Below are 57,671 nucleotides of genomic sequence, written 5' to 3'. Positions count from 1 at the left end.
GCTCAAGGCCACGTTGCATTCCATTGGCGACGGGGTGGTCTGTACGGATGCGCAAGGTCGGATCACGGACATGAATCCCGTGGCGGCTGATCTGACCGGGTGGACCCTGCCGGAGGCTTCGGGCCGCCCACTGTCCGAGATCTTTCGCATCTTCCATGTCGAGAGCCGGCAGGCGGTGCAAAATCCCGTAGATTTTGCGCTGACGCATGGGATGAAGGCCGAGCTTCCCAGTGATACGACATTGATCGATCGCAACGGAAATGAATGTCAGATCGCGGACAGCGCCGCGCCCATTTTCGCACCGGATGGAAGCATAGTCGGAGTCGTTCTGGTTTTCCGGGACGTCACCGAGGAGTATCGCATCCGCGCTCAACAGCGTCATCAGCTTGCCTTTCAGCAGCTCGTGGCCCAAATCTCGGCCGATTTGGTGGGATTCAGCGAGGATTGCTTTGAGGACGTACTGGAAAGTGCCCTGCATCGGTTGGGAGATTTTTTCGATGTGGACCGAACGTACCTGTTCAGTTGTTCCAGCGATCTGGCCCTGATGCATAATACCCACGAATGGTGCGCACAGGGTGTTGTTTCCGTCAAGGATCAGCTGCAGAACATTCGATTGGCGGAGGTGACCTGGTGGCGGAAGCAACTGGAGCAGCGCAAGCCCCTGCATATTCCGGACATATCCCGGATGCCGCCGGAAGCCGATCTGGAGAGACGCCGGTTGTCGGAACAGGGCGTCCAATCCCTGATCTGCCTGCCCATGCTGGATGAACAGCGGGCCGTGATCGGATTCATGGGGTTTGATGCCGTTCGGCGGGCGGTTGTCTGGCCGGAGGAGCAGATCACCATGCTCCAGGTGGTGGCGGAGATCATTGCCGCCGCCTTGAGCAAGCGCCGGGCCGGTTTGGCGCTGGAGGAAAGCAGAAATCAATTCCAGTCGCTTGTGACAAACATTCCCGGGGCCACATATCGTTGTGATGTCGGCCTTCGCAGGCGGATGCATTATTTGAGCGACCACATTGAATCCATTACCGGCTACGAAGCGGAACATTTTCTTGGCAGTGATCCCGTGCGCGATCTGGGAGACTTGATCCATGAAAGTGATGCGGAGCACGTAGCCCGGCACATCTCCGCGGCCATTGCCGAGGGCGTGCCCTGGGAGATGGAGTATCGGATCGTGCATCGCGACGGGACGATCCAGTGGGTTTATGAGAAGGGGAGCAGAATCCGGAATCCGGATGGCGAGACGGCCTATCTGGACGGGTTTATCCTGAACATCACGGACCGCAAGCATGCCGAGGAGAAATTGCTGGATTCCGCCCGGCTCATGGCCCAGAAGAATCGCGACCTGGACGCTGCCCTGTTCCAGGCCGAGGCGGCAACCAAGGCCAAGAGCGAATTCCTGGCCAATATGAGCCATGAAATCCGTACCCCGCTGAATGCGATCATTAGCATGTCCGAGCTGGGTTTGGAGGGCGAATTTCAGGCCAATCCCGGCGAGGCTTTTGAAATCATCTCCAGGGAGGCAGGTGCACTGCTGGCTATCGTCAATGACGTCCTGGACTTTTCCAAGATCGAGGCCGGTCAATTCGCGTTGGACGAGGTGGAGTTCGACGTGCGGGTGATTTTCAGCCGACTGGCGGACGCATTGGCTTTTCAGGCCCAGAGGAAGGGGTTGAGGTATGTTTCGCGCATTTCTCCGAATCTGCCGACCCGTCTGCTCGGCGATCCGGTGCGGCTGCGCCAGGTGTTGCTGAATCTTGCCGGCAATGCCCTCAAGTTCACCCATGCCGGCGAAATCACCGTTGCGGCGGATCTTGTCGAGGAGTCGACGGATTCGGTCAAGATCCGGTTTTCCGTGCGCGATACGGGCATCGGGATCCCGGATCATATGCAGAGAGCGGTTTTCGAAAGTTTCACCCAGGTTGACGGATCGACCACCCGGGACTACGGCGGAACAGGGCTGGGACTGGCCATCAGCAGGAAATTCCTGGAACTGATGGGCAGCGACATTGCCGTGGAAAGCCGAGTTGGCCGGGGCAGCACCTTTCATTTCAATCTGGTGTTGCGCAAGCCGACGGCTGAACAATCCGGAGATATTCCGGGCCAGGTTCGGGAAATCAGCCGCGTTGAACCGGATGACGTTCAGGAGAAGAACCCAGGCGGGCGCATCCTGCTGGTGGAAGATTATCCCACCAACCGGCAGTTGGCCATGCGCCACTTGCGAAAAGCAGGATACGAGGTGGACGAGGCGGTGAACGGCGCCCAGGCCGTGGAGGCGTTTCAACGTCAGGTCTATGACCTGATCCTGATGGACGTGCAAATGCCGGTGATGGACGGATATGAGGCAACGCAAAGGATCAGGAGGCTGGAATCGGACCATTCAACCACCGCGAAGAATGGGCCTGTGCCCATCATTGCGATGACGGCTCATGCCATCAGCGGATATCGAGAGAAATGTCTTGCCGCGGGAATGGACGACTACATCGCAAAGCCCATGCGTCGGGCCGATCTGCTGGCAATGGCGGCCAGATGGATGCGGCACGGAGAAGTGGAGGGCGCGGTTGGGCATGTATTGGAAAAACAGGTTTCCGATCCTTTGTTGACTGGGGATAATCGCTTGCGCAATCCACCCATGAATTACGAGCAGGCCCTCTCGGAATTCGAGAACGACGCGCAATTCCTGCATGACGTTCTGCATGAGTTTCTGACGAACGTGCAGCGCCGGATCCAGGTCATGGCCGATGCCCTGGACCGTGAGGACGCTCCTGCCATTGCCGAGCAGGCCCATTCCATCAAGGGCGGCGCGGCGAACCTGATCGCCGTCGAACTGGCCCGGGCAGCGGGGGAATTGGAAGATGTCGCGCGGACGAGACAGCTCGGTGAAGGACATGCTTTCCTGAAGCGCTTGCGCGACGCACATCATAAGCTTTGGAATTATGTTCAGAAGGAAGGCCTATGAGAAGTCTTGTCGTGGACGACGAACTGGTCAGCAGAAGCAAGTTGCAAAAGATCATGGAATCTTTCGGGCATTGCGATGCCGTGGACAATGGCGACAAGGCCGTGCTGGCGGTGATCAGGGCTCTGAATCTGGATCAGCCCTACGACGTGATCCTGATGGATATCATGATGCCGGTCATGGATGGTCACGAGGCCCTGCAGCGCATCCGCAAGGTTGAAAAGGAACGCGGCGTCCCGCCTGGAGATGAGGTGCGGGTACTCGTGATATCCAGTCTGGAAGACCAGAAGAATGTCTGCCGGGCGTTTTTTCGAGGTCTGGCCGGCGGGTATCTGACCAAACCGGTCAACAGGGAAGCGATCCTCACGGCGTTGCAGGAAATCGGCATTGGTCGAGCAACCTGATCTGATATGCACCAACCAACAGGAAGATGCAAAGGATACATGGACATGAATACTGAATTGCCGCCGCGGAGCAAGAGAGGGATGTGCCGCTGCCGCCTGGCTTTGGCTGGGTGGGTGATCGTGCTGATCCTGCTTGCGGGTTGCGGAGAGCAAGGGGACAACCGGGTCGTGGCGCAACCAGCCGAGGCGGAAAAGTCTCGATTGGTGCTCTACAACTGGGAAGAGTACATGGGCTCGGAAACGCTATGGAAATTCGAGCAGGCCACGGGAATCGAGGTGGATCTGCGGACTTATGAAGACGAGGAAGAAGTCCTGGGCGCCATGCAGTCCGGCTCATTGGATGCGGATCTGGTCATTCTCAGCAGCAGCGTTGCCGCGGAAATGGCCAAGGCACGGTTGTTGAGCCCTCTGGACATGGACCTCCTGCCGAATCTTCGCCATGTGGACCCGCGGGCCCTGGCCCAGGATCAGTCCGTGAACGAAAAATACCAGGTGCCGTTCCTCATGGGCTATACCGGCGTGGCGGTGGACGCCCGTCGGTACCCTGATCACCCCGATTCGTGGCGGGTGCTCTGGGATGCCCGACTTACGGGCAAGATGGCCATGTTGAACAACCCCTTTGAGGTCATCGGCGCGGCGAGCATGATGCTCGGCTTTCCGATCAACCCTGAAAAGGAGCACATGGAGGCAGTGCGCGAGGCTCTGCTGGAACAACGGCCCCTGCTGGTCGGTTATCTGCATGATACGGCCATCATGCATCAACTGGGCTCGGGCGACCTTTGGGCCGCGCAAAGCTACAGCAGCGACGCGCTGCGGGCCATGGAGGAGAATCCGCACCTGCTGTTCGTTTTTCCCGAGGAGGGCTGTGCAGCCTGGGTGGATGTCTTCGTTCTTCCGCTCCTGGGTCGAAATCCCGAGGCAGCTCATGCCTTTATCGATTTTGTCCATGTTCCGGAAATCATGGCCGAGATCGCCAGTGAACTGTGGTCGGCCACGCCGAATCTGGCGGCGCGGGAATTCATGGATCCGGAAGTGCTCGCTTCGCCCGTTGTTCACCCTCCGGCGAATGTTCTGGGCAAATGCAACTATTTCGGAGATCTGGGAGATCCGGAGACAGTGGCGCTGCGCATGAAACTGTGGGCGGAACTCCTGGCGGGGTTGTGATACCGGCATGAGCCTGCGCATCAAGTTCCTGCTGCTCTTCTTGTTCGTCGGCCTGATGCCTCTTGGCCTGGTGGGCGGCTATTCGCTGGTGCGGGTAGGCGATGCGGTGCGTTCTTCCACCCACCAAAGCCTTGAAGCCCTGGGCATGGAAGTGGGGCGGGAGATTCAGCGGGTTGTCAATGAGGCCTACAGGGCCATTCACCTGCTGGCCCAGAATCAGGTGCTGCTTTCCGATGCCGGAATGTCCGAACTCTCCGCGGAACTGGCCAGAACGGATCGCTTTTATCCCATCATCAAGGACTTGACCCTGCTTGATCTGTCTGGAGAAGTCCGGGCATCGGTGCACCATTTTTTTCGCGGAAACTGGGAGTCCACATCCTGGTATCGTCAAGCGAGCAGCGGAGAAAGTCTGCTCTCCAACGTCCATGCCCTGATTCATCCCTATCAGGTGGTGATGACCATGGCCGTTCCCGTTCGCGAAGCGGATGACGGTGCGGTTCGCAATGTACTTATTGGCCAGATCGCCATGGAACGGGTCTGGGACATCATTCATGAAGTTTCTCTCGGTCCCGGCGGACAGGCGCGAATCGTTGACAATCGTGGGCTGGTGGTGGCTTCCAGCGCTTCGGATGAAGAAATCCTGCGGCCATTGGCTTTCCCCGAAATCGCTGAAGCGCTCATCGCCGAAGGCGCCGGCGTAACCCGCATCATGGCGGGAACGGAACAGGTGGCGGCGTATTTTCCGGTGGACCAGTCGCGGGAGCTGGTCCGGACAGGCTGGCACATTGTTCTGACCCAACCTGTCGCAGAAGCCTATGCCGTCATGGATCATCTGCGGGACGGGCTGATCTGGAACGTTCTGCTGTCCTTGTTGACCGTTTTTTTGCTGGCCGCGTTGATCAGCCGGCACATCAGCCGCAGAATCTCGGCGCTTGTCCAGGGAACCAAGCGCCTCGGCGAAGGGACCTTCAATACGCAACTCGGCGATCTGGGTCGGGATGAAATCGGCGATTTGGGCCGGGCCTTGAATCGGGCGGCGGATGCATTGGCGGCTTATGATCGGAAAGTCAGACATTTTCAACAGAATCTGCAGGAACTGGTGGATAGCCGGACCGCTGATCTGCAGGCCATGAATCTTTTGCTGAGGCAGGAAATTGAGGAACGGCGCCGGGTTGAGGATGAACGAAGCCGGTTGGGGGAACAGTTGCGTCAATCCCAGAAAATGGAGGCAGTGGGGACGCTTGCCGGTGGCATTGCTCATGATTTCAACAATATGCTTCAGTCCATCGCCAGCCATGTTCAGCTGCTTCAGAAACATCATCGTGGAAGCGGCTTGGAATCGGCCTTCCTGGATCCATTGGCCAAGATCGACAGAACCGTGTCCAAGGCCAAGGAACTGGTTGATCGCCTGCTCACCTTCAGCCGGCGGGGCGACTCGCGCCAGATGCGCATCAATTTGAACAAGGAGGTTCGGGATGTCGTGGCCCTGCTGCGGCATACCCTGCCGCGGGGGGTTCAGATCGACGTGCGTCTGGAGCCGGAATTGGCGGATGTGCTGGCTGATCCCGTGCAGATGGAGCAGGTGCTGGTCAATCTGGCCAATAATGCCAGAGATGCCATGCCCAAGGGCGGAGACCTGCTTCTGCAAACCGAAAATGTCAGCGTGAACGCCGAAGATGCCCGGTATCTGGGGCTGACCCCGGGGCGGCATGTCCGGGTGACCGTCACGGATACGGGAATCGGCATGGACGAGGCAACCCGGCAACACATATTCGAGCCGTTTTTCACCACCAAGGAGATCGGCAAGGGAACCGGTCTTGGGCTGTCCATGGTTTACGGCATAGTGCAGGATCACAAGGGAGTCGTAACCTGTTCCAGCAAACCTGGAGCGGGAACCACGTTCTCGATTCTCCTGGCAGCCCTGGAGGAGGATTCTGTCGTTGATTCCGTTTCAGACGCTTCGGCCTCGAAATGCAATGGAAAACCGTGTGATTTGAGCGGGACGGAAGTCATCCTGGTGGTGGACGACGAAGAAATGATCCGGGAAGCGACCAGTGAACTGTTGAGCGGGTACGGCTATACCGTCATCCAGGCCGCGGACGGGCGCCAAGCCCTGGAACGGTATGCACGGGAGCAGGAGCGCATTGCCCTGGTCATTACTGATGTGGGCATGCCCGGCATGGGTGGTGAAGCATTGTTGGTCGAACTGCGCAAGTTGAACCCGCGGGCCAAGGTGATCATTTCCAGCGGATATGCCGGCATTCGTGACAATCAGGCGTTTCGAACAGCTTCCGGGATGATATCGAAACCCTTTGCCCTGAACGATCTCCTGCGCCTCGTCCGCCGGATCCTGGATCACCCCCATCCCGACACGTAAGAACGGTATCGGTATCCGAATCGGGGTCGGGGTCGGTATCGGAATCGGTATCGGAGTTGGTAAAGAAAACGGACCCATCTGGAAAGGCATTCCGATTTTTTCGAAACCGATACCGACCCCGATACCGACCCCGACCCCGATGCCGATTAATGGAAGAAGATTGTGCAGGGTAGCTACGGTATGACCAGTTACTTGTCAAAAAACCAATCGAAATCGCAATCGAAATCGTATCTATTCAGCAAATCCGCGAAAAAGATCTGGATACCGGCGTTCGCCGGTATGACTGTGTAGATGCAGCTTGCCACGATAAGTCATTCCGGCGAAAGCCGGAATCCAGTGCAGGTGAATGACCACCCTCCGGATGAACTGAATAGTTACTCGAAATCGAAAATCCCACACAACCCAATACTCGAAACATAACTCTCGCAATCATTCACAAGGGGCTTGACTGATGAAGATTCTTGTCGTGGACGACGAACTGGTCAGCAGGAAGAAAATGCAGGTCATCATGGAAGGATTTGGCGAATGCACGATCGTGGAAAGCGGACCGCTGGGGCTTGATGCCTTTGCCGATGCGATCAGCGCGGGCAAACCATATGATCTGGTAACCCTGGACGTGGCTATGCCGGGTATGGACGGAACGGAAGTGCTTTTTTCCATTCGGGAGCTGGAACGGGAACAGGGCATCCCAAGGGAAAAGGGGGTCAAGGCGCTCATGGTCACGGCGTGTGCCGATAAAAACACCGTTGTCACCAGCATCCAGGCCGGATGCGACGCCTATGTCGTCAAACCCTTCGACAAGTACACGATCCTGGAAAAGATGAAGCAGCTCCAACTGCTGGCTGCCTGATTCGTTTCCTGCGTATGGGTTCACCTGACTGCATGACACGGAAGGTCCGGCCGGTGTGGCAATGGAGATGAAAGGGGGGGATCTTGCGGACATTCAGCTGATCGGAGATGAAACCAATGTTGTCGTGCTTTGGGATAACCGTTCCGAGACATGGCGGGTGTTCCGCAAGCCTGTGGATGTCGTGTCCGCCTGCAACAGTTCTGAGGTTGATTCCTGTCTGGCCCGGATCGAGGGCCGGATTGAACGGCATGGCCTGCATGCCGCCGGTTTTTTGAGCTACGAGGCAGCCGCGGCATTCGACCCGGCTTTTCGGGTCCGGCCTGATGATGCTGGTTTCCCGCTGCTGTGGTTCGGATTGTTTGCCCAGGTTGAAACGGTCTCGGGTTGGCCCCGCCGGTCAATGTCGTCCCTTGCGGACTGGAAGGCCTCCATTACCGAACAGCAGTATCACCGTTCCCTGGGTGCAATCCGGGAGCATTTGCGGGTCGGCAATACGTATCAGGTCAATTTCACCTTCCGATTGCTTTGCGAGTTTCCGCAACATCCTTGGGATTTTTTTCAATCCGTCTGTCAGACCCGTCCCGCGGCCCATGCCGCATATGTCTGCCTGGAGGACTGGGCGATCTGCTGCTTTTCCCCGGAGCAGTTTTTTGCCCTGGATGGAGAGGAAATCGTCTCGTCGCCGATGAAGGGTACCCGAGGCCGCGGCTTGACTTCGCGGCAGGACCAGGAGTTGGCCGAGGAACTGCGCTCTTCCGCCAAGGACCGCGCGGAAAACGTGATGATTACGGACATGGTCCGCAACGATCTGGGGAAGATCGCCGTTCCGGGCAGCGTCGTGGTCAAGGACCTGTATGCCGTGGAAAAGCACGCCACGGTCTGGCAGATGGTCTCCCGGGTCCAGGCCCAAACCCGTGAATCCTTGGCGCGGATCTTCGGCGCGCTGTTTCCTCCGGCGTCCATCACCGGCGCACCCAAGGCCGCGAGCATGAAGATCATCGCGGAACTCGAAGACAGGCCGCGGCGCATCTATACCGGGTGTATCGGATACATCAGCCCTTCCGCCGGGGCGGGCCTGCAGGCCGCGTTCAACGTGGCCATCCGTACGGTTCTCGTGAACAAACGCCGGGAACAGGCTGAATACGGCGTGGGTGGGGGCATTGTCTGGGATTCGAACGAAGTGGGCGAATATGCGGAATGCCGCATCAAGGCCGAAGTGCTGCATCAACGCATGCCGGATTTCAAGCTGCTGGAAACCATGCTCTGGATGCCGGACCAGGGGTATGTGCTCCTGGAACGTCACCTGTCCAGGTTAAGGGCCTCCGCAGAGTACTTCGAGTTTCCTTTGGACTTGTCGGCTGTGCGGGAAGCCTTGCATGTCTTGGCTGAAAATTTTGTGCGGGAGCCGCGGATGGTTCGGCTGCTCGTGAACAAAAACGGGCAACTGAAGCTCGAGGATTTGCCGCCTCCGCCGCTGCCCGGAAAAATACCGCGTGTGACTTTGGCCAAAGCCCCGGTCAATTCCAGGGATCTCTTTCTCTACCACAAAACCACGCACCGGGTTGCGTACCAGCAGGCCCTGGACGCGAGTCCGGGTTTTGACGACGTGCTCCTGTACAACGAACACGGGCAGGTGACTGAATCCACCCGGACCAATGTCCTGGCCAGGCTGGGCGGGGTGCTGTACACCCCTCCCGTATCCTGCGGACTTCTGGCCGGAACCCTGCGGGGGCACCTGCTGGATCAGGGCCAAATCGTCGAGCGGATCCTGACGCCGGCCGATCTGGGCCGGGCGGAACATGTTTACCTGATCAACTCCGTTCGCGGGATGTTCAGGATCGAGTTTGTGCAGGCAGTGCTTGCGTAACTGCTCAAAAAAAAGTGGCAGTCAACAGGATAAATCCTGGGAGCGCCGCACCCCAGTGCGGCAGCGGTGTAACTCACAAAGGGTAAAGTTCCGGTTGGAATATGGCCCCTGTAGCCTGGTCACGAAACTCCGCGTCGATGGGAACAGGAAACCTCGTCGTCCGATCTTTTTGAGCAGTTACATTTTTTCGTAACTGCTCAAAAAGGTCGGGCACAGCCTGATAGCTGCCTTGCACCTGGATTCCCGCCTTCGCGGGAATGACTTCATAGGGATGCTATTCCAAGCTCGTCATGCCCGCGAAGGCGGGCATCCAGGCCATGCTCGCCACAAGTTATTGAGCAGTTACTATTTTTCTTGGCAACGTGTTGATCTTGTTTTTCTTTCAATTGAAAAGCCTGGAGTTTCCATGCACCGATTTCTCCCGCGGATGTCACTTGTTTCGATATTGTTAGCTGTCCTGCTGAGCACGGGTTGTGCGCAAAAAATCTTGCCTCCCGGTGAGGTGCACGATCTGCGTGTGTTGTCCCAGGAACCGGGCTTTTTTATTCCCGCCGATCTTGAGGGTAGGCTGTTGATTCCCGCCGAACGGCAGCAGCGATTGGCCGAGAAGTTCCTGGGACGGCATTTTGCTCCCTGGAATCCGGGTTTTTCTGATCTGACGGACGACAGCGATCCTTTCTGGGGATTGAAGCGGTATCAAAGCAGGGAAGCGTACGGCGAAAATCTGTTGCCCCTTCCGGCCACCTGGCTGGAGACAATGGAACGGCAGAGCGCGCAGGACATGTATCCGTCCCTGGTCCAGCCCGCTGTGACCGTTGTCTCCACATCGCTGCGCGTACTGCCCACTCAAAGGCCGGTTTTTTCCAATCCCGCCAACCCCGGGGAAGGATTTCCTTTCGATTATCTCCAAAATTCCCTGGCGCCCGCGGGCACGCCCGTTCTCGTGGTTCACGCCTCCCTGAAAGGGGACTGGTATCTGGTGAAGACGCCCCATGTTTCGGGTTGGGTTCGACCCTGGGAGGTGGCCTGGGTGGACCAGTCCTTCATGGATGCCTTTCGATCATCGGATCTGGTCGCCATTCTCAGCGACAACGCCGTCGTACGTTCAGAGCAGGGAATGTTCGCGTTGTCTGGACGCACCGGCATGCTTCTGCCGCGTTCTTCCGAAGCGTCCTTGCCGGGAATGGTCGGCGTCCTTGCACCGCAGCGCGGGGCTGACGGATGGGCCGAGCTGAAACCCGTGCATGTCGAGGAATCCGTTGCCGCGCCCTGGCCCTTGGCCGCGACACCCAGAAACTACGTCCAGGTGCTTGAAGACCTGATGGGCCAGGCATACGGCTGGGGCGGGATGTTCGAAAACAGGGACTGTTCGGCCCTGATCCAGGATGTCCAAGCCCTGTTCGGCATTGCCATGCCGCGGAATTCCCGCGCCCAGGCCCGAGCCGGGAGGGTTGTGGATTTGGACGGGCTGAGTGCGGTGGAAAAGGAAAGGCTGATTCTGGAGCAGGGAGTTCCCCTGCTGTCCATCGTGAACATGCCGGGCCATGTGATGCTGTATCTCGGGCCGGATCCGGCAACGGGTCGGCCGGTGGTGCTCCATTCCATGTGGGGGGTGCGGACAAAGCCGCCGGGGTTCCTGGACCGGCATACCCATCTGCCGGGGCGATGGGTTCTGGGGCGGACCGTGATCACCACCCTGACCCCGGGCGCTGAACTGCCCAATCTGATCAAGCCCACGGGCCTGCTGGTGGAACGAGTCTCCAGCATCACGGTACTTGGAGAAGAATCCCTGTAAAGCTCTTCCGTTTGCGACCTTGCGTGTTCAGCGTTACGGGTGGTGCAAATCTCGTAACCATTCAGCAAACCAACCCTGTTGCCGAGTTGGCATCGAATCGAAGTCGGAATCGGAGTCGGGATCGGAGTCCATCCTCCATCACGATTCCGCTTCCGGTCCGTACAGCTTTTTGAGCTTCTTGCGCAAACCTTCCCGGCTGATCCCCAGCAGCCTTGCCGCCTGACTTTTGTTGCCCCGAGCCGCCTTGAGAGCGTTGCTGATGAGACTTTTTTCGGAGTCGGCCAAGTTCACGGCTGGAATTCGTTCATGAAGCTTTTCCTGGGCAGCACCGGGTTCGACGATGACCGGCGCCGCAGCCGGCTCGGAATCCGGAATGTGCTCGTCCAGGACCGATGCAGGAAGCTCCCTGACCATTCCAGACGAAATGCGGCTTGAGAGATCCTCAAGGCGGATGGTTTTGTCGCAGGAAAGAGCAACCAGTCGTTCCACCTCATTTTCCAGCTCACGAACATTGCCCGGCCACGGGTAACTCATCAGAGCGTTCAAGGCATTCTTGTCGATTCGAAGCATGGGGCGATTCATCTTGCCGCAGTGGATTTCCAGAAACCGTTGCAGAAGCAGCGGGATGTCCTCAGTCCGTTCACGCAGCGCCGGCAATGCCAGGGAAACGACATTCAGGCGGAAGTACAGATCCTGACGAAACCGTCCGGCCTGCATCTCCGCTTGCAGGTCCTTGTTGGTCGCGGCCACAATTCGTACATCCAGGGTGATGGGCCTGACGCCGCCGACCCGGGTCAGTTCCCGTTCTTCCAGAACGCGCAGGATCTTTGCCTGGGAGGTCGGCGGCATGTCGCCGATCTCGTCCAGTAGCAGGGTGCCTCCCTGGGCCAGTTCCATGAGCCCCTGTCGCATCTGGACCCCTGTTGCCACGCCCTTTTCAATGCCGAACAGTTCGCTCTCGAACAGGCTTTCCGGAACAGCCGAACAGTTCACGGCAATGAAGGGCTTGGCCTTGCGCAGGGAGTTGTAATGCAGGGCCTTGGCAATGAGTTCCTTGCCGGTTCCGGTTTCTCCGCTGATCAAGACGTTGACGGATGTGTCCGCGATCCGCGCCACCTGTTGCAGGACGGCCAGCATGACTGGGCTTTGACCGATGATGCGCCTGGAGGAAAATCGATCCATCAGTCCGTTTTTGAGGTTCTCGTTTTCCTTGAGCAACTGCCGCCTCGCCAACTCCAACTCCTCGCTGCTCCGCCGCAGATCGGCGAGCATCCCCTCCATGCGGTACTCGCGGGCCTCGACCTTGATCAACATCATGCCGAAGGATTCGGCTAGATTGGAAATTGGCTTTGGAAAGTCGGAATTGCCGGTCAGAGCGAAAAGCTCTTCGATCCGGTCGTACCGGCCCCAGGCCAATTCATGGCAGATCCGTTCCATGGTTTCCAGGAGACGTTCAAGTTCCGGCGAGAATTGATCTGTACTGTTCATGAATTGCCCTCATGTTATCATGCGGCGAATGCATACGTTCCGCGGTAACTATTCAGCACATACTCTGTGGTCACTCGCAGAGTTGGATTCCGGCTTTCGCTGGAATGATGTATTCATGCCACGTCCTTTCCAAGTTAAGTCATACCGTCGAAGGCCGGCGCTTTCGCTATCCAGTCCGATTTTTCTCGGATGAGCTGAGTAGTTACATTCCGTGAAAGGTGTCCATCAGGCTGGACCTCGGCTACGTATTTCCTCGATCTTTGCAAAAGATCTCTACATGCCTGAATTTGCACTGTCTACAGACTCAGCGTATGGCATTTCCTTGACGATACTCAATCAGGTCACGCAAGGACGGAAGAGGACTTGAAACCCATTCACGCCAACATGCCCAAAGGAAATAATGCGTCACATTGAATGTTTGAAAGTGGTCATGGCTGTGTGTCTGTTCCAGTTTTTCACGTCGCCTCTTGCCGCGGATTCTCCGGGCATTCAGGTCCGCGAACTGGTCAGGACGGAAAAAAGCTGGGACGGCAACCTTCTTCCTCCCTATCCGGAAGGGCAACCGGAAATTCGCATCTTGAGCATCACCATTGCCCCTGGGGAAAAACTGCCGATCCATCGCCATCCCGTGATCAATGCCGGGTATCTGCTGAGCGGACATCTGCGGGTGCATACCCTGGACGGCAAGGTTCTGGACCTCAGGGCCGGGGAGACCATCGTGGAAGTGGTGGATACCTGGCACTGGGGCGAAAGCTTGGGTGAAGAGCCTGCGCAGATCATTGTTTTTTACGCCGGCAAGGCCGGTGTGCCCATCACGACGCTTCGGGAGTGATCCGCGGGCGTACTGATCTGAATGAATGGACGCTGCATGCTGTCGCCTCCTGGAAGCGCCGCACTCCCCTGGGAGCGCCGCACTCCCCTGGGAGCGCCGCACTCCAGTGCGGCACGTCTTTTATTTCCGCGGAAGTTGCCGCACTGGGGTGCGGCGGCCCCAGATGCCGCACTGGGGTGCGGCGCTCCCAGGGGGCGGCGCTCCCAAAGGTGCGGCGCTCCCAAAGGTGCGGAGCTCCCAAAGGGGCGGCGGTCGTATGTGCGACGTCCTAATGTGCGACGTCCCAAGGTGCGGCCGGCTCCCCAAGGGCGGGCTGTAATCAAGTATGTAGATAGGAGCTGATTTGGAGCAGCTGGAAGGCGATATGCATTACGACGTCATTGTTCTTGGAGCCGGGGCATCGGGATTGGTTTGCGCGGCTGAGTGCGCCCGGCGCGGGCGGCGGGTGGTGGTCGTGGATCATGCCGTTGAACCGGGGCGCAAGGTTCGGATTTCCGGAGGCGGGCGGTGCAATGTGACCAATCGTCGGGTCCAGGCAGCGGACTATGTTTGTGCAAATCCCCATTTCGTAAAATCAGCCCTGTCCCAGTACCCGCCGGAGCGGTTTCTGGCCTTCATGGCCTACAACAGGCTTGATGTTCAGGAGGCCGATCACGGCCGCCTGTTCTGCGTGCAGGGTGCAGCAGTCCTGGTGGATGCTCTGCGTCAGACGGCGGATCAGGCCGGGGTGCATTGGGCGTTGGGCGAAGAGGTGGGCGAGGTTTTCAAAACCGGTGACCGGTTCCATGTCCATTGCCGGAGCAGGCTGCTTTCCTCCGGTTCCCTGGTCGTGGCCACCGGCGGCCCGGCCTGGCCGCAAATCGGGGCTACGGATCTTGGCCATCGGCTGGCCAGGGTTTTCGGATTAAAGGTCACGGATTTGCGACCTGGTCTGGTTCCCTTGCGTGCGTCCGGGGAGCATCTGCCCTTTTGTCGTGAGCTTTCCGGAATTTCCCTGCCGGTTCGGATCCGCGTGCAGCATGCCGCGATCGGAGACATCGATGATGCCCTGCTGTTTACCCACCGGGGCATATCCGGGCCGGCGGTTCTTGATGCATCCTTGTTCGGGCAGCCAGGGCGATTGCCTGTCCTGGAAATCGATTTTCTGCCTGGAGCGGATCTGGATTCCGTGCTCCAAACCGCCCCCCGCAAGGAAGTTCGCAACGCGCTGGCCACGGTTCTGCCCTCGCGAATGGCGGAGTTGCTCTGCGTCATGTACGGTTGGAACGGGCAGGCGGGGAATCTCTCCAGGAAGTCCCGGATGGCCATGTCTCACCTGATTCACAATTTCCCATTCATCCCCTCGGCAACCGAGGGCTTCACCAAAGCTGAAGCCACCCTGGGAGGGGTGGACACCAAACATATATCATCCAAGACAATGGAATCAAAAACCGTCCCCGGACTCTACTTCACCGGAGAGGTCCTGGACGTCACGGGTCGTCTCGGCGGCTACAACCTCCAATGGGCCTGGTCCTCCGGTCATATCGCGGGACAATGGTCGTGAGGTTCACCTCCCACTCATCGAAATCGCAATCGAAATCGAAATCGCAACAGATGACGTGCGTAACTCGATAGTGATGGGTCATGCGTGATGTGTTACAGGTGGTGCTGTGTCATCAAGCAACCGAGCTGGTTCAATTGCTGATGAGGCTTTTTGGATGACGTTTTGTTCGATTTCGATTTCGATTGCGATTTCGACAATGAATTCGATTGCGATTTAGATTCTTGATAGGTGGGGGAGGGGGGCAATGGTTGGGAGTGATCGACGCTGCTGTTGTTCGTGATTTGAAATGTTAAGGTTAAAAAATTATATTTTTTTTGAATCGGTATCCATAGTTAAAACTTTCACAATTAGGGGTTGACTGAGAGATAGTCGTCCGGCATAGATCTCGTTATGATTTGGTTGAGGTTTTAGTATCCCTGTTTGTTCCTATGGACAGGAAATTCATTAACCTTTTTACGTATTGGAGAAGGTATGCCTAGTACCCTCCTGTTTATCCTTGTCGTGGTTCCATTTATCGCGGCATTGGGAGTTTACGCGCTAAGGGTCGATTCCTTGCGCACGGTTATGGTTTTGGCCACCGCGGTTCTCCTGACAGGAGCTTCGCTGGCCTTGTTCTCCTACGATACAGTTGCCTTTTCAACGACGTTGTTGGGCAGCAATCCAGGACCGTTGATCGTTTTCCTGGACTTCGTAGTGTTGTTCATCATTCTAGCCGTAGGTATCAGCGCCAAGCACCGGCTGATCATCTACCTGGCCGGGGCGCAGATTGTGCTGCTGGCCGTGTTCAAACTGATGTCGCCCGTCGAGGGCACCGGTCAGGCTCTGTTCCTGGTGGATCCTTTATCCAAACTGATGGTTGCCGTGGTCAGCATCGTCGGTTCGATCATTGTGATTCATGGCCTGCCGTACATGCGAAAGCATGAGGCTCACCTGCACCTGACCACATCTCGGCAGCCACAGTTCTTCGCGGTGATGCTGTTGTTTCTGGGGGCAATGAACGGGTTGGTATTGACCAACGATCTCTCGAATTTCTATTTCTTTTTCGAGCTGACCACCCTGTGTTCATTCCTGCTCATCCGCCACGATCTGACGGATGAATCCAAACGCAACGCGTTGCGAGCGCTGTGGATCAACAGCCTTGGCGGACTTGCCCTGCTGATCGGACTGTTCTGGATTGCCCTGGACCTCGGCACGGTGAACATTCAGCAGATTCTGGTTCTGTCCCCTGAAGCAGTATTCCTGCTGGTGCCCATCGGACTGTTGTGTCTGGGCGGGCTGACCAAAGCCGCGCAGCTCCCGTTCCAGAGCTGGCTTCTCGGCGCCATGGTCGCCCCCACGCCGGTTTCCGCCTTGCTGCACTCCGCAACCATGGTCAAGGCCGGCATCTACGTGTTCATGCGCTTTTCTCCCGCCTACTCCGGGACGTTTTTCTCCGTCACCGTGGCCCTGGTCGGCGCATTCACCTTCTTTGCCGCCGCCCTGCTGGCCGTCAGCCAGTCCAACGGGAAAAAGATCCTGGCCTACTCCACCGTGAGCAATCTTGGACTGATCATCGCCTGCGCCGGCGTGGGAACCCCGGCGGCCATCACGGCAGGCATGTTTCTGATCCTGTTCCACGCGGTGAGCAAGGCCCTTCTGTTCCTCTGCGTCGGCACCATCGAGCAGCGGATCGCCAGCCGTGACATCGAGGACATGCGCGGGCTGTACGCGATCATGCCCGTCACCGCGATCATCGCCGTATTGGCGGCTTTGACCATGATCCTGCCGCCCTTCGGCATGCTCCTGGGCAAGTGGATGGCCATTGAATCCTCGGGGAACAATGTGCTTTTGGTGATCATCCTGGCTCTGGGCAGCGCCGTGACCGTGCTGTACTGGGCACGCTGGGCCGGCCTGTTCATGACCTATCCCCTGAAGGACAAGATCCGCGTGGAAGAGCAGCCCATGATGACCCGTCTGCCTCTTGTCGGACTGATCATTGGAGCCGTATTGCTGTCCTTTTACGCCCCCTGGATCTACGGCAATCTGATCTACCCGGCCGTATCCATGCTGCATCTGGGCGTGCCGGAAGCGGTGCCCATGACGACCTGGGGCATCCTGGTCACTGATCGCGGATCATTCCCCGTCATTCCGCTCTTTTTCGTCGCGGCATTGGGTCTGGCCGCGGGCTACTACTTCTTCAAGGTCGCCGGACGCGTCAAGACTTCCGGTCCCTACCTGTCCGGAGCCCAGTCCATGAAGGACCCGACCGCGTACGCCGGTCCTTTGCGGCAGTTTATCGTGCCCACATCATCCAACTACTACCTGGAGAAGATTTTTGGTGAAAGCCTGATCAGTCCATGGCTTAATGCCGCGGCCTTGCTTCTTATTCTCCTGATGCTCGGAGGGGGACTCTAGAATGACTACCATTCAAGTTTTCATGGCATTGATCGCGGCTCTTTTTTTGGCGCCCCTGGCCGTCGGCGTGCTCACCGGCGTGGACAGGCGGATTACGGCGCGATTGCAATCCCGCATCGGGCCTCCGATTTTGCAACCCTTTTACGACATTGGAAAACTGCTGGGCAAGGAAACCGTCCTTGCCAGCCACTGGCTGGCCTTCTGCTCCCTGCTGTACCTGGCCGGCGCGGTAACCTCCGTTGTACTGTTCTTCCTGCAGGCCGACCTGCTGCTGATATTCTTTGTACAGGCAGTGGGTTCCGTGTTCCTGGTCATTGGTGCGCTTTCCGTGCCCTCGCCGTACAGCCAGATCGGCGCGCATCGCGAACTCTTGCAGATTATCGCGTATGAACCCCTGTTGATCCTGGTCATCGTGGGCTTCTTCATGGCCACCGGCAGCTTCAAGATCAGCGCCATTTACGCCATGGAGCAGCCGTTGCTGTTCCAAATGCCCTTGCTGTTCCTGGTCTTGGGCATTGTCCTGACCATCAAGCTGCGCAAGTCGCCCTTTGACATTTCCGGCTCGCACCATGCGCACCAGGAAATCGTCCGAGGGGTATACACCGAGTACTCCGGACCTTATTATGCAGTGGTCGAGATCGCTCACCTGTTTGAAATCGTCCTGATTCTCGGTTTGCTGTCCCTGTTCTGGTCCACGAGCGTCGTGGGCGTCATCGTGCTGATCGGCGTTGTGTACTTCGTGGAAATCCTGGTGGACAACACCACCTCCCGCATGACCTGGAGATGGATGCTCATGTCGGCTTGGGTGACAGGTTTGACGCTTTCCCTGATTAACCTTCTTTGGCTGTACTACAGGTAACCGCTCATGAACATAATATCACAGTTTCTTCAAACCTCACGGATCAAATCGCCCTGGGTGCTGCATTTCGACTGCGGAAGCTGCAACGGGTGCGATATTGAAACCCTGGCCGTACTCACTCCCGTTTATGACGTGGAGCGTTTCGGAATTATCAACGTGGGCAACCCGAAGCACGCCGATGTCTTTCTGGTCACCGGTACGGTGAATCACCGCAACAAGAAGGTCTTGAAAAACCTTTTCGACCAAATGCCGCAACCCCGGGCGGTCATCGCCATTGGAGCATGCGGACTGTCCGGCGGCGTTTTCCGGGATGCTCCCAACGTGGTCGGCGGCGTGGACAAGGTCATCCCCGTGGACGTGTACGTGCCTGGCTGTCCGCCTAAACCTGAAGCGATCATCGACGGCGTGGTGAAGGCGTTGGAATTGTTCGCCGCCAAGTCGTAAGGAGTCTGGAATATGGCTGAAGTTGAAACCACCGACAAGAATGTCGCCGTGCTCGAAACCGTGGACATCGCCATGGATGAGTTGAAGGGCGAGGTCACCAGATTGAAGGCCGAAGGCTGGAGACTGGTAACCATTACCTGTGTCGACCTGGATGAAGAGCATGTCGACCTGCTGTATACCTTTGACCGTGACCTGGAGATGGTGCATTTGCGTTTGAAGCAACCCAAAACGCAGCCCGTGCCCTCAATCTCGGAAATCCTGTTTGCCGCGTTTCTCGTGGAAAACGAGATCCAGGATCAGTTCGGCCTTTGTTTTGCCGGACTTGTGCTGAATTTCGAAAACTACCTGTATCTTGAAGAGGAAGTCGGAACGACTCCGTTCTGCAAATACAGCATTATTCGCAAAGACACCTAATCATCATTTTTTTGATACACCGAGGAGCTTTTATGGCCAAGACCATTATTCCTTTCGGTCCCCAGCACCCGGTCCTCCCAGAGCCGATCCATCTGTCTCTGACCGTTGAGGACGAAATCGTCACCCAGGCTGTGCCGGCTTTGGGTTACGTGCACCGCGGACTGGAAAAACTATGTGATATCCGCGATTATCACCACATGATCCAGATTGTGGAGCGGGTTTGCGGGATCTGTTCAAAGATCCATGCCATGTGTTACTGCCAGGGTCTGGAAAAGATGATGCAGATCGAGGTTCCTCCGCGAGCCGAATATCTGCGCACCATCTGGTCGGAGCTGCACAGGGTCCATTCCCACCTGCTGTGGCTGGGACTGTTCGCCGATGCTTTCGGCTTTGAAGCCCTGTTCTATCAGTACTGGAAGATCCGCGAACGGATCATGGACATCAACGAGGCCACCACCGGCAACCGGGTCATCGTGTCCGTGAACATCATGGGCGGCGTACGCAGGGATTTGACGCCGGAGCAGATTCGCTGGATCCTCAGCGAATTGGTCTTGGTGGAAAATGAAGTAAAGGCGCTGCAAGCTACCACGCTGGACGACTACACCGTGAAGGCGCGGACAGTCGGCAAGGGCGTGTTGACCAAGGAACAGGCCTATGAACTGGGAGCCGCCGGGCCGACCTTGCGCGGCAGCGGTATTGCCCAGGATTGCCGGCAGCTGAACTATGCGGCGTTCAAGGATCTGGAATTCGAACCAGTGGTGGAGATGGACGGTGATTCCTACGCCCGGAGCAAGGTCCGCTTCCGGGAAACATTGCAATCCATTGACCTTGTCCGCCAGGCCCTGCACAAGATGCCCGAGGGTGAGATCAGCGTGAAGGTCAAAGGCAATCCTTCCGGTGAAGGAGAGGCAAGAGTGGAGCAGCCTCGCGGCGAATTGTTCTACTACTTCAAGGCCAACGGGACCAAAAACCTTGATCGGCTGCGCATCAGGACTCCTACTTTTGCCAATATTCCGCCTTTGGCCGTAATGCTGCCGGGGATAGAGCTGGCGGACGTACCTGTCGTCGTTCTCTCCATTGACCCGTGCATCAGTTGCACGGAACGCTAGGAGTTAAAAATGTTCAAAATTGGTCCAATGACAGGGAATGTCATTAAAAACCTGATCACCAAAAAGTCCACGCGACAGTATCCTTTTACCGTGCGGGAGCCGTTTGAAATTTCGCGCGGTGAACTCTACAACGACATCGACAACTGCATTTTTTGCTCCACCTGCGCCCGGAAATGCCCGGCCCAGTGCATTACCGTGGACAAGAAAACCGGTGTCTGGACATGCGATCCCTTTGCATGCGTCTTTTGCGGCACATGCGTCGACACCTGCCCCACGAACTGCCTGCACCACAAGAAAACCTGGCGTGCGGTAACGGGACAGCGCGAAATGATCACCATGCAGGGAACTCCGCCGCAGCCCAAGAAGAAGGCTGCTGCCAAAGAGAAAACCGAGGGGTAGTCGTTTCGAGGGTTGTCTGGTAGAGCTTTGCGGTATTCCCGCTTGAAAGGGTTTGTTTCCCCCGGGAATCGACTCCCAAACAGACAACGCCATACTTGCCATGAACCAGGGACGCCCCTTGCGCCGCGTGAAGCGGCGCAAGGGGCGTCCCTTTTGCATTCACGACATTTCTTTACGAATCCGCATGAAATGCTTAGACTGGGATCTGAGCGAGCAACTGCCACTCGGAAATGGGAACCTTTCGGAAGTCAGGGTAACTGTTCAGTACATGGTGTGCGAGCTGCCTCCGAAATCGGGGTCGGTGTCGGGGTCGGAATCGGTTTCGAAAAATGTTGAAAAGACCTACGCATAGCTCCGCCTGCGATACCGATACCTACGCCGACTGCGATGCCAAAGTCCGCAGGGCAGTAGCATGCTGATCAGTTACAAGTCAGGTTGTCTTGATTGATGAGATGAGGATGATTTCACATGGATGCGTCACATTATTTGTTGGCCGCCAATGCGGCGGTATGGATCGGCCTGGGCGGCTACATTTTTTTTATTGCCCGTGGTCAGGCCTGGATAGAACAACGTTTGCAACATCTGGAGGCTCTGGATAGTGAGCAGCACAAGTATGAGTAGCGAGACAATGAGTCCGCATGACCAAGGCCGCCGGCTGATCCTGGTGGTCATGATCCTGGGGCTGGCCCTTTTATTCATTGGATCCATCGTCTATCGCCTGCAAAATCCCAGTTTGACCTTGCAGGCCAGGCCATCCCAATCCGCCATGGCCATGAACGAGATAGCGGAGATGATGGCCCGGCTGGATACTGAACCCAACCATTTACCCACCTTGATGGCCCTGGGCGATCAGTTCATGCGCCTGGGATCCTGGGATCGGGCAGCGGTGTTCTGGACGCGCGCCCTGGCCGTTGACCCCACGCAAGACCGCGCAATGAACGGGCTCGGTGTCGCATATTACAACATGGATCAATATCCCGAATCCGCGGAACAGTTTGCACGGATCGTCGATATTTATCCCGAAAATTACCGGGCCCATTTCAACCTGGGCATGCTGAACAAGTATTACCTGGACAATCCGGAACAGGGCCGTTTTCATTTCGAGCGCGTCCTCGAAATCGGACCCGAGGATCAGGAACTGGTGCAGCGGGTCCAGGACGAATTGGCCACTCCGGCGCCAGGCGGCGGGGAGCCGGAGTAGAAATCGGTTATGGAAGTCATAAAAGGCTACCCGTACGGGTAGCCTTTTTGTTTCGAAACCAGGCGGGAGCAGTAGGAGTTTGTCCTCTTTTCAGATTTTTTGCCACGTGTTCCGAATGAGTACCTGCTCAAAAACTTGTGGCAATGAGCGGGTTGAATCCAGGGAGCGTCGCACCCCAGTGCGGCAGCGGTGTAACGCAGGGAGCGCCGCACCCCAGTGCGGCAGCGGAGTAACGCAGGGAGCGCCGCAACCCAGTGCGGCAGCGGAGTAACGCAGGGAGCGCCGCAACCCAGTGCGGCAGCGGAGTAACGCAGGGAGCGCCGCAACCCAGTGCGGCAGCGGTGTAACGCAGGGAGCGCCGCACCCCAGTGCGGCAGCGGAGTAACGCAGGGAGCGCCGCACCCCAGTGCGGCAGCGGTGTAACGCACTCAGGACATAGTTCCGGCTGGAGCTTGGCCCAAGGAGCTGGATCATGAAACGTTGCGCAGGTGGGAATCCTTGCACAGCAAATCTCATCGCCCGACCTTTTTGAGCAGTTACAAGAAAACAAAAAGGGCTACCCGAAGGGGTAGCCCTTTTTTGTTCCGTACCCAGGATAACCTGGAGTAACTACTTGATTTACAATAATAACGCTGTTGCCGATTTTGGATCGAGATCGAGATCGAGATCGAGATTGAGATCGGGGTCGGTATCGGGGTCGGTATCGGAGTCGGTATCGGAGTCGGTATCGGGGTCGGTAACGGAGTCGGTAACGGAGTCGGTATCGGGTTCGGTATCGGAGTCGGTATCAAAAGCTGAATCTTGAGGGACCTCCAGTTTGTAACTACTCAGCACATACTCTACTGTTGCCTTGCCAGCGCTGGATTCCGGCCTTCGCCGAATGACATATCGTGCCACGTCCTTCCCCAGTTCAGTCATACCGGCGAAGGCCGGTATCCAGCCCGTTTTTTCGGATGAGCTGGGTAGTTACTCCAATTTTTCAATACGATACCGATACCGATACCGACCCCGATACCGACCCCAATACCGACCCCGACCCCGACCCCAATACCGACCCCGACCCCGACCCCAATACCGACCCCGACCCCGACCCCAATACCGACCCCGATACCGACCCCGACCCCGATACCGACCCCGACCCCGACCCCGATACCGATTATCGGAGTAAAAGCCGGAACAATCCAAGCTTGTCATGAAAAGTATTGAGCAGTTACGATAAGCTATGTCTTCCCCTTCTCTTCAACATACACCTCCATGGTCAAATCCATTCCAGGGAGATTGCGGGGACCTGCGTTGGTCAGGTTGTGCCCGTCGCCGTGGGCTTCGATGAAATCCATGCTGACCGCCAGACGCACGTCAAGAACCCTCGTCAACCGCTCCACGCGGGCCGCGACGTTCACGGCATGGCCGATGACGGTATACTCCATCCGTTCCGGACTGCCGATGTTGCCGGCCAGGACCGTGCCGGAATCCAATCCGACAGAGTTTTCAAGCAGCAGATCTTCACCCAGGTGAAGCTGTTGATTCAGGTCGTCGCACCGGGCGATCATTTCCCGGGCCGCGCGCAAGGCGGCCTGCTGTTCGTCTTCCAGGGGAACCGGATGGCCGAAAACCGCCAGAACCATGTCCCCGACAAACTTGTCCACCATTCCGCCATGCTTCTGGATGATTTCGACCATGACCGTGAAGTAGTCGTTGAGCAGCCCCACCAAAAGCTTGGGCGGCAGTTTCCGGCTTAGCCGGGAGAAACCGCGCAGATCGCAGACCAGCACGGTAACCGGGTATATTTCCCCGCCCAGCTTGAGGCGATCTGCCACAATGTGCTGCATGGCCTGGGTATTGAGCACCTTTCCCAGGCTGGCTTTCATCAAGGCTTTTTCCTTCAGCTCGCGAACCATGGCGTTATAGGTTCTGGCCGAGGCGGCAATTTCATCCCGACCTGATTCGTCAAGCTGGATGGAGTAGTCCCCCTCGCCGACCCGGGCCAGAGCGTGCTGCATTGCCACTAGCGGCTGAAAGATGCGCCGGCTGAAGTACCACCCCATGAATACGGCCACCAGCAGGGCAATGCCCAGGGAGACGAGACCCGCGCGGCGAATGGACGCCAGCTTGCTTTCCACCCGGTCGATGGACATGTCGATGCCGATCAATCCGATGGGCTGCCCCATTGCATTGAGGATAGGAGCATACCCGGACATGGTAACCCCCCACTGATCGTGGTGCGGTTGCTCATCGCTGGATGGCCGGACGAATCCGTGGATCATTTCCGCCGGGGGATCAGGATACAACGCTCCGAGCGGTTCGGGCAGCTCGTCCTCGCTGATCACGCCGTCGCCGTCGTCGTCATGGGCCGGAGAGTCCACGATAAACCGCACCTGCCCATTTTCCAGGCGCATGGTGTAGGCGTAAAGATACTCCTCATTGGACTGGGCAATGGCGCCCATGAGATCCTGGATCGCCAGATATTCAGGCGAGGTCATCTGTGATGGATGGGTAAGCTGCTGCAGGACGTCGCCGTCCAGGAGCATGGAGGCCATCTTGGCGGTGGCCTTGAGCTGCTGGCGAATGGAGTCCAGCATTGCGTTCTTGGCCTGGAAATAGAAGTAGGAACCGGTCGCGCCGGAGGCCATGAAAGCAATGAGAAGAATGCCGAAAAACAGTTTGACGCTCAGCCGCATTGCCATGCCTCCTGTGGTGATCCGTGTGGTTACATTCGTGACTTACTGCTTTCAAGCCTGGAATAATAAGAAATTGTTACCACTACAACGATATTTTGATGAACCAATCGACGCCGCTGATGGTTTAACCACGAGGGACACGGGGACATATTCCGTTAAACCAAAACTCTTTTCCCTGGGTTCCCCGTGTGGAGCCGAGTGCAAAAAGTGCTTTTTGCACTCGGCAGTGGTCAGTGACTTGTGGCTTGTGGTGTGTAAAAACAGGAAGTTGCCGAAAGACCTTGGGGAATTGGATTCGCCCCAAGGGACTTTTTGCACCAACCTCCGTGTGCCCCATGGTAAATAAAACTTTGTCAGACGATAGAAATGGAAGTGTCGCTGTAGTATCTGTCTTGCGGGTAAAGCCCGCGTATTATCCTGTTGAGGGAACTCCGGGAGCATGAAATTGCACGCCGTTCGAGCCGACAACAGCGGTTTTTCCTCCGGGAAACTGGAATGTGGCTCCGGCTCGGCCTTGCTGCCAGGCCCGGTCCAGACGGCGCAACGTGTCATGCAGAATCTGTCCTGTACCTAAATCATCCAGTACGGCTTTGTACAGACGCAAACGCAATGCGGTGTGCAGAGTGGTCAGTAGGGATCCATGCAGGAAATGGTTTTGCAGGCGGGTTTGCTCCAGAAGCGGGGTGATCACGGATGCAAAAAAGGATGCATCTTCGGCTCCCTGGTCGTGCAGGCGGATGATGCTTTCCGGAAGGCGGGGATTTTCCTGGGTCAGAAGCGGGATGATCGTGTTGCGGATGCGATTGCGGGTAAAGGCGAGATCGGCATTGCCGGCGTCTTCCCACCAGCAGACGTCGATGGCTCGGAGGAACTCGCGCAGGTCATTTTTTGGAGTGTGCAGCAGCGGGCGAACAAGGCGGCGATGGGGGTCCAATGCGGGCATGCCGGACAAGGCCGGCCAGCCCGTGCCGCGGATCAGCCGCATCAGGACATCCTCGACCAGGTCGTCGGCATGGTGCGCGGTGAACAGCAAGTCCGCCTTGCTCCTGCGACGCACGCCGGACAGGAAGCGATACCGCAAGATCCGGCCGCCTTCCTCCAGACCGACTCCGATTTTGCGGGCATATCGGCCCACGTCGCAGCAACCGGTAACCACAGGCCTGTTCAACCGATGGCAGAGCCGCGCGACCTCCTGGGATTCCCTCCCGGACTCCGGGCGCAACCCGTGGTCCAGGTGCGCCACGGTGATGGTGAGTTCCAGACGCGGCGCCAGGCAATGCATAATCAGCAGCAGGGCCAGGGAGTCACTGCCCGCGGAACAAGCCAGCACCACATGCCGGCCCTGAAGCGCAAGGCAAAGCCTGTGCAGCAAAAACTCCTCAACCCCCAAACAAAACCGCGCCCAATTCGGCGGCAGGTCCTGGATTCTGGCTGGCAGGATTGAAGGGGGCATATCAGTTCCGTTCCAAGCAGATGGTTCCCGCGTTTCAGTCGAAATCGAAATCGCAATCGAAATCGAAATCGAATTAAATCGGGTTCTCTACCCATGCAAAGTGAAAATATGCTCCCCCCCCGTGCTCCCCGTGTACCCCGTGTACCCCGTGGTTCAATCTTGAGGGTCTGGTTTCGATTTCGATTTCGATTGCGATTGCGATTGCGATTATGTGGGGGGCACGAGGATGTTCGTTGGATCGGGGGGGGTGATTATACGGGGATCTCCAGCCGGCTCAAGGTCTCATCAACCTGATCCAGGATCCACTCACGCTGGTTTGGCGTTGCGTAGGCGATGCAGGAGCAGCGGAGCTTGCCGCGGCCGCGGACCAGGAGTTCCACCTTGAACCAGTCTTGGCCGGTTTCCAGGGAACAGACAAAGGGGCCGCATTCTTCCGCGTGCTGGGCTTGTTCCGGGGAAAGCAGATCGTCCGGAATCTGCAGCCAGTACATCCCGTCCACCGAGGCCTTCAGGCCCTGGGATTCCAGGAAAGGCAGCAGTCGCTGCATGTCGGTCGAATTCAGTTCATCGATCAGATACGAGCGCAATGGATTCCTCCATGTAGTTTTCGTCTGGGCGTGGAATGAGAGGATTACTTCGTCTCGGGAACGAGTTTTCGTGAAGCATGGGGTTTGGGAACAAACCGCCCGCTTCGCTCATGGCGCTGAGGACGCCAAGGAAAACATTTTTGGAAAGCAGGGCAAGAGCTGCTTTCCAAAAGGATTGCCACACCCCTTCCGGGGTGATGAGATGTTCGTAGTCAGGCATGATGCCTTGCACCTTTCGCATCTTTCCAGCGGGGGATGGTTCATTCTGACGTAAATTCAGGTTGACTCTTTCCGGGTACCTGACATTCATTCCGGTGCCGAGGTGTAGGGGCGGTTCGCGAACCGCCCCTACGACAGGCCGGCATCCGCATGGGGTTGCACAAGGCACCTGTCGATCGTCAACTTCTTCTTGGCGTTCTCCGTGCCTTGAGCGACCAACGGGAGCGGGCGGTTCCATCCCGCATGTTGGCCGATTCCGCCAGGTCAGTCCTGATTCTTCTTCGCTCCGCATCGCCGATCCGGGTGGGCGTCCGGCATGGGTGGTTCGTTGTCCAGATTGAACATTCTGCGGGTGATGTCGATGTACCGGGCGCCGGCGTCTTCTTCCCGAGCGCGGCGCTTCAGGAAATCCAGGGGCTGGTGGTAGAGCTTGTGGGCCAGGGAGAGGACCAGGGTTTCCAGGGCCTCGTTGATTTCCGGATCATCGGCCTTGGGGCCCAGCCGGCGCAAGGTCTTCTTCAGTTCCTTGCGGGCAATGTGCTCGCCGGAGGACAGCAGGTCCAGGATGGTCGGCTTGAGGTCCAGCGAGCGCAGCCAGATGGCGAATTTTTCCGTTTCCTCCTCCACGAGGACCATGGCCTTGGCCGCTTCGGATTTGCGCTGGCTGAGGTTTTCCTCCACCACCTCCTTCAGATCGTCGATGTCGTAGAGGAAGATGTTGTCCAGGCTGTTCACGTCCGGATCGATATCCCGGGGCACGGCGATGTCGATGAAAAACATGGGCCGGTTGCGGCGCTGCTTCATGATGGATTGGACGTCGCGCCGCCGAATGACCGTCTGGGTGGCCCCGGTGGAGCTGATCACGATGTCCGCTTCGGCCATCCGCTCGAAGAGTTCGGAGAAGAGCACGGCCTCCCCGCTGATCCGGGAGGCCAGTTCACAGCCCCGGGCGTGGGTGCGGTTGGCGATGAGCATCCGCTTCACTCCGGCGGATAGCAGGTGCTGGGCCGCCAGTTCGGCCATTTCGCCGGCGCCCACGAGCATGGCGGTCTGGCCGCCCAGGTCGCCGAAGATGCGTTTGGCCAGTTCCACCGCGGCAAAGCTGATGGACACCGCGTTGGAGGCCACCTTTGTTTCGGTGCGCACCCGTTTGGCCACGCTGAAGGACTTGTGCAGCAGCCGGTTCAGCACCACGCCGGCGGTTCCCTGTTTGAGGCTGCGGCGGTAGGCCTGCTTGAGCTGGCCGAGAATCTGGGGTTCGCCGAGGATCATCGAATCCAGGCTGGAAGCCACGGAAAAGAGATGGGTCACCGCGTTCAGGTTCTGGTGGATATAGGTGTGCTTTTGCAGCTCATGGACGTCGCCGTTGCGGGTTTCGGCCCAGAAATGAAGGATTTCCTTGGCCAGGTCCCTGTCCGGGCGCCCAACGGCCAGAAATTCCACCCGGTTGCAGGTGGAGAGGATCATGGCCTCCTTGACGCCGGATTGCGCCGTGATCAGCCCCTGTTCCCGGGGATCCGGGTCAGGCAGGGCGTAGCGCTCCCGCACCTCGACCGGCGCGGTGCGGTGGTTGAGTCCGAGCAGACAGATGTGTTGATTCATGACTCAGGGTTGAAAGCTGTGGTGGGTGTCCAGAAAAAAGTTGATCCCGATCATGGAGATCAGGGACAGGGCGAAGATCCAGATGGCCAGCTTGGCCGGCTTGCGGCCGCGCCATCCGTTGACGAGGCGCTGATGGAACAGGAAGGCGAACAGCAGCCAGACGATGATCGCGGCGACTTCCTTGGGATCCCAGGAGAAAAAACGTTCCCAGGTGAAGTGGGCCCAGAGAAAGCCGGACAGCAGGCCGATGGTGAACAGCGGAAAGCCCAGATTAACGGCCCAGGAATTGACCTTGTCGAACATGGCCAGGGAGGGCAGATCCTTGCTCAGGCCGGTGATTTTGGCCTTGCCCTTGATCTTGTTCTCCAGGAACAGATAGACCGCGCCGGAGCTGGCTGCCATGGCCAACAGGCAGATGCTCAGAAACAGCGTGCCGATATGCAGGCCGAACCAGAGCAGCATGAAACTGTCCGGAAGGGCCACCTCCACGCTGGGCAGGGTCGTGGCGAAGGAGTAGGCGATCAAGGCCAGGGGCAGGGCGGTCAGGGCCAGGAAATTGGTATGCAGCCGCCAGTTCAACGCCAGATAGACGATGATCAAGGTCCAGGCCAGGAGGCTGAAATGAAAGGGCCCATGACCCAGGGCGTCCACGCCGTGTCTGTTCAGATAGAAAAGGATGTCCAGGGTGTGCAGGCCGAACCCGACGACCGTGGAAATCTGACCGGCCTGCCGGAGCAGCGGCTTGCGCACCAGGACCGCGGTAATGTGGAGCAGGGCGCCGACAAAATAGAGCGCCAAGGCCGCGAGTTCCAGGATTTCAATCAGGTTCACTGACAACGCCCTCCAGGCGATGGTGCAGGGTTTCCGGAAGGTGCTTTTTCAGCACGTCCAGGACCAGTTCCGGATCGTCCTGGCTGATCACGTCCAGCAGTTCGGAGCGGGTCAGGTTCCGGAACAAGGCGGTGTTCACCGACGTGGGCAGCTCCAGTTCCAGGACCAGGGGCCGCAACCGGCGCATCAGGGCCAGGAAGCGGCCGTACTCCGGTCCGAAACAGGTTCCCAGCTCCTCGCGGATTTTCTTGGCCAGGGCCGGACTGGAGCCGGAGGTGGAAACGGCGATGGTCAGATCGCCCTGGTTGTGCATGGAAGGAAGGATGAAGCTGCACTTTTCGGGCTGATCCACGATATTGCACAAAATGCCCCGCTCCGCGCAGAGGCGGCTGATTTGCCAGTTCAGAGACTCGTCGTTGGTGCAGGCAATGACCAGGAAGCGGCCGTCCAGATCAGCGGGTTCGAAGGTGCGGACGTGATAATCCACCAGCCCCTGGTCGATCACTTCCTGCCAGCAGGGATCCGGTTCGCGGGTGTCCACGATGCGCAAGCCTGCCGGCGCGCAGGAAAGCAGGGTCTGCACCTTGCGTGTGCCAACCTGGCCCACGCCGACCACAAGGCAGTGTTTGTCACGTAAGTCGAGAAGAATGGGGTAATAGCGCATGGGTAGTTGTGATTGGTGTTAGAATGAGGTTCGGGAGCTTGTTTGGGGTATAAGTATACTTGAATATTGAACCGCTCGCTTCGCTCAAGGTAGGATGAGAAGGCTGGCCCTCCTAACGAGCTATGAGTAAAATCATGCTCAAAGTTCAACGCAGTCTTTGCTGCAAACATGAGGAGAACCAGCCATGAAAACACTATTCAACTTTACACTCGGTGTCGACCTTGGCGACAAGCAAAGCGCTGTTTGCATTATTGATCCAGCCGGCAACATTCAGCAAAAATTGAAAGTGACCACTACAATGACAGCCTTCAAGAAATTTTTCTCACCCTTTGCTGGAAATTTGGTTGCTATTGAAAACGGTACCCACTCTCCCTGGGTCAGTCATTTACTGGAAAAACTAGGATGTCGGGTTCTTGTGGGCAACGCTCGCAAACTTCCTTCCATCTGGCGTAGTCCGGTCAAGACTGATTTCCGCGATGCCGAGACCTTGGGCAGGATAGCGAGATTTGATCCAAATCTGTTGTACCCTATCTATCATCGTAACGAAGGAGCCCAGGCGGATCTTGCAATCATCAAGGCCAGAGACATGCTGGTTCAAACCAGGTCCGGATTGATCAACTATGTTCGCGGCGCGGTGAAATCGATGGGAGCACGCATCCCGGATTCCAGCGCTGAAGCTATGGCCAAACGTGCCAAAGAACACATGCCGGAAATTCTGAAGCCAGCATTGTTGCCGCTGCTTTCGCAAATTGAGCAATTGAACAAGGCGATCAGGGAGTATGATCGTCAGATAGAGAATCTGAGCAAGGAGAAATACAAAGAGACGGAAGTATTGCGACAGGTAGTCGGAGTTGGTCCCATAACTGCACTGGCGTTTGTCCTGACCCTGGAAGATTCCACCCGTTTTCAAAAGAGCCGTGAAGTCGGTCCGGCCTTGGGTATGGTTCCTCGCAAGGATCAATCCGGAGAAATGGACAAACAGCTTCGGATCACCAAATGTGGTAACATCTACTTGCGTCAGTTGCTGGTCAATTGTGCGCATTATATCCTCGGCCCTTTTGGACCTGACTGCGAATTAAAGCGATTTGGAAACAGAATATCTCAACATGGTGGTAAGATGGCCAAAAAGCGTGCAGTCGTCGCCGTGGCACGTAAATTAGCCGTGTTGTTGCATAGGCTCTGGGTTACAGGAGAGGCTTACGATCCTTTCTATAACCAGCCAAAAGCCAAAAAAGCAGCCTAAAGTGCAGCCGCACCATATAAAATCAATAATCGCTCCCAAAACATTGAATTTGTCCAACATAATTACATGAACCAATCACGGTAAAGAAACATGTCGTCAAGTCAATCTGTTATCACACCTTCATCAATGCCCATAATTGAAAAGTCCCATCCGGAAGACTGCGATTGGCGTCCAGGTCAAGTCGCTTGCCGGCGACAACAAAAGACCGTGCTTAAGGTGGCAGCTTCCAACATGAGGATCCCACAGTGCACCGGGCCTAATGGCAAAGGCCCACTAAGAGTGCGAATGGAAGCATGACTTAATGGGACTGCTCACCAAGGGCTCGCAGGCATAAAAAGGTGGTCCGCCACGGCGGACGTTGACTAGCCTTCTCATGGAAGGCGCCAAGTTCGCCAAGAAAACATAATAGGAAAGCAGGGGAAAAAGCTGCTTTCCAAATGGATTTCCTCCCCCTGATGGGGGTATTCACCTTCCACGCTTGGCGTTCTTCGTGCCTTAAAGCGACCAGCGGGAGCGGGCGGTTCAATTTCTTCCATGGATTTTCATGAGCAGTTCCTCGTCACGCACAAAATCCTTTGAAAGATAAAAGAAAGCAGCTGAGAACTCAATCCATTTCAGTCGGACCTCAGGGCACTTGATTCTCGGGTTTCATCTATCGCAATCGAAATCGAAATCGCAATCGAAATCGGAAAAGGGTATTCTTCACCGGTGTGCCGTTATCTCATGACATGACGATCGATTTCGATTGCGATTTCGATTGCGATTTCGATTTGGATGAGAGTAAGTTAGCGTATCATGGTGTTGTGGAGCCGGATTCACCGTCCGGCATTGGCGTAGATGCCGATGGTGACCCATTGCCCCTTGGAGTAGTTGAATCCCCGGACATTGGCCAGTGGTTCAACCGCAAGACCGATTTCGTCCAGAGTGTCTTGGAACTGGGCTTTACGGCGGGATTCGATCAGGGCCAGGCCGTGGGGATGTTCCGCCAGATGGTGGGCGGCCTGGATAGGATTGATGAGCCGGATGTTCGTGCCCAGCAAAAAGACCAGACTGGGTTCCTGGAAGCCGGTGGAAGCGATCCGTCCGTGCAGATCGGGATGCTCCTGGCGCAGGGCCTCGATGGTTTGCTGCAGGGTCCGGCTGACCCAGAAGCCGCGCAGTTCCGGCAGCCCCTTGCCCAGGATCACCGGGAAGACCAGGACCGCGCCCAGAAGCAGCACACCGCAGACCTGGAGCATTTTCCGTTCGCGGTACAGCCGCCATCCGGCATAGGTCATGCCCGCTACGATCAGGGCCGCGAGTAGGCCCCACCAGGAGACGGATCTGTCCAGGTACAGCGGGGCGATTACCAGTCCCAATCCCAGAACCGCGCCGATGATCAGCCACAAGCCGGAGCCGATTTTCTCGATCCAGCGGCCGTACTTGCCCGGTTCCACCTGCGCGGCAAGACCGGCCAGCCAGAGGGCCGTGAGTAGCGCGATGGCCGGGTAGAGCGGCAGGACGTAGTGGGGCAGCTTGGTGGGGACCAGCTCGAAGATGATCCAGTTGGGCACGATCCAGGCCCAGAGGAAGCGGGGCAGACGATTGGAGGTCTCGCCGGAGCGCATTTTCCAGGTCCGGACCAGGGCGGGCCAGGCCAGGAGCGAGGCCGGCCAGAAGGTCAGGGTGAAGAGCAGGAGATACATTCCCGGAGGCGCGCCGTGGGATTCGTGGCCGGAGATCAGCTTGGGCAGCAGATCGCCCTTGACCGCGTCGGAGACAAAGGAGCCGTCCGTGGCCATGGAAACGGCGATCAGCCAGGGCAGGACCATCACCGCGACCAGAAGCAGTCCGGCCATGGGGCGCAAGCCGCGCAGCCAGGAGAAGCGGCGGGGATCGTGGCGGTCGGCGATGAACAGGGTGACCAGGGTGACTCCGGCGATCATCGGCCCCACCGGCCCCTTGAGCAGGATCGAACCGCCCATCCCGCCCCAGAAAAGCAGCCACAGCCATGGCTCGGCCGGCGTGTCCGGCTTGCGGACATAGTACCTGGCCAGGGCGACCTGGATGGCGGTGATGAACGCCAGGAGCATGGCGTCCGTCTTGGCCAAATGGGCTTCCGTGACCAGCAGTACGGTTGCTGCCAGCATGGCCGCGGCCAGAAAGGCGTACTTCGCCTCCATGGCCCGCTTGGCCAGGGAAAAGGTCAGCAGCACGGCCAGCACGGCCCCCAAGACGGAGGGCAGGCGGTACGGCCAGAGCGCATCCGGATTGAAGATCCTGGCCGAAGCAGCCTGCAGCCAGTAGATCCCCACGGGTTTCTTGTGCCGATCCTGCTCCTGGAACTTGATCCGAATAAAGTCCCTTTCCTCCAGCATCTGCTTAGAAGCCTGCGCAAACCGCGCCTCATCCCGGTCAAACGGCGGCAACGTCGTCATCCCCGGCAGAAAAAGAACCAGGCAAAACAGAACCAGCGCCAGATATCCAAGCGGACCGTCAAGATGTTTGTTCATTTGTGTATTCCTGGTTGATCAGGATGGTTAATGGCTCAATCAAATCGAAATGCATCCTGGGATCGCCGCACAAGTGCGGCCCTGGGACCGCCGCACCCCAGTGCGGCCACCTCTTGCCGCAAGGCAAGAGTTCAAAAGTGGGGTGCGGCGGTCCTAGAGTGGCCGCACTGGGGTGCGGCGGTCCCAGGCATCAAGCCGCACTTCTTCTTGCTGCGGCGCTTCCCCAAGGCCATTCCTCAGGACTTGCGGCCAAGCCGGCTTTGACCGGGTTCATGGTGATATACTCCCGAACCGTGAGGAGATGGCTTTCATTGCGAATGAAGCGATCCCAGTAGTCTCTTTGCCACACAGGATGTTGGGGCTGTATGTCGGGGCGGGAGTTGATGAACCGGGCTGTATAATTTTTCCAGGATAAAACGATCTTACTCAAGGGAAAGTTATCGATCGGTTCGATCAAGACATGGCAATGGTTGGGCATGACCACCCACTCCAACAATCGATAGCGCTCTCCGTCAAATCGAAACCACGTTTCAATCACCATTTCCGCAACGTCGGGGCTTTTCAACAGGCAGGAACCATGGCCCGCGTCAAGATATGCCTCGATCTTCCGGCGCAACTCAGCTTCCCGCCATGCGTCATCCCGATCCATCGCGTCCGCTTCGGCCTTCATTCGGACAATGACTGCGCGAGGCATGGAATCGGCCAGACGATAAGTGATATGCTGGATCAGGTTCTGCGCGTCGAAATGCGGCAGATATCCTCTTGAATACCAGCCCAAATGGTCTTTTCGGGGCTGTACCTGTAACTGTGCTTGGGACTGTGCTTGGGACTGTACGTGGGACTGTGCCTGGGACCGCCGCACCCCAGTGCGGCCACTCTTCTTGCAGCTAGGCGAAATATTCGGAGGCTTCGGAGAGAGTAAAACGGGCCGCACTGGGGTGCGGTGGTCCCGGAGTGGCCGCACTGGGGTGCGGCGGTCCTGAGGTGGGGCAGTCATCTGTAGCGTCCTTGTTCCGTGATCACATTGTCCTCTTCCTCCCGCAATTTCAGCACCTTCTTCCGGTAGTAGTCGATGAAGTACCAAATTGCGATAAACGCAACCACCGCGGCGATGATGGAGATGATGCTGGTTTGCAGGGTTTCCTGGGTGGCGCCGGCTCCGATGAGGGTTGCGGGGATGGCCTGGGGGAAGGTGCCCAGGATAGTGCCCAGCAGGAAGTCCCGGTGCCGGATGGGCAGCATGCCCATCATGATCGTGGAGTAGAAGCCGGAGAGCGGCATCATTCGGATGCCGAAGACCGACATCGCGCCTCCCTTGCCGATGCGCTTCTGGATGCTGTTCAGGTTCGGCCGCTTGCGCAGAAAGGAAAAGCTCCATCCGGCATGGCGGACCAGGGTGAAGATGGCGTAGAATCCGATCAGGGTTCCGGCCTGGGTGAGCAGCAGTCCCTGCCAGAACCCGAAGGCCATGCCCCCGATGGAACAGAGCAGGAGCCGGGGAATGCCGATGGAGATGAGCAGGGTCACCCCGGCGATGTAGAGCAGCATTCCGGAAAGCCCCTGCGCCTTGAACCAGGCTCCGAGCATTTCGGTCTGGGCCAGTATAGTCCGCAATGGGGTGAAGTTCATCACGATCAATCCCACCAGGACGATCAGAATCAAGATCCCACCCAGGAAGCGGCGGCGTTTCCAGAACGGCTTGCCGGAAAATCCTTCCGGCCTTGCGCGGGGCCTTTCGGGCTGCATGTCGGAGAGGGGGCCGGAAGGCTGTCCGGACGCATCAGCCGGTGCTTTTCGTGAATTGTCGGCCGGATTCTTCTCGGCCTGGAGATCAGTCATTCTGTTCCATTTCGTGATGTATCTCGGCCGGGTCCCTCGGACCAGCGCTGGAGCGGGATGGCCCGCCGGGTGTACCAGCGGATGGCGATGCAATCCAGAAGCCCGCGCCAGAGCCGGTTGCCGATGCCGTATTTGGATTCGCCGCTGATCCGCGGGCGGTGGTTGATGGGATGTTCGACCACGGTCAGGCCCCGGCAACGCAGCAGCGTGGGCAGGAAGCGGTGCATGCCGTTGAAGACCGGCAGTTCCGGCAGGGCCTCCCGGCGGATGACCCGGAAGGTGCAGCCGGCATCGGCGATCCGGTCCCCGGCCACGATGTCCCGAAATCGGTTCCCCATCCGGGAGGAAATGCGCTTGATCCAGTTGTCCCGGCGATTGGCGCGGATTCCGGAAACCATGGCCGTGCCCGGTGTCAGGGCGCGGAGCAGGGCGGGGATGTCCCGCGGGTCATGTTGCATGTCCGCGTCCATGGTGATCAGGATCGGCGCGGCGGCAACCTGGAAACCCGTGGCAAAGGCCGCGCTCTGGCCCAGATTGCGGATGTGTCGGAAGACGCGCAGATCGCCGCGCTGCTCGTGAAGCTCCCGCAAAACCGCAAGACTGCCGTCCCGGCTGCAATCATCCACGCAAATGATCTCGTAAGGACGCCCAAAATCCTTCAGCACACCCCCCAACTCCTCGATCAGGGGCCGCAGGCAGCCTTCCTCGTTATAGACGGGCAGGACGCAGGATATGGCGGGAGGAGCGACGGGTGGTGACATCAGGATTCGTGGGGACGAGAAGAGGGTTTGTCTGGAGTTTTGGACGTGGTGAAATGGTATCTGCTCAAAACTTGTGGCATTCAACGGGATAAATCCCGGAAGCGCCGCACCCCAGTGCGGCAACGGTGTAACGCACTCAGGGCAAAGTTCCGGCTGGAGCATGGCCCCCGTAAGCAAGGCCCCCGTAGCTTGGTACGAAACTCCGCGTCGATGGGTATCCCTGCACAAGGGAACGTCATCGTCCGGAGTTTTTGAGCACTTACGTGAAATGGAGTTATCTATTTGTCCAGACAGAACATGTCAATTCTGGGTCAAATCGAAAAACCGTAGGGGCAGACCACCATGTCTGCCCTGTGTGTCCGCGGTTGCATGGATGGTCGGCATGCTTGCGTCTGATCAGATTCTATTCACCACGGGGATCACGGGGGGCACGAAAAGAGTGTTGGTTTAACGGAAAACGTTCCCCGTGCCCCCCGTGATCCCCGTGGTTAAACCATCAATGGTGTCGATTGGTGCATTAAAATGTCGTTGTGGTGTTAAGTCAGCGCTTATGACCTGAAGGGGAGACATCATAGAGCCGGTGGTTCGAGCAAAATAGAATGATAATGCGGGAAATTCATCCGGCGTCTCAAATGAACGTGTCGCTATAGTTAAGGGAGCATGTCCTCTGGAGACCGGCAAAGCAGCAGGTTGCGGATGAAGGCAAAATGTTGGTCCAGGGTGAAGACGGGCCATCCGTGTCGCATGGCGGTTGCCGCGATCCACAGGTCGTTTGTCGGGATCGGCTTGCCGTCTTCGCGGAGTTGCCGATAAATCCGCGCATAGTGTTCCGTTGTTTCCTTGTCCACCGGAACCCAGGCAACGCGTGGGGATTTCAAAAAATCATTCAACTCCATGCGGTTGTCTTTTTCTCGATTGCCAAAAAGAAATCCGGCCAGGAGTTCCGCCAGAACTATGACGCTGACCCGGATTGCTTCGGCTCTTCTGATGACTTCAACGGCATTAGGGCGACCTCTTTTGAAGGCCGCATAGGCGTTCGTGTCAATCAGAATGCATTTCATCGCCACATGCCCTCATCAATCTGCCCGAAAGGCTCCGTGGCCTCGCGAAACGAATTCTCGTCCGTCTCGGTCCATGTGCCGGCCAGGTGGTCCAAGTCGTCATGAGGCGCCCCTTGATCTTGGCCAATTCCCAGGCCCTTCCTGATATATTCAAGAATTAAAGAATTGATGCTGGCCCCGGTACGTTCGGCCTCGGCTTTGAGCATTTGCTTGGTATCCGCGTCAATTCCGCGAAGACTGATAGTCGTCATGATATCCTCCTCTGTGCATGTTAACATCATTGTATGATATCGCGATCCACTACTCAAGGTAGGAGGACGCCGAGAAGAATTTTTGTCTTCCGCTGGAAAGATGCGGCAGGCAAAAGGCTTCACGCCTGACGGCGAAGTGACGTCACCCCGACAGGGGTGAGACATCCTTTTGGAAAGCAGCTCTTTCCCTGCTTTTCAAAATGTTTCCTTGGCGTCCCCTGCGACTTGAGCGAAGCGGGCGGTTCATAACTTCTTGTTTTTTCTTGTAGGCTATCAGGAATGAGTCACTAATAACAATTTCTTGTTTTTGTACCGGCAATCCGTCAGGCGGACACGAGGGCGAGCCCTTGCATATTGACGAGCCGGAAGGGCGCGTCTAATTTGTAGTCAATTTGATTGCAAAGGAGGCTTTCATGCAAATGACAATCCGTATCCCTGACGAATACATGGAGCAAGTTCAGCATATTTCCCTGCGAACAGGTCTGAAAAAATCCGACATCGCCAGGTTGGCCATCAAGGATTTTCTTGAACGTTTTGACTTACAAGAGCAGGAGGACAAACCCATCCACAAGGCATCAGATCTGATCGGCGTTGTCCGCAGTGGAATTCCTGACCTGGGCCGAAACCATCGCCGTCATATTCTCAAAGGGATCAAGGACCGTGAGTCGTGAGAGCCTTGTTGGACACTGGGCCATGGGTCGCGCTGATCGATTTGAGTGAAGCCTCACATGCTATGTGTGTTGAGTGGTTTGGGGCTTTTACCGGTACGCTTTACTCGACGGAGCCCGTGCTGACAGAAGTCCTTTATCTCCTGAACTTCTCCCTGAATGCCCAGCAAGCGGCCCTGGACTACGTCCTTCGTGGGATAGTCACACTTGTCCCAACTGACATCCACGCATTGGATTCAGCAAAGAAACTCATGGGTAAATATGCCGATCTGCCCATGGATTATGCTGATGCCACCCTTGTCCACCTTGCCTCGGAATCCAGGATATTGAACATTGTGACCCTGGATCAGAAAGACTTTCATGTATATCGCACTCCTGACAAAAAGCCGTTCAACATCTTCCCCGTAGAGTAACGGATGAGGACCATCCTTCCCCATTCCAGTTGTCAAAATCCAGCTTTTATTGAACTGTCAGAACAAATTCCCCATGCAAATTCAGTCTCGCCGGATATGCACTTGATCTCTTGATCAACATCGAAAAAGCAGCGTTTTAAATACTTGCTACACCAAAGTTCACATTATTTTTTTAGTGCCCCTTGACAAGGTTCCCTCACTTATGCGTAATGCAGTTAACTGAATGACGCAGTCCGATAAGGGCAAACCATCCGAAAGGGTGGGACGCAAAGCCAACGGCCTAAATTTTGCCCGCCTCGCAACAACAAAGCGGGTGGGACAGGGCGGCAGGGTTGCCGGACACACTGGGCAGAGCCGATGCAGAACAGGCAAAGCCCGGCAGAAGTCAGAGTTGATGGCGGAAATGCAGCATATTCTTTTTCCCCCTGATCCCTCTCTTCGAAAAGCCCGCGCCAGAAGGACAGTCGTTCAGTACTGGTGACCATGTGGTGGCGTTCAGGCAACACCAAAACGCAACGGGCTAATCATTTATCAAGGAGGGACACCATGTCCATGACCATGCCGAGGAAAGGGGAAAAAGGCTTCACGTTGATCGAATTGCTGATCGTCGTGGCGATTATCGGGATTCTGGCGGCGATAGCGATTCCGCAGTTTGGGAAGTATCGGGAGAGGTCAGCAGTTGGAGCGTTACAGGCTGATTTTCGTTCATGCTTGAGTGAGGCAGTTGCAAATTATGCAGCTGAAGGGCATATGTCCATGAATTGTTCCGGCATACTTGACAGTCGTATTGATCATTCTGGAGAATTAATAATTGATATTGATGAAGACGGTAAGCCGGAATTTAGAACACCACCTAGTGTAACTGAGTATGGTGGTGTTAAAATTGGCGTTGATTGTGTACTTGATGACGGAAGACGTATTGAGTGTACGTGATCCACTAATTAAATCAAAATTTTTTTTGTATTACGATAGGGAGGCTTTGCCTCCCTTTTTTTGATCGTTAATTTTTGGAATCTGAATCTTTAAAATAAAAACTGATCATCGATTTTTATCAACAAATGTTCAATTTTGGATAGGTAGATTTTGCTGTGAAAAACTGCTGGCATCTATTTTTAATATCTTTTTTTATTATATTTTTGCATTTAAACAGTTTTAGTGGTACATGGTTTTTTGATGATATTCCCAATATCACCTCAAATTCTAATATCCATTTTGACAGACTAGATTTAGCAACCATCACAAAATCTTTTTATGGTACAACTGGTGAAAAAATTGACCGGCCCTTGTCCTATCTGACGTTTGGACTGAACTACTATATCCACGGTTTAGATGTCTTTGGGTATCATCTGGTCAATCTCGCCATTCACTACCTGAGCGCCCTGTTCCTCTACCTCATTATTTTTAATACCCTACACTTGCCCCTGCTAGCTCGTAAATACGCCGCTCATGCGGGGTCTATCGCCCTTCTGGCCACAATCCTCTGGGCCATCAGCCCAATTCAGGTCACTGCAGTCACCTACATAGTCCAGCGCATGGCTTCCATGGCCGGGATGTTTTTCATCATGGCCATGTTTTTCTATCTCAAGGGGCGGACGGGTGAGGGACTGCTTCGGAAGATTGTTTGTTTCACTCTCTGCATTATGTCCGGTCTTTTGGCCGTAGCCTCCAAGGAAAACGCGGCCATTCTGCCCGTAGTCATCTTTCTCTACGATCTGATTCTCATTCAAGGGGTCAACCGGGAAACTCTCAAGCGTAACCTGCTCTGGGCAGCGGTGCCGCTTGTCATCCTTATTGGGCTGGCCTTTGTGCTGGCTAATCCGCTAAACATGCTCTCCGGATATGCCAATCGCGAATTCACCCTGATGGAACGCCTGCTGACCCAGCCGCGTATCCTCGTCTATTATGTTTCCCTGATGCTTTATCCTATCATGGACCGCCTGACTCTGGTTCACGAAATCGAGCTGTCCAGATCGCTGTTCACGCCCTGGACCACTTTGCCAGCCATCCTGTTCTGGGGTGGCGTGGTTGGTCTGGGTACATTCCTGGCCAAAAAGCAGCCCTTGATATCCTTCTGCCTGCTGTTTTTCGTGGTCACGCACTTGATCGAAAGCTCCATCATTCCATTGGAGCTTATCTATGAGCATCGTAACTATATCCCGTCCATGATGTTCTTTTTGCTCCTGGCCATTGGCTTTGTCACGTTGCTTGAGTTTTTGCGCCAGGCCGGGAAAAACTTGGCCCTGGTTTTCGTGGCCGGATTGTTGTGTTTCATGCTCTTCGATCAAGGCCATACTGTCTATGCCCGCAATCAACTCTTTCATCACCCTTTGTATCTATGGGAAGACAATGTGAAGAAAGCCCCTGGATTGAGTCGCGTGCACAATAATCTGGGACAAGTCTACTGGGATATGGGGGAGTATGAAAAAGCCAGGATTTCTTTCATGCGAGCCATTGAGACAGACAGGCACCATCGACATACATTAAGGGCTGTTCCGTATACCAATATGGGCAATTACTATCTACATGCTGGAAACGATCCTCTTGCCGCAATAGAGTATTTTCAAAAATCACTTGAAATCAGACCGAACCATTGGCCTACGCTGTACAAGCAAGCCTATGCTCTCGTATATCTGGACGCGCTCCAGGTCGCGGATGCATACCTTCGACAATGCATTGCCGACATGCCAGGTATTTCTGTTTTTTATCTCCTCCACGGCTTCGTCCTGCTCCATGGAAATCAGCCTGAATCAGCCATCATACAGGCGAGTAACGCTCTTAGGATGAAGTCGCAAAATGTATCAGCTTATAAAGTCCTGGGTGAGGCAAACAGACAGTTGGGTAATCTCGAAGTGGCGAAACGTTCCTGGCTTGCCTATGCTGCTGTTTACCCACGGGATCTGCAAACCAATCTGGCTCTGCTGGACCTGGCTTGGCAAACCGAGGATCATGCGCTACTTGGGCAGACCACTGTCAATCTTCTAGCCTTGAAAGGCGATCACTCATGGCAAGAACTGTTCAGCACTCTGCCCAAATACAAAAGTGAACGTGTCTGGATGGGCGATCCGCATGACTTGCTGCCCCTCTTTCGAGAGGGCGTGGTGATGGAAGCTGGAGATGTCAGCCATTATGAATAAGCTGTAACTGTTCAGCTAGGCATGTTCGGGATAATCAGCCACGACGTGATGAAAAGCACTTGCGTTTCACTTTGAATATCACGCGAAGAGAACGAAGGCTGGATGTCAAGTGCGGCATCAATTGGTTAGCACCTTGTCTTTCGTGCTCTTCGTGCCCTTCGTGGTGATGATAATAATTGACATAAATCAAAGAAATATAACAGTGAATTGGGATTCAAAGTGATCTTTTTGTAGTGTTGATCCCAGTATGATCCCTTTGCCGCATTGACTGAGTCACGAGCGTTTTTCTTCCGCAGTCCGGCAGATTTGTTGCCATTAATCATCTCCCGAACGTCCATACAAAGGCTCGTCATGACGAATGCGGACAGCACTGAAACGCCCTCTCGATATGGAGAACCGGTCCACGTCAGTATCATTCTGCCTGTACACAACGAGGCCGAAACTATCACTGGGCTGATCCGTCAGGTACGCGCGACAATGACGCAACTTGGGTTGACCTGTGAAATCATCGTGATCGATGACGGCTCCACAGACGGCTCGGCGGCCCAGGCTCAGGCTGCCGGAGCGAAGGTGGTCAGTCGTCCCTGCAACATGGGCAACGGGGCGGCGGTGAAGGCCGGGGTTCGTTTGGCCAGGGGGCGTATCGCGGTCCTCATGGACGGCGACGGGCAGCACGATCCCGCTGACATCCCCAGGCTGCTGCAAAAGCTGGATGAGGGGTACGACATGGTGGTGGGGGCGCGCAATGCCAAATCCCAGGCTTCCCTGCCGCGTCTGTTGGCCAATACCATCTACAACCGTCTGGCAAGCTGGATGACCGGGTGCCGTGTGGACGACCTGACCTCCGGCTTCCGGGCCGTGCGTCTGGCCCGGTTCCGTGAATTCCTGCACCTGCTGCCCAACGGCTTCTCCTACCCCACCAGCAGCACCATGGCCTTTTTCCGCAGCGGCTATCCCATGGCCTATGTACCCATCACCGCGGGCAAGCGGGCCAAGAACAGCAACAGCGGTATCCGACCTCTGCGCGACGGCCTGCGCTTTCTGCTGATCATTCTGCGCATCGGCACCCTGTATTCTCCCCTGAAACTTTTCGTGCCCGTGAGTGCATTTTTTTTCCTTTCCGGCTTCGGGCACTATATTCACACCTACCTTTCTTACGGCCGGTTCACCAACATGAGCGCCCTGCTGTTGAGCACGTCGGTACTGGTTTTTCTCATCGGTCTAGTATCGGAGCAGATCACCCAGCTTATTTATCGGCCGTTGAGCGCGCCTGATCCCGTGCCGAAGGACGAATAGCCCTCCATGCAAAAGCCGCGGAAAAAGGCGCTGCTCGTAACCCGCAACCTGCCGCCGCTGGTTGGCGGCATGGAGCGGCTGGTCCTGCATGTGGCGGAGGCCTTGCGGAGGGAGTATCAGGTGCATGTCATCGGCCCGGTTGGTTGCGCAAAGCATTTGCCGCACGACGTGACCACCACGGAAATCCCCGTTCATCCCTTGCCCTGGTTCCTGATCAGGGCTTGTTGCGCTTCTGTCTGGCAGGGGCTCCGGTACAGGCCGGACCTCGGTTTTGCCGGAAGTGGCCTGACCGCTCCGTTTGCCTGGCTCGCGTCCCGGCTGATCGGGGTGCGCTGCGCCGTCTATCTGCACGGCCTGGACATCGAGGCCCGTAACCCGGTTTACCGCTCAATCTGGCCTTTGTTCTTGCGCCGTTGCGACCTCGTTTTCGTGAACAGTCGCTTTTCGCAAGGACTTGCAGAGGTCATCGGCATCAACCCGAGCCGCATCCATGTTCTGCATCCCGGAGTGGCTCTCCCGGACCAGTCCGTCGCCGCGCAAAAACGCCAGGCTTTCCGCAAGCGGTACGTACTGGGGAACGCGCCGGTGATGCTTTATGTAGGACGGATTACTGTGCGCAAGGGGTTGGCCGTGTTCGTGCGGGACATCCTGCCGCTGATCCTGAGAGAACGGCCCGATGCCCGGCTTGTGGTGGTGGGGGACGAGGCAAGGCAGGCCTTGTTGCAAAATCCCGGTGAGGCGGAGCGGGTTCGGGGTTTGCTGGACGAGCGTAACCTGGCTCATGCAGTGCTGTTTTTGGGGCAAAAAGCCCAGGACGACCCCGAGCTTGAAGAAGCATACTTCGCCGCCGATGTGAACGTCTTTCCGGTCCAGCAGCGTAAACACGACAACGAAGGCTTCGGCATGGTCGCCGTGGAAGCCGCGGCCCACGGCCTGCCCACCGTGGCCTTTGCCGTGGGGGGAGTGCCCGAGGCTGTGCAAGATGGTGTTTCCGGACGTCTTGTCAAAGCAGGCGACAACCAAGGCTTTGCCCGGGCCGTGCTGGAATTTCTGCATGCCCCCAACGAATTCTTCGCATCCCAGGCCAGAGACTTCGCACAGCGCTTCGCCTGGGACGCCTTTGGGCGGCAAATGTTGGAGAAACTCTAGAATGCCGCTAACAATTCGCATGCTGAAGCGCTTGCTTAAACCGATTTCGCGAACGCCGCTGCATCCGCAATGGCTGCTCTCGTTTGGGCTTCCGGATAAGAGAGACTGGTTACGGCAGCATGCCCGCGGACTGATGCTGGATATCGGTTGCGGGGACGCATGGCTCAGAAGAGCCCTGTTTAATGAGGTCCAGTACATTGGCCTTGACTATCCGACGACCATGGCACTTGGTTACAGCGGTCGACCAGATATCATGGCAGACGCAACTATGCTGCCCATTGCCAGTGAAAGCGTCGGCACCGTCGTCCTGATCAATGTGCTTGAGCATATAGCCCAGCCAGAAAAAACCATAGCAGAGGCGGCGAGGGTTTTAAAACCAGCGGGGAAATGCCTGCTCCAGGTGCCGTTTCTTTATCCCATGCATGATGAACCACATGATTATCATCGATGGACCCGCTACGGTTTGCTGCGCCTCCTGGAAGAAAACAGCTTCAACGTCGAGGAGATCAAACATTCCTCGTCGCCATACGCTGCAGCGGCAACTCTGTGCTCCATGGCACTGGCAAAAAGCATTTTCGACGGATTGCGTCAAAAAAGTCCAATCGTTCTAGCGGCTCCCTTAATTTTTTCTTTAATACCAGCAGTCAACCTGTGCGGATGGGGCATGAGCAAGATATTGCCAAATTCCCCCATCATGCCTTGCTCATATATGGTCGTCGCCGTAAAAAATATAGGTGTTTGAGGTCGCGGTTCCGGGCTCTATTTAGGAACTTGAAGGGTGTGCTCCGGCAGGCAGTTTTTTGTGAAACCTCAAAAGATTATGAGTTGTAACCTGCCATGACCAACAATCCAAAAGATTGGCGAAGCCATGCCAATATAAATTTTGAGCAGCGCTCCCTTAAAGCCGAAAAAATCATACGCATTCTGGAGGCTCGACAGCCGCTTGAGGGAGCGCGCGTTCTTGATATAGGTACTGGATCAGGAGTGATAGCGGCCTGTATTGCCGAACGCGTTGGGCCGCGTGGTGACGTGGTGGGATTGGATGTGCAAGACCAGCGAGTCGTCAAGGAGGGCTTCACATTCATTCAGGTTGCAGACAGCCGTTTACCCATGACAGACCAGTCATTTGACGTGGTGCTCTCGAATCATGTCATTGAACATGTCGGAGGACCGACTGCACAAGGGCAGCACCTGTCTGAGATATATCGTGTTTTGCGCAATCAAGGAGTAGCCTACCTCACCGCGCCAAACCGCTGGGCCATCATGGAACCGCACTACAGGTTACCCTTCTTAAGCTGGCTGCCTCATCAACTTGCCGGTGTCTATCTTAAGGCTTTTCATAAGGGAAAAGTATATGACTGTTATCCGCCCGGTCCGGCACAGCTTTGCCTTTTGCTGCAAAAAGCGGGCTTCAGCCGTGAAACCGTGGCCGGACAAGCGGTCAGGATACTGTACGAGCTTGAGGGCGGAAAAGGATTGCGACGAGTTGCCGCGAGCATGCCGACATGGTTCATAGATTATTTCGCTTTCCTCTCCCCAAGTTTTGCGTTTTTAATCAGGAAGTCGTGAAGGTGACAACCTACAAAAAAATCCTTGACCTCCTGACTCCCAAGGAACGCCGGCAGGGGTATATGCTGTTGGCGATGATCCTGGTGATGGCCGTGCTGGATACGGTTGGGGTAGCCTCTATCCTGCCGTTCATGGCCGTGCTGGGCAATCCCGAGGTGGTTCAGACCAATCCCTGGTTGAGCAGGGTTTATCAGGGGCTTGGTTATGATGATCTGGAATCATTCCTTTTTTTTCTTGGCTTGGTGGTCTTCCTGGCCCTGGTGCTGTCCATCTCCTTCAAGGCCTTGACCCAGTATGCCCTGCTGCGCTTCACGAACTTGCGCGCCCACTCCCTGTCCTGCCGCCTGTTTCGGGGCTACCTGCGGCGACCCTACGTCTGGTTTCTTGGCCGGCACAGCGCGGACCTGGGCAAGAGCGTGCTGACCGAGGTATCCCTGGTGATCAAGCAGGTCCTGGTGCCCATGTTGCAACTTATTGCCCACGGCACAGTAGCCGTGTTTCTGACCATTCTGCTGGTGGCGGCAGACCCGTTTCTCGCTCTTGTGGTGGCCGCTGTCCTTGGTGGTGCCTACCTCTTTACCTATGTGGCAATTCGGGGGGGGATGGCCAGGATCGGACAGGACCGGGTGAACGCCAACCGGGAACGGTTCAAAGCCATCCAGGAGGCTCTGGGAGGCATAAAGGAAGTCAAGATCGCAGGCCGGGAGGAGTCGTTTTTTCGGCGGTATGTTGGTCCTTCCCACCGCTTTGCCAGACACCAGGCCAACAATCAGATCGCCGGTCAGATGCCCCGGTACATCCTGGAGATCATGGCTTTTGGCGGTATCCTGCTTATTGCCCTCTATCTGTTCAGGACCCATGGCAGTTTCAATAGCATCCTGCCATTGCTGGCCCTGTACGCCTTTGCCGGGTATCGTCTCCTGCCTGCCCTGCAGGAGGTGTACAAGCAGTCGGTCAATCTACGCTTCGGACTGCCAGCCTTGGATGAACTGCACCAGGATATGCGGACCGTGGCTGGGAGCGAGGCCAGGAAGTCGCCAGACTTTTCCGAGATGACTGCTCCCGTGAAGAGCATCGCCCTGGAGGGGGGTTGGTTCACCTATCCCGACTCCCAATCGCCGGTGGTCAAGGATCTGAGCATGATCATCCCGGCCCGGTCCACTGTGGGCCTGGTGGGATCCACCGGCTCCGGCAAGACCACCCTGGTGGACATCATCCTGGGCCTGCTCGAACCGCACAAGGGGCGGTTGCTGGTGGACGATACCCCCATCACGCCCGGGAATGTCCGCGACTGGCAAAGCCATTTGGGCTATGTTCCCCAGCATATCTTTCTGGCCGACGACACCGTGGCGGCAAACATCGCCTTTGGGGTGCTGAATGAGGAGGTTGATATGGCTGCCGTTATCCGGGCCGCCAAGATCGCGGAACTCCATGAATTTGTATCAAAGGAACTGCCAAAGGGATACGACACCGTGGTCGGGGAGAGGGGCGTTCGCCTTTCCGGGGGCCAGCGTCAGCGCATCGGCATTGCCCGGGCACTTTATCATGATCCGGAGGTGCTGGTTTTTGACGAGGCTACATCGGCGTTGGACAACTTGACAGAAAAGGCGGTCATGCAGGCCGTGACGAAACTTTCTAAGCAGAAAACAATCATAATGATAGCGCATAGGCTTAGTACAGTGGAGAAATGTGACCAGATTTTTCTGCTTGAACATGGCCAGCTTATGGCACGGGGCAGATATGATGAGTTGCTGGATGTAAGCCAGGAGTTTCGGCGAATGGCGGCGGTGAATGAATCAAAGCAAGAATAAGGAACGAGGAACCAAGTATCGATATATGGCAGCGGCGGTAAATCAGTAAAACTTGACAGCCAATAACTGCGTTACAAAAAAATGGACAAAAAAAGCTTAATCAAAATTTTACGAAAAGTTACACCCCAATCACTACGGCAAAGACTGAACAGGCATTTTGACGAACTTGCTCTAAATGCAGGATTTGTTCGTCCAAAGCCGGAGCCTGTAGACTTTAGAGGTCTGGTTGATGATCCAAAAGAAGCCCTTGCACGTTCTGGCGGACTCCCTGTTATGATTGATGTACCTGTGGAGCGTTGTAGGTGTTTTGGGCCAATAGCTTTTAAGCTGATTAATAACTCGAGTCATCCGTATTTTATGACAGCTATAGAATATTTAAAAGGAAAATCAAAAGAATACGATTCTTCTCCGCTTAAATCATACTATATTTTAGTCCAGCCAAAAAATGTCGCTGAATTGCTTGATATTGATGTTGATGTTGAAAAAGATATTTTGAATTTCAAAAAAATTAATCCATTGGGATACAGGTTGCCCTGGCAAGGCTCTCCGAGCTTAGAAGAACTTAGTATAAAGTCAAAAATGTATATTATGGAGTCTAAGATTATTGGATATGATTTTAATATTGATGATGGAATTGACTTGTATGGGCCAGTATCAGAACGTAGGGGAAATTTTGAGTTAAGTCGTATATACAGACTCATAAATTCAATATCAATGAATGGATATTGTTGTTGTAAATACGATCTTGTTACAGGAGATGTGTTATATAATAATAATGATTATGTCGTATTGATCAGACGAGGTCAGCACAGGTCTGCGGTTTTAGCTGCGATGAATTACAAAAGTGTTTCTGTTAAGATAAGATTGGAAAATATTATTTGTAGAAGCCATATGGTAGACTGGAAAGGTGTTAAGGCGAAGTCTTTTTCTGGTGAGCAATCATTGAAATTATTCGACCGTATTTATCAAGGTAAACAGCCAAGATTTATGTTGAATGTATGGCCCCAACTTTAAAATAATTTTATCTCAATAAAGTGTGATTCCGTATTAATGTGCAAATTTATATTTTTTAATTATATCAGATGACATTCATTAGCGTAATAATGCCAGCATATAATACAGATAAATATATCTCATCTGCTATTGATTCGATATTGCTGCAATCTTTCAATAACATTGAATTAATTGTTGTTAATGATGGATCAACTGACAGAACACTTGATATCGCTCTCTCATATGAAAAAAGAGATGAAAGGGTAAAAGTTTTTAGTCAAGATAACAAAGGACAAGGATCAGCTAGGAATTATGGCATAAAAAAGGCTAGAGGTAAATATGTTTATTTTATGGATAGCGATGATTTGCTGAATTCACAAACATTTTCCATCTGCCTTGATCATATACATCAAAATAACCTGGATATGGTGTCATTCTCAGGTAATGTTTTGTGTGAAGATAAAAATCAAGAAAACAGATTCGTCAATTATCAGAAACCTGATTTTTTAAATCCGTGCCTTGGCAAAGAATTGCTTGTAAACTTGTATTCTCAGGATGCCTATTCTTGTCAACCGTGCCTTTATATCTTTTCCCGAGATCTTTTAACCGTAATGCCAAAATGGTTCGATGAGGGCTTTGTTCATGAAGACGAAGGATTCACTGCAGAGCTTTATTGCCGTGCAAAAAGAGCTATTTCTATGAGCAATCGATTTTTTACACGTCGCATACGTCTTGGCTCAACCATGACAAGTGATCATTCATGGCACAATGTACTAGGTAAAACGCAGGCAGTTTTGCGTATAGAGTCTATTATTTCGGAATGTAGGTCCATCGACCCAGAAACAAGAAATATTCTCCGCCTTCATCAAAAGGGTATACTTAGAGGAGCCAGAAAATTATCTGAAACAATAGGCTGTCAGGATGATTTTATTTCTTTCGTCGAGGAAAAATTCAGTACAAGGACAATTTGGCAGATTGACCCTGCAATGCTGTTGTATAATCGGATGAACTTTCTTTACCGTACTCTCAGAAAAACGAAGCAGTTTCTTTGCAAACCTAGAACAACGAAAAATAATCATGCCATATAATCATGCAAGCAAGTACGAGCCATATCCGTAATCATCCCCACCCACAACCGCCGACATTCTCTACCCAGGACCGTGTTAAACACTCTAAGTGGTTATGGTCAGGTGAAAACAACATAAATATGATATTTTTTTATCCCTGTTATCATTTTCGATTTTAAACGAAAAACCATTGTTCAACAAATTGTTGTCCTGTGAAAATTATCTACGCTGCCCCTCATGCATCTGTTTTCCCTTCAAGAGCTGCCAATACAATTCATATGATGCGCATGTGCGAGGCGTTTTCAGGACTGGGCCATGAAGTCGTTCTGCTGGTTTCATCGTCAGGTCGAAGTCAGGATGAAATCTTTGATTTCTACGGCATGCCTCCTGGTTTCAAAATAGAGCGCCTTGTTTTTACTTCAGGACCGGGAAAAAGCTTTCTTTACGCGATAAGAGCGGTAAAGAAATCAATGGTCTCTAAGCCTGATCTGGTCGTTGGCAGATCAACACAGATTTGTGCGTTGACGGCATTTTGCGGGATACCAACAGTATATGACTCTCATGGGCCTGTATGGGACAAGGAGATGATTGAACGTCTGGCATACCGGTTGCTTTACCGCAACAGGAATCTTGTTCGAATGACCACAAACTCAAGGGCTTTGAAAGAACTCTTTGAAAAATGGAAGCTGGTGCCAGATTGCGGAATCGTTGCGGCTCCCAACGGCAGCCTGGAATACCCGCTCGATGAAATGGCACAAGATTGGCCTGGACGGGCGGGAGGAGTTCAGGCTGGATACATCGGGCATTTGTATCCAGGGCGTGGTGTGGACGTTATCATCGGATGTGCCCGAATTATGTCCGGTGTTGATTTCCATATTGTTGGAGGCGACGAAACAGATATCGTCTACTGGAGTGGCCAGACTGATTTTTCAAACCTTTTCTTCCATGGTTTTGTGAAGCACTCGGAAGTGCACCGTTATCGCAACAACTGTCATGTCCTCCTGGCGCCCTATCAGGCAAAGAACGTCACCATGGCCGGCGGCAAAGGCGACTCAAGCGCCTACATGAACCCCATTAAAATTATAGAATACCTGTCTGCTCAAAAACCTATAATCGCGTCAGACCTGCCCGTGTTGCGGGAAATCCTGGAGCATGAGCGGAATGCGCTTCTTTGTCCTCCGGATGATGTTCATGCCTGGTTGCGTTGCTTGGAGCGACTGCGTGATGAGCCTGATCTTGGCAAGCGACTGGCAGAGGCGGCCTATTATGATTTCATATCAAAATATACCTGGACCAAGCGGGCACAAACCGTTCTTGGTGATTGCACTTGATTCCGGACAATGTTGAACAGGCGAACGAACGTGCACAGCTTTGCATGAAAAAAACTAAAATTCTCATCTTCATTAACTCCCTGACCTGCGGAGGGGCGGAGCGGGTTGCTTCGTCCCTGGCGGGATACCTGGCGCGGTCCGGTTGTGCCGTGATTGTTGTGACCATGCATGGCAAGGAGAGGGATTTCTACAGGCTGGATGAGAGCGTCACCCGGTACTGCCTGGACACGGCCCATGACAAGTCGTTTTTGGGCAAGATTCTTGTCAATATCAGCAACTTCAGGAGGCTGCGTCAGATTCTAAGCCACGATAAGCCGGATGTTGTCCTGGGCATGATGACCAAGTGCGCGGTGATGTCTATCTTGACCGGCTTGGGTCTGCCAGTTCGGGTGGTGGTCTCTGAGCGCAGCTACCCGGGCAAAAAAAAGATCGCATGGCTTTTGGCCCAACAGCGTTGGTTGCTCTATTGCCAAGCCACCGCCCTGGCGGCACAAACAAGCGAGGAGGCCATATGGCTGAAAAGGCATGTCGCCGCCGCTAACATCAAGGTGATCCCCAACGCTATCTTTTGGCCCTTGCCCGAGAGGGAGCCTGTTATTCTTCCTCAGGATTGGCTGGCTTCAGGTGACAAAGTGATGCTGGCTGCGGGGAGGCTGTCTCAAGTTAAAGGCTTTGACCTGCTCATCAAGGCTTACTCGATGATCGGTCCACACCGCAGCGCCTGGAAGCTGGTCATTGTCGGCAAGGATGGAGATGCGGGCGACACCGGCACACGCGATCATCTTGTTAAACTGGTTCGAAACCTGGGGCTTGAGGGGCGGGTATTCTTGCCGGGTTTGGCTGGCAATATCGGGGACTGGTATGAGCGTGCGGATATATTTGTTCTTAGTTCCCGCTACGAGGGGTTTCCCAATGTGCTGCTGGAGGCTATGGCCTGCGGTTGCCCCTGCATCGCCTTTGACTGCGAAACCGGCCCCAGGGATATTATCAAAAACAGTGAAAACGGCCTCCTGGTCCCGGCAGAAGACGTCCCGGCCCTGGCTCGGGCCATGGAGCAACTGATGCTTGATCAGGACTACCGCAAAGAACTTGGCAGCAGGGCCGTGGCTGTGCGGGAGACGTTTTCCGAGGAAACTGTCATGGGGAAATGGAAGTCTTTATTCCTGGATTTAACACGAAAACCGTAATTTCTCCTAACAACCCTAGTGGTAAACTAAAGATGGGCAAGATAATAACAGTCTGGCTCCCTTACATCAAAGGCGGCAGCGGCGCGGACGTTTCGACGGAATACTTAGCCGAGGGACTCCGACGGGCAGGCGCAAAGGTCATTGCACAGCCCTTTCATTTGTACTTTCAGTTTGCCCCCTGGCTGCTGTCCCGGGCAACCGCTCCTGAAGATGCCAGCATTATTTTGACCAATTCCTGGAATGGGTTTGCCTTTGCCCGACCCGGCAAGCATCTGGTGGTCGTGGATCGACTCTGCGTCCATGACCCTGTCCTGGAGCGGTACAAGAGCTTTGCTCAAAAGGTTTATCACAACCATCTTATCAGGCGGTATGTCACAGCCAGTGCAAAGCGAGCCGACGCAGTGGTGGCAGTGAGCAATTATACGGCTGATCAATATCCGAAGGTATTGGCTTTGCCCCGTCCCGAGGTGATCCTCAACGCCGTGGACACGAATTTTTTCAAACCGTTGGATGGTGAGAAAAGCAAGCCGGTGGGCCATGGCGCACGGTTGCTGTTCGTGGGCAATCTGACCTCCCGCAAAGGGGTGGATATGCTTGCCCCCATAATGCAGAGGCTGGGACCGGATTATGAATTGTACTACACTGCTGGGCTAAGGGCTAAGGACATTCCAGGTAAACTGCCCAATATGCATCCTTTGGGTCAGCTGGATCAGCGGCAGATGGTCAGGGAGTACCGGAAGGCTGATCTGCTCCTTTTCCCATCCAGAGGAGAGGGATTGTCCAGGGCCGTGATGGAGTCTCAGGCCTGCGGCACGCCAGTAGTTGCGGCAGATGTTTCATCCATGCCCGAGGCAGTGGACGATACCGTGGGCAGGCTTTGTCCGCTTGATGACCCCGAGGCCTTTGCCGCGGCGGTCAGAGATCTGCTTATGGACCCGGCGCAATATGCGCGGCTTGCGGCAAATGCGCGGATGCGGGCTGAAGAGCGGTTTTCCCTGGACAGAATGATCTGGGAGTATATTGATCTCTTTTACACTCTACAGGACGGTGCCCAAGGCAAAAACAGCGCGGGTGGCCGCAGACAGAAGAGGGCCGAATGAAGCTGGCAATAATCCTGCCCACTCTGGCCGGGGGCGGTATGGAGCGCATTCATGTACATCTGATGCAGGAGTGGGCTAGGCAAGGCGTGGACATGGACCTGGTGGTGAGCAGGTTCCAGGGGCCGCTGTGCACCATGGTGCCGGACCAAGTGAAGATTCACGTGGTGGCCCGGCGGCATCCGTTGCTGTTCCCCTGGGGGCTATACCGGTATCTGCGCAAGCACAGGCCAACCCATATTCTTTCAGCGGCCAACGACATCAACGCCATGACCCTGACCATCAGCAGGCTGGCCTGCTCAAAGGTGCCTGTTGTGGTGAGCGTACACAATCATCTCTCCACGGAACTTGCCCAGGCCAAAGGGAGTGGGCTGCTCAAACTGCGCACCGTGGCAGGGCTGTTGCGCCGGGTCGTTTACAGAGCCGGGGGAGTTGTCGCTGTATCCAGGTCTGTTGCCGATGATCTGCGTACCCACTTTCCCGGGCTGGGTGCAAAGCTGCGTGTCATTCTAAACCCTGTTCTCACCCCAAAAGTTCGCGAGCACCTGAACCACCCTTTGGAGAGCTGTCCGGTCCCGCTGGGTACCCCGTGGATCGCCTTTGTCGGACGGTTCGTCCCGGCCAAGGGACTGGACGTTCTGCTGGCGGGCTTCCGGCTCATCGCGGACAAAACAGGGGCACATCTTGTTCTGTTGGGTGACGGTCCGCTCAAGCCGAAACTGGAATCCATGATTTTGGACATGGGGCTGACCGGGCGGGTGCACTTCGCTGGGTTCCAAAACAACCCCCTGCCCTGGATGCGAGAGGCCGATCTCTTGATATTGCCTTCAAGACATGAAGGGCTGCCCAGTGTGCTCATCGAGGCACTGGCCTGCAAGACACAAGTTGTGGCCACTGACTGCCCTGGCGGTTCGGCGGAAATCCTTGAAAATGGCAAACTTGGACAACTAGTGCCGGTGGAAAACCCCGAAGCCTTGGCTCAGGCCATGCTTCACAGCCTCAATGGCGCTTTTCATGTGGACCCGGAGCACCTCAAGGCCCGGGCCGAGGATTTCACCGCGGAGAAGGCGGCGAGGGAGTATATGGAGGTGCTGAGAGGGGAGTAACAAGCGTGGCCATTTTAGAAGTCTCCTTGACCAAAGTCCTGATCTCCGTTGGTCTCGCCGCAACGTAACTACTCAGCACATACGGTACATGATCATTCTCCAGCACTGGATTCCGGCTTTCGCCGAATGACGTTTCTGGGCAAGCCTTTACCACGCTAGTCATACCGGCGAAGGCCGGTATCCAGGTCTTTTTCTGGTTCTGCTGTGTAGTTACGCCGCAACTTGGGCAAAAATCATCGCTTCCGCTGCGGGGTTAGTCCTCAATTATTTGGTCAGAAGAAATTTGGTCTTCCCTGGTAAGAAAATCCGTGACTGGGGATGAAATTGCGGGTGTGGTGCTGTAACAACGTGACCGATCTCGGGCGAACAAATCGGACTCCTGGAGGCTGAAAACCATCGTCTGGGAAGTTTAAAAGATGTGGGTCAGCAGTTAGGGAGTTGGAATATGCTAAATTACCGTTACGGTGTTTTCATTCATCCAATCTCAGTCCTTAAACAACGTTTGCAGTGCTCCTTATAACTCTCGCTGTACGATATCCTCATCCAGCCAAAAGCGGTAAATTAATATTTTCCATCTCCCTTATATGCTCGTGGTCATGTATGGCGACACATAAACTTGATTGTGTGATTTTTTCCACCTCCTTGACATAGTCGTTAAGCCATTATTTTCGCTATCCGCAACCCCTAAACCATCACAACAAGCTAAAAGTCGTTTCCTGGGCCATCCACAGCCCCAGAAATCCATATCAACCCTCTCCGCCTATTTTCTCGCCGCCCTGGGCTGATGTAAAGACCGGCCTAAACGGGAGCGAGCTGGTAATTGCAAATCAGTTATACAATTATTGGTTATGAACCTCACACGCGGACAACCTCTTACAGATTCCTTTTAGAAACCATACCCATCGGTTTTTATGGTAGAGAGCTTGCCGTCCTTGAATGTCAGGTAGTATAAAAATTCACGGGGACCCAGGTTGTATGTCCATGTTTCAATCACCGTGGTGATGGTTGTTTCGGTCCCGACCTTGATTTCCCTGGTGGAAACGACGATGTCGTGAGGTTCTCCGCACTTGTTCCGGACCACCATCCTGGAATCACCTGTTTTGACAAGTTCATTGCCACACCGCAACGCCAGGGACCAGCCGGATGAGCAAAGCAGTAAACCTGCTGCCAAGATGCAGGTCAATGCATTTTTCATGATCCTCCTCCTGTGAGATATTCTCGAATAACCCCAATCTGACTTGAGTTGATGATTAACTGCCCCAGAAGTCCACATCAACTTTCCCTGCCAATTTCTCATCCCCCTGGGCCACTTGGTCTTCTTTCGGCACCACCCACCCCACAATTCCATCACCCTCGTTGATAAACCTGATCCCTGCCTGCCTCAGGTTTATCGTCTCAAAAAGCATCAAGGTGCTCTCTTTTGTCTGCTCCGATCCGCTTTCCATTCTGGCAATGAGGGATTGAGACAGATGTGAGACATTCGCCAGGTCTGCCTGTGACCAGCCAAGAAGTGCCCGTGCTACTTTAATCTGAACACCTTTGATTATCAAAACTATATCTCCAGATCTCAGTTATTTGGTGAGGATGCCTTACCATGATGCTGATTGACAGGGAAGGATTTAACCATTTTTGAATATTTTATGAATTTTAATATTGTAATCAAAATTGGTAAAAAAAAGATGCCTAAAATCCAGCTAAACGCACCATTTATAGCAAACCATCCCAAGCCAAAGGGCAACCAGAAAGTCGATTATTTCGATACGGTTGTACCTGGTTTGCTGTTGGAGGTGAGGGCGACAGGTAAATTGCACCTTCTCTCAGAGATACAGAGACAAGTTCGGAAGGCTGCGCCAAGTAGCGGATAGGTCCGACAGACTCTGTTAGTCGCGAAGAAGCCATGCAAATGGGCAGGTATATCAGATCGCAAGCCGTTCTTGGACTTGATCCTGCCACGGAGTCGGACAAGTACAAGAATTCCATGACGTTTCAGGAATTCATAAATGGCAGGTACTTGCCATACATTAAGATGCACAAGAAGTCGTGGCGGCATGACGAGAAGGTGATCAACTATTACCTGCGAAAGCTTTGGGGAAACCATAAGCTAAGTGACATAACTAAGCCTTGAATGTCAGCACTCGCCAAGTCTGCCTGTGACCAGCCATAAGTTATGGGGTGGACTTATGTGGTCTCTGCTTTTGAATGTTATATTCGGGCGAACTGAAACCTGATCGTGGCATGTAATCACGCTAAGGACCCAAAGGGCAGCCCTGGGCAGATAATTCTACCTTCCTCACCCACGCTTCCTACCTTGAAATTTAGTAATTTCCCTACTGACGCAGGTTCCCCGGGGTATCTATAATCTCCCTCAATGCTGGAGCTGTTCAGTCCCGGTGTGGGCTGTTTCTTTCGCATCATCATCGAGTGTGCCTCAAATGATCCGGGTTGCCGGAGTGGTGGCCGTAATTCGATGAGCTGATGGTGACAGGGGCTCCCAGTTGCCGAATCATTGGATTCCTTGAACATTCGATGCGATGGAGTTGTTAGAGTAACCTATTAAATCTTCGGAGGATGCCATGGATCTTGAAAAAGATAAGTATGCGGTTCCCAAAAAAGAAGGCTTGGGAGATGTTCAGCGTGATTACGAGACCGCCATTGGGCCGGGCATGGAGGATCGGAGAGCTGCGTCATGGGACAAGGCGGAGAGGGAACTCGGCGATGTCTATGAAAAAACGGGCAAAGTCATGAACAAAACGTATGATCGGGCGAAAAGCTACAGTTGCGAAAAACCCGGCACCACCGTCCTTATCGCGTTAGGAGTCGGTGTCGGGCTTGGCTTTTTACTGGGTGCAAGCAGTCGCCGTTCGCGTCGAAACGAATTTGTCGAGCCGTTCACTTATGCGCTTTCGGACGTGGTTCAGAAAGTGCTTCGATGAAATTGATGTATCTGTTCAGCAACATCGAGAAGGAATGACCCATTGAATTTGCTGAATGCCTGCAATTTAATGATTGATTGAACGTAACTTTTCAGCAGAGTCAGAATACAGATCTGGACAGCGATAGCGTCGGCCTTCAC

At 55.1% G+C, this 57,671-nt stretch carries 52 protein-coding genes and 1 riboswitch (1 of these 53 only partly in view); of the genes, 35 read left to right on the top strand and 17 right to left on the bottom strand.

All coding sequences use genetic code 11. The features are described 5' to 3' along the window. From ACYQ15_RS06605 to ACYQ15_RS06575, 7 genes are all read left to right on the top strand, one after another. Nucleotides 1-2,959, top strand: the 3' portion of a protein-coding gene (locus tag ACYQ15_RS06605; RefSeq protein WP_459936735.1) for a PAS domain S-box protein. It extends 1,766 nt beyond the left edge of the window; 2,959 of the gene's 4,725 nt are visible here — the last part of the coding sequence; its start codon lies beyond the left edge, outside the window; the stop codon is at nt 2,957-2,959. Next, the gene (locus tag ACYQ15_RS06600; RefSeq protein ID WP_459936734.1) at nt 2,956-3,360 is read left to right on the top strand and encodes a response regulator; all 405 of its coding nucleotides are present in this window, start codon (nt 2,956-2,958) and stop codon (nt 3,358-3,360) included. The genes ACYQ15_RS06605 and ACYQ15_RS06600 overlap by 4 nt, the downstream gene beginning before the upstream one ends. A gap of 45 nt (nt 3,361-3,405) precedes the next feature. Continuing rightward, the gene (locus ACYQ15_RS06595) at nt 3,406-4,524 is read left to right on the top strand and encodes an ABC transporter substrate-binding protein (protein WP_459936733.1); all 1,119 of its coding nucleotides are present in this window, start codon (nt 3,406-3,408) and stop codon (nt 4,522-4,524) included. Between the two features lie 7 nt (nt 4,525-4,531). After that, entirely contained in the window at nt 4,532-6,901 is a 2,370-nt protein-coding gene (locus ACYQ15_RS06590) for a hybrid sensor histidine kinase/response regulator (protein ID WP_459936732.1), read from the top strand. A 451-nt stretch (nt 6,902-7,352) separates the two neighbouring features. Further along, nucleotides 7,353-7,751, top strand: a complete 399-nt coding sequence (locus ACYQ15_RS06585; protein ID WP_459936731.1) for a response regulator — start codon at nt 7,353-7,355, stop codon at nt 7,749-7,751. A gap of 61 nt (nt 7,752-7,812) precedes the next feature. Continuing rightward, a complete protein-coding gene (locus tag ACYQ15_RS06580; RefSeq protein ID WP_459936730.1) occupies nt 7,813-9,618 on the top strand; it encodes a chorismate-binding protein in 1,806 nt (601 codons plus the stop codon). 406 nt (nt 9,619-10,024) lie between these two features. Beyond that, a complete protein-coding gene (locus ACYQ15_RS06575) occupies nt 10,025-11,413 on the top strand; it encodes an SH3 domain-containing protein (RefSeq protein ID WP_459936729.1) in 1,389 nt (462 codons plus the stop codon). A 138-nt stretch (nt 11,414-11,551) separates the two neighbouring features. On the opposite strand, the gene ACYQ15_RS06570 is transcribed toward ACYQ15_RS06575, so the two are convergent. Continuing rightward, nucleotides 11,552-12,901, bottom strand: a complete 1,350-nt coding sequence (locus ACYQ15_RS06570) for a sigma-54 interaction domain-containing protein (RefSeq protein ID WP_459936728.1) — start codon at nt 12,899-12,901, stop codon at nt 11,552-11,554. Nucleotides 12,902-13,301: 400 nt separating this feature from the next. On the opposite strand from ACYQ15_RS06570, the gene ACYQ15_RS06565 reads away from it, so the two are divergent. From ACYQ15_RS06565 to ACYQ15_RS06520, 10 genes are all read left to right on the top strand, one after another. Beyond that, nucleotides 13,302-13,733, top strand: a complete 432-nt coding sequence (locus ACYQ15_RS06565) for a cupin domain-containing protein (RefSeq protein ID WP_459936727.1) — start codon at nt 13,302-13,304, stop codon at nt 13,731-13,733. Nucleotides 13,734-14,076: 343 nt separating this feature from the next. Continuing rightward, nucleotides 14,077-15,276 (top strand): BaiN/RdsA family NAD(P)/FAD-dependent oxidoreductase, encoded by a 1,200-nt coding sequence (locus tag ACYQ15_RS06560; protein WP_459936726.1) that lies wholly within the window; start codon nt 14,077-14,079, stop codon nt 15,274-15,276. A 471-nt stretch (nt 15,277-15,747) separates the two neighbouring features. After that, nucleotides 15,748-17,670 (top strand): NADH-quinone oxidoreductase subunit 5 family protein, encoded by a 1,923-nt coding sequence (locus ACYQ15_RS06555; RefSeq protein WP_459936725.1) that lies wholly within the window; start codon nt 15,748-15,750, stop codon nt 17,668-17,670. Between the two features lie 22 nt (nt 17,671-17,692). Then, on the top strand, nt 17,693-18,529 hold the full coding sequence (locus tag ACYQ15_RS06550) for a respiratory chain complex I subunit 1 family protein (protein ID WP_459939551.1): 837 nt from the start codon (nt 17,693-17,695) through the stop codon (nt 18,527-18,529). A 6-nt stretch (nt 18,530-18,535) separates the two neighbouring features. Next, nucleotides 18,536-18,973, top strand: a complete 438-nt coding sequence (locus tag ACYQ15_RS06545; RefSeq protein ID WP_459936724.1) for an NADH-quinone oxidoreductase subunit B family protein — start codon at nt 18,536-18,538, stop codon at nt 18,971-18,973. A 12-nt stretch (nt 18,974-18,985) separates the two neighbouring features. Then, nucleotides 18,986-19,387 (top strand): NADH-quinone oxidoreductase subunit C, encoded by a 402-nt coding sequence (locus ACYQ15_RS06540; RefSeq protein ID WP_459936723.1) that lies wholly within the window; start codon nt 18,986-18,988, stop codon nt 19,385-19,387. A gap of 32 nt (nt 19,388-19,419) precedes the next feature. Then, nucleotides 19,420-20,496: a hydrogenase large subunit gene (locus ACYQ15_RS06535; protein WP_459936722.1), complete on the top strand. Its 1,077-nt coding sequence runs from the start codon at nt 19,420-19,422 to the stop codon at nt 20,494-20,496. Nucleotides 20,497-20,505: 9 nt separating this feature from the next. Next, nucleotides 20,506-20,895 carry a 4Fe-4S binding protein gene (locus tag ACYQ15_RS06530; protein WP_459936721.1) on the top strand — a complete coding sequence of 130 codons (390 nt, stop codon included), beginning with the start codon at nt 20,506-20,508 and terminating at the stop codon, nt 20,893-20,895. A 468-nt stretch (nt 20,896-21,363) separates the two neighbouring features. Further along, the gene (locus ACYQ15_RS06525) at nt 21,364-21,516 is read left to right on the top strand and encodes a CcmD family protein (RefSeq protein WP_459936720.1); all 153 of its coding nucleotides are present in this window, start codon (nt 21,364-21,366) and stop codon (nt 21,514-21,516) included. Then, nucleotides 21,509-22,096 carry a tetratricopeptide repeat protein gene (locus ACYQ15_RS06520; RefSeq protein WP_459936719.1) on the top strand — a complete coding sequence of 196 codons (588 nt, stop codon included), beginning with the start codon at nt 21,509-21,511 and terminating at the stop codon, nt 22,094-22,096. The genes ACYQ15_RS06525 and ACYQ15_RS06520 overlap by 8 nt, the downstream gene beginning before the upstream one ends. Before the next feature lie 618 nt (nt 22,097-22,714). Here ACYQ15_RS06520 and ACYQ15_RS06515 read toward each other — a convergent pair. Next, entirely contained in the window at nt 22,715-22,993 is a 279-nt protein-coding gene (locus ACYQ15_RS06515; RefSeq protein ID WP_459936718.1) for a hypothetical protein, read from the bottom strand. Nucleotides 22,994-23,049: 56 nt separating this feature from the next. Between ACYQ15_RS06515 and ACYQ15_RS06510 the strand changes: the two genes are divergently transcribed. Next, the gene (locus tag ACYQ15_RS06510; protein ID WP_459936717.1) at nt 23,050-23,292 is read left to right on the top strand and encodes a hypothetical protein; all 243 of its coding nucleotides are present in this window, start codon (nt 23,050-23,052) and stop codon (nt 23,290-23,292) included. A 24-nt stretch (nt 23,293-23,316) separates the two neighbouring features. Here ACYQ15_RS06510 and ACYQ15_RS06505 read toward each other — a convergent pair whose 3' ends face one another. From ACYQ15_RS06505 to ACYQ15_RS06475, 7 genes are all read right to left on the bottom strand, one after another. Then, nucleotides 23,317-24,774 (bottom strand): adenylate/guanylate cyclase domain-containing protein, encoded by a 1,458-nt coding sequence (locus tag ACYQ15_RS06505; protein ID WP_459936716.1) that lies wholly within the window; start codon nt 24,772-24,774, stop codon nt 23,317-23,319. A gap of 412 nt (nt 24,775-25,186) precedes the next feature. Continuing rightward, the gene (gene tilS, locus ACYQ15_RS06500; protein ID WP_459936715.1) at nt 25,187-26,227 is read right to left on the bottom strand and encodes a tRNA lysidine(34) synthetase TilS; all 1,041 of its coding nucleotides are present in this window, start codon (nt 26,225-26,227) and stop codon (nt 25,187-25,189) included. Nucleotides 26,228-26,478: 251 nt separating this feature from the next. Beyond that, nucleotides 26,479-26,814, bottom strand: coding sequence for a hypothetical protein (locus tag ACYQ15_RS06495; protein WP_459936714.1), 336 nt, complete (start codon nt 26,812-26,814; stop codon nt 26,479-26,481). Further along, a complete protein-coding gene (locus tag ACYQ15_RS06490; RefSeq protein ID WP_459936713.1) occupies nt 26,792-27,034 on the bottom strand; it encodes a hypothetical protein in 243 nt (80 codons plus the stop codon). Before ACYQ15_RS06490 ends, ACYQ15_RS06495 begins: the two co-directional genes overlap by 23 nt. Before the next feature lie 263 nt (nt 27,035-27,297). Further along, a complete protein-coding gene (gene hemA / locus ACYQ15_RS06485; RefSeq protein ID WP_459936712.1) occupies nt 27,298-28,635 on the bottom strand; it encodes a glutamyl-tRNA reductase in 1,338 nt (445 codons plus the stop codon). Between the two features lie 3 nt (nt 28,636-28,638). Beyond that, nucleotides 28,639-29,466 carry a cytochrome c biogenesis protein CcsA gene (gene ccsA, locus ACYQ15_RS06480; protein ID WP_459936711.1) on the bottom strand — a complete coding sequence of 276 codons (828 nt, stop codon included), beginning with the start codon at nt 29,464-29,466 and terminating at the stop codon, nt 28,639-28,641. Further along, complete coding sequence (locus ACYQ15_RS06475; protein WP_459936710.1) at nt 29,453-30,130, bottom strand: precorrin-2 dehydrogenase/sirohydrochlorin ferrochelatase family protein; 678 nt, start codon at nt 30,128-30,130, stop codon at nt 29,453-29,455. Before ACYQ15_RS06475 ends, ccsA begins: the two co-directional genes overlap by 14 nt. 184 nt (nt 30,131-30,314) lie before the next feature. Between ACYQ15_RS06475 and ACYQ15_RS06470 the strand changes: the two genes are divergently transcribed. Next, nucleotides 30,315-31,373, top strand: coding sequence for an IS110 family RNA-guided transposase (locus ACYQ15_RS06470; protein ID WP_459936199.1), 1,059 nt, complete (start codon nt 30,315-30,317; stop codon nt 31,371-31,373). An 815-nt stretch (nt 31,374-32,188) separates the two neighbouring features. Here ACYQ15_RS06470 and ACYQ15_RS06465 read toward each other — a convergent pair. The 6 genes from ACYQ15_RS06465 to ACYQ15_RS06440 form a co-directional block, all read right to left on the bottom strand. Next, entirely contained in the window at nt 32,189-33,865 is a 1,677-nt protein-coding gene (locus ACYQ15_RS06465; protein WP_459936709.1) for an ArnT family glycosyltransferase, read from the bottom strand. Between the two features lie 190 nt (nt 33,866-34,055). Further along, nucleotides 34,056-34,559, bottom strand: coding sequence for an REP-associated tyrosine transposase (locus tag ACYQ15_RS06460; protein ID WP_459936708.1), 504 nt, complete (start codon nt 34,557-34,559; stop codon nt 34,056-34,058). 299 nt (nt 34,560-34,858) lie between these two features. Continuing rightward, a complete protein-coding gene (locus ACYQ15_RS06455) occupies nt 34,859-35,704 on the bottom strand; it encodes a TVP38/TMEM64 family protein (RefSeq protein ID WP_459936707.1) in 846 nt (281 codons plus the stop codon). Then, the gene (locus tag ACYQ15_RS06450) at nt 35,701-36,465 is read right to left on the bottom strand and encodes a glycosyltransferase family 2 protein (RefSeq protein ID WP_459936706.1); all 765 of its coding nucleotides are present in this window, start codon (nt 36,463-36,465) and stop codon (nt 35,701-35,703) included. The genes ACYQ15_RS06455 and ACYQ15_RS06450 overlap by 4 nt, the downstream gene beginning before the upstream one ends. A 650-nt stretch (nt 36,466-37,115) precedes the next feature. Further along, a complete protein-coding gene (locus tag ACYQ15_RS06445) occupies nt 37,116-37,526 on the bottom strand; it encodes a type II toxin-antitoxin system VapC family toxin (RefSeq protein WP_459936705.1) in 411 nt (136 codons plus the stop codon). After that, nucleotides 37,523-37,777, bottom strand: a complete 255-nt coding sequence (locus ACYQ15_RS06440; RefSeq protein WP_459936704.1) for a hypothetical protein — start codon at nt 37,775-37,777, stop codon at nt 37,523-37,525. The genes ACYQ15_RS06445 and ACYQ15_RS06440 overlap by 4 nt, the downstream gene beginning before the upstream one ends. A 413-nt stretch (nt 37,778-38,190) precedes the next feature. On the opposite strand from ACYQ15_RS06440, the gene ACYQ15_RS06435 reads away from it, so the two are divergent. From ACYQ15_RS06435 to ACYQ15_RS06365, 15 genes are all read left to right on the top strand, one after another. Next, nucleotides 38,191-38,448: a ribbon-helix-helix protein, CopG family gene (locus tag ACYQ15_RS06435; protein ID WP_459936703.1), complete on the top strand. Its 258-nt coding sequence runs from the start codon at nt 38,191-38,193 to the stop codon at nt 38,446-38,448. Continuing rightward, on the top strand, nt 38,445-38,858 hold the full coding sequence (locus ACYQ15_RS06430) for a type II toxin-antitoxin system VapC family toxin (RefSeq protein ID WP_459936702.1): 414 nt from the start codon (nt 38,445-38,447) through the stop codon (nt 38,856-38,858). Before ACYQ15_RS06435 ends, ACYQ15_RS06430 begins: the two co-directional genes overlap by 4 nt. Before the next feature lie 231 nt (nt 38,859-39,089). Continuing rightward, nucleotides 39,090-39,198, top strand: a riboswitch (cyclic di-GMP riboswitch). Nucleotides 39,199-39,404: 206 nt separating this feature from the next. Next, the gene (locus ACYQ15_RS06425; RefSeq protein WP_459936701.1) at nt 39,405-39,791 is read left to right on the top strand and encodes a type II secretion system protein; all 387 of its coding nucleotides are present in this window, start codon (nt 39,405-39,407) and stop codon (nt 39,789-39,791) included. 155 nt (nt 39,792-39,946) lie between these two features. Next, nucleotides 39,947-41,992: a tetratricopeptide repeat protein gene (locus ACYQ15_RS06420; RefSeq protein WP_459936700.1), complete on the top strand. Its 2,046-nt coding sequence runs from the start codon at nt 39,947-39,949 to the stop codon at nt 41,990-41,992. Nucleotides 41,993-42,343: 351 nt separating this feature from the next. Continuing rightward, nucleotides 42,344-43,288, top strand: a complete 945-nt coding sequence (locus ACYQ15_RS06415; protein WP_459936699.1) for a glycosyltransferase family 2 protein — start codon at nt 42,344-42,346, stop codon at nt 43,286-43,288. 6 nt (nt 43,289-43,294) lie between these two features. Then, nucleotides 43,295-44,437: a glycosyltransferase family 4 protein gene (locus ACYQ15_RS06410; protein WP_459936698.1), complete on the top strand. Its 1,143-nt coding sequence runs from the start codon at nt 43,295-43,297 to the stop codon at nt 44,435-44,437. 1 nt (nt 44,438) lies between these two features. Next, complete coding sequence (locus ACYQ15_RS06405; protein WP_459936697.1) at nt 44,439-45,179, top strand: class I SAM-dependent methyltransferase; 741 nt, start codon at nt 44,439-44,441, stop codon at nt 45,177-45,179. A gap of 95 nt (nt 45,180-45,274) precedes the next feature. Continuing rightward, on the top strand, nt 45,275-46,006 hold the full coding sequence (locus ACYQ15_RS06400) for a class I SAM-dependent methyltransferase (RefSeq protein ID WP_459936696.1): 732 nt from the start codon (nt 45,275-45,277) through the stop codon (nt 46,004-46,006). A 2-nt stretch (nt 46,007-46,008) separates the two neighbouring features. Further along, nucleotides 46,009-47,817 carry an ABC transporter ATP-binding protein gene (locus ACYQ15_RS06395; RefSeq protein WP_459936695.1) on the top strand — a complete coding sequence of 603 codons (1,809 nt, stop codon included), beginning with the start codon at nt 46,009-46,011 and terminating at the stop codon, nt 47,815-47,817. Between the two features lie 81 nt (nt 47,818-47,898). Beyond that, nucleotides 47,899-48,831: a hypothetical protein gene (locus ACYQ15_RS06390; protein WP_459936694.1), complete on the top strand. Its 933-nt coding sequence runs from the start codon at nt 47,899-47,901 to the stop codon at nt 48,829-48,831. Nucleotides 48,832-48,920: 89 nt separating this feature from the next. Then, entirely contained in the window at nt 48,921-49,898 is a 978-nt protein-coding gene (locus tag ACYQ15_RS06385) for a glycosyltransferase family 2 protein (protein ID WP_459936693.1), read from the top strand. Between the two features lie 191 nt (nt 49,899-50,089). Further along, the gene (locus ACYQ15_RS06380; RefSeq protein WP_459936692.1) at nt 50,090-51,208 is read left to right on the top strand and encodes a glycosyltransferase family 4 protein; all 1,119 of its coding nucleotides are present in this window, start codon (nt 50,090-50,092) and stop codon (nt 51,206-51,208) included. A gap of 44 nt (nt 51,209-51,252) precedes the next feature. After that, entirely contained in the window at nt 51,253-52,395 is a 1,143-nt protein-coding gene (locus tag ACYQ15_RS06375; RefSeq protein ID WP_459936691.1) for a glycosyltransferase family 4 protein, read from the top strand. A gap of 32 nt (nt 52,396-52,427) precedes the next feature. Continuing rightward, a complete protein-coding gene (locus ACYQ15_RS06370) occupies nt 52,428-53,495 on the top strand; it encodes a glycosyltransferase family 4 protein (RefSeq protein ID WP_459936690.1) in 1,068 nt (355 codons plus the stop codon). Beyond that, nucleotides 53,492-54,598 carry a glycosyltransferase gene (locus tag ACYQ15_RS06365; RefSeq protein ID WP_459936689.1) on the top strand — a complete coding sequence of 369 codons (1,107 nt, stop codon included), beginning with the start codon at nt 53,492-53,494 and terminating at the stop codon, nt 54,596-54,598. The genes ACYQ15_RS06370 and ACYQ15_RS06365 overlap by 4 nt, the downstream gene beginning before the upstream one ends. An 886-nt stretch (nt 54,599-55,484) precedes the next feature. Here ACYQ15_RS06365 and ACYQ15_RS06360 read toward each other — a convergent pair. After that, nucleotides 55,485-55,793 (bottom strand): DUF2845 domain-containing protein, encoded by a 309-nt coding sequence (locus ACYQ15_RS06360; RefSeq protein ID WP_459936688.1) that lies wholly within the window; start codon nt 55,791-55,793, stop codon nt 55,485-55,487. Between the two features lie 55 nt (nt 55,794-55,848). Then, on the bottom strand, nt 55,849-56,148 hold the full coding sequence (locus ACYQ15_RS06355) for a helix-turn-helix domain-containing protein (RefSeq protein ID WP_459936687.1): 300 nt from the start codon (nt 56,146-56,148) through the stop codon (nt 55,849-55,851). Nucleotides 56,149-57,171: 1,023 nt separating this feature from the next. Here ACYQ15_RS06355 and ACYQ15_RS06350 point away from each other — a divergent pair. Then, the gene (locus tag ACYQ15_RS06350) at nt 57,172-57,531 is read left to right on the top strand and encodes a hypothetical protein (RefSeq protein WP_459936686.1); all 360 of its coding nucleotides are present in this window, start codon (nt 57,172-57,174) and stop codon (nt 57,529-57,531) included. Nucleotides 57,532-57,671 lie beyond the last annotated feature (140 nt).

Source organism: Desulfonatronum parangueonense, from assembly GCF_054656975.1.
Note: the sequence above shows the minus strand (reverse complement) of the source record. Positions and strands in the feature narration are given on the sequence as shown.

What these genes read in the sequence shown, in the direction of transcription:
- ACYQ15_RS06490 (WP_459936713.1), bottom strand. Translation starts at nt 27,034, where the DNA reads ATGCCTGACTACGAACATCTCATCACCCCGGAAGGGGTGTGGCAATCC.
- ACYQ15_RS06505 (WP_459936716.1), bottom strand. Translation starts at nt 24,774, where the DNA reads ATGCGGCTGAGCGTCAAACTGTTTTTCGGCATTCTTCTCATTGCTTTC.
- ACYQ15_RS06360 (WP_459936688.1), bottom strand. Translation starts at nt 55,793, where the DNA reads ATGAAAAATGCATTGACCTGCATCTTGGCAGCAGGTTTACTGCTTTGC.
- ACYQ15_RS06460 (WP_459936708.1), bottom strand. Translation starts at nt 34,559, where the DNA reads ATGCCTCGCGCAGTCATTGTCCGAATGAAGGCCGAAGCGGACGCGATG.
- ACYQ15_RS06445 (WP_459936705.1), bottom strand. Translation starts at nt 37,526, where the DNA reads ATGAAATGCATTCTGATTGACACGAACGCCTATGCGGCCTTCAAAAGA.
- ACYQ15_RS06555 (WP_459936725.1), top strand. Translation starts at nt 15,748, where the DNA reads ATGCCTAGTACCCTCCTGTTTATCCTTGTCGTGGTTCCATTTATCGCG.
- ACYQ15_RS06510 (WP_459936717.1), top strand. Translation starts at nt 23,050, where the DNA reads ATGAGCTGGGTAGTTACTCCAATTTTTCAATACGATACCGATACCGAT.
- ACYQ15_RS06415 (WP_459936699.1), top strand. Translation starts at nt 42,344, where the DNA reads ATGACGAATGCGGACAGCACTGAAACGCCCTCTCGATATGGAGAACCG.
- ACYQ15_RS06375 (WP_459936691.1), top strand. Translation starts at nt 51,253, where the DNA reads ATGAAAAAAACTAAAATTCTCATCTTCATTAACTCCCTGACCTGCGGA.
- ACYQ15_RS06425 (WP_459936701.1), top strand. Translation starts at nt 39,405, where the DNA reads ATGTCCATGACCATGCCGAGGAAAGGGGAAAAAGGCTTCACGTTGATC.
- ACYQ15_RS06580 (WP_459936730.1), top strand. Translation starts at nt 7,813, where the DNA reads ATGGAGATGAAAGGGGGGGATCTTGCGGACATTCAGCTGATCGGAGAT.
- ACYQ15_RS06475 (WP_459936710.1), bottom strand. Translation starts at nt 30,130, where the DNA reads ATGCGCTATTACCCCATTCTTCTCGACTTACGTGACAAACACTGCCTT.
- ACYQ15_RS06435 (WP_459936703.1), top strand. Translation starts at nt 38,191, where the DNA reads ATGCAAATGACAATCCGTATCCCTGACGAATACATGGAGCAAGTTCAG.
- ACYQ15_RS06535 (WP_459936722.1), top strand. Translation starts at nt 19,420, where the DNA reads ATGGCCAAGACCATTATTCCTTTCGGTCCCCAGCACCCGGTCCTCCCA.
- ACYQ15_RS06575 (WP_459936729.1), top strand. Translation starts at nt 10,025, where the DNA reads ATGCACCGATTTCTCCCGCGGATGTCACTTGTTTCGATATTGTTAGCT.
- ACYQ15_RS06600 (WP_459936734.1), top strand. Translation starts at nt 2,956, where the DNA reads ATGAGAAGTCTTGTCGTGGACGACGAACTGGTCAGCAGAAGCAAGTTG.
- ACYQ15_RS06390 (WP_459936694.1), top strand. Translation starts at nt 47,899, where the DNA reads ATGGACAAAAAAAGCTTAATCAAAATTTTACGAAAAGTTACACCCCAA.
- ACYQ15_RS06450 (WP_459936706.1), bottom strand. Translation starts at nt 36,465, where the DNA reads ATGTCACCACCCGTCGCTCCTCCCGCCATATCCTGCGTCCTGCCCGTC.
- ACYQ15_RS06585 (WP_459936731.1), top strand. Translation starts at nt 7,353, where the DNA reads ATGAAGATTCTTGTCGTGGACGACGAACTGGTCAGCAGGAAGAAAATG.
- ACYQ15_RS06455 (WP_459936707.1), bottom strand. Translation starts at nt 35,704, where the DNA reads ATGACTGATCTCCAGGCCGAGAAGAATCCGGCCGACAATTCACGAAAA.
- ACYQ15_RS06595 (WP_459936733.1), top strand. Translation starts at nt 3,406, where the DNA reads ATGAATACTGAATTGCCGCCGCGGAGCAAGAGAGGGATGTGCCGCTGC.
- tilS (WP_459936715.1), bottom strand. Translation starts at nt 26,227, where the DNA reads ATGCCCCCTTCAATCCTGCCAGCCAGAATCCAGGACCTGCCGCCGAAT.
- ACYQ15_RS06590 (WP_459936732.1), top strand. Translation starts at nt 4,532, where the DNA reads ATGAGCCTGCGCATCAAGTTCCTGCTGCTCTTCTTGTTCGTCGGCCTG.
- ACYQ15_RS06565 (WP_459936727.1), top strand. Translation starts at nt 13,302, where the DNA reads ATGCGTCACATTGAATGTTTGAAAGTGGTCATGGCTGTGTGTCTGTTC.
- ACYQ15_RS06410 (WP_459936698.1), top strand. Translation starts at nt 43,295, where the DNA reads ATGCAAAAGCCGCGGAAAAAGGCGCTGCTCGTAACCCGCAACCTGCCG.
- ACYQ15_RS06550 (WP_459939551.1), top strand. Translation starts at nt 17,693, where the DNA reads ATGGCATTGATCGCGGCTCTTTTTTTGGCGCCCCTGGCCGTCGGCGTG.
- ACYQ15_RS06400 (WP_459936696.1), top strand. Translation starts at nt 45,275, where the DNA reads ATGACCAACAATCCAAAAGATTGGCGAAGCCATGCCAATATAAATTTT.
- ACYQ15_RS06350 (WP_459936686.1), top strand. Translation starts at nt 57,172, where the DNA reads ATGGATCTTGAAAAAGATAAGTATGCGGTTCCCAAAAAAGAAGGCTTG.
- ACYQ15_RS06540 (WP_459936723.1), top strand. Translation starts at nt 18,986, where the DNA reads ATGGCTGAAGTTGAAACCACCGACAAGAATGTCGCCGTGCTCGAAACC.
- ACYQ15_RS06545 (WP_459936724.1), top strand. Translation starts at nt 18,536, where the DNA reads ATGAACATAATATCACAGTTTCTTCAAACCTCACGGATCAAATCGCCC.
- ACYQ15_RS06520 (WP_459936719.1), top strand. Translation starts at nt 21,509, where the DNA reads ATGAGTAGCGAGACAATGAGTCCGCATGACCAAGGCCGCCGGCTGATC.
- ACYQ15_RS06570 (WP_459936728.1), bottom strand. Translation starts at nt 12,901, where the DNA reads ATGAACAGTACAGATCAATTCTCGCCGGAACTTGAACGTCTCCTGGAA.
- ACYQ15_RS06530 (WP_459936721.1), top strand. Translation starts at nt 20,506, where the DNA reads ATGTTCAAAATTGGTCCAATGACAGGGAATGTCATTAAAAACCTGATC.
- ACYQ15_RS06465 (WP_459936709.1), bottom strand. Translation starts at nt 33,865, where the DNA reads ATGAACAAACATCTTGACGGTCCGCTTGGATATCTGGCGCTGGTTCTG.
- ACYQ15_RS06370 (WP_459936690.1), top strand. Translation starts at nt 52,428, where the DNA reads ATGGGCAAGATAATAACAGTCTGGCTCCCTTACATCAAAGGCGGCAGC.
- ACYQ15_RS06470 (WP_459936199.1), top strand. Translation starts at nt 30,315, where the DNA reads ATGAAAACACTATTCAACTTTACACTCGGTGTCGACCTTGGCGACAAG.
- ACYQ15_RS06440 (WP_459936704.1), bottom strand. Translation starts at nt 37,777, where the DNA reads ATGACGACTATCAGTCTTCGCGGAATTGACGCGGATACCAAGCAAATG.
- ACYQ15_RS06365 (WP_459936689.1), top strand. Translation starts at nt 53,492, where the DNA reads ATGAAGCTGGCAATAATCCTGCCCACTCTGGCCGGGGGCGGTATGGAG.
- ACYQ15_RS06525 (WP_459936720.1), top strand. Translation starts at nt 21,364, where the DNA reads ATGGATGCGTCACATTATTTGTTGGCCGCCAATGCGGCGGTATGGATC.
- ACYQ15_RS06405 (WP_459936697.1), top strand. Translation starts at nt 44,439, where the DNA reads ATGCCGCTAACAATTCGCATGCTGAAGCGCTTGCTTAAACCGATTTCG.
- hemA (WP_459936712.1), bottom strand. Translation starts at nt 28,635, where the DNA reads ATGAATCAACACATCTGTCTGCTCGGACTCAACCACCGCACCGCGCCG.
- ACYQ15_RS06385 (WP_459936693.1), top strand. Translation starts at nt 48,921, where the DNA reads ATGCCAGCATATAATACAGATAAATATATCTCATCTGCTATTGATTCG.